Origin of the sequence: Vibrio sp. SNU_ST1, assembly GCF_030563405.1 — a bacterium.
Lineage (GTDB): Bacteria > Pseudomonadota > Gammaproteobacteria > Enterobacterales > Vibrionaceae > Vibrio.
In genome coordinates this window covers 1,441,788-1,499,458 of record NZ_CP130748.1, presented here as the reverse complement: position 1 = coordinate 1,499,458, position 57,671 = coordinate 1,441,788, and the positions used below count along the sequence as shown (strand labels likewise).

Annotated in this window: 32 protein-coding genes (2 of these 32 cut by a window edge); 18 read left to right on the top strand and 14 right to left on the bottom strand. The window is 47.1% G+C overall.

Annotated features, from left to right (window positions below; all coding sequences use genetic code 11):
* On the top strand, window positions 1-293 hold the 3' portion of the coding sequence (locus tag Q5H80_RS06415) for a TusE/DsrC/DsvC family sulfur relay protein (protein ID WP_304569287.1). It extends 37 nt beyond the left edge of the window; 293 of the gene's 330 nt are visible here — the last part of the coding sequence; its start codon lies beyond the left edge, outside the window; its stop codon occupies window positions 291-293.
* 54 nt (window positions 294-347) lie between these two features.
* Here the strand turns inward: Q5H80_RS06415 and yccX are convergent, their stop codons facing one another.
* Entirely contained in the window at window positions 348-635 is a 288-nt protein-coding gene (yccX, locus tag Q5H80_RS06410; RefSeq protein ID WP_304569286.1) for an acylphosphatase, read from the bottom strand.
* Window positions 636-723: 88 nt separating this feature from the next.
* Here yccX and Q5H80_RS06405 point away from each other — a divergent pair, with 88 nt between their 5' ends.
* Together Q5H80_RS06405 and Q5H80_RS06400 are read left to right on the top strand one after the other, a co-directional pair.
* A complete protein-coding gene (locus Q5H80_RS06405) occupies window positions 724-2,127 on the top strand; it encodes a methyl-accepting chemotaxis protein (protein ID WP_304569285.1) in 1,404 nt (467 codons plus the stop codon).
* Between the two features lie 129 nt (window positions 2,128-2,256).
* Complete coding sequence (locus tag Q5H80_RS06400) at window positions 2,257-3,450, top strand: class I SAM-dependent methyltransferase (protein ID WP_102249672.1); 1,194 nt, start codon at window positions 2,257-2,259, stop codon at window positions 3,448-3,450.
* A gap of 94 nt (window positions 3,451-3,544) precedes the next feature.
* Here Q5H80_RS06400 and Q5H80_RS06395 read toward each other — a convergent pair whose 3' ends face one another.
* The gene (locus tag Q5H80_RS06395) at window positions 3,545-22,861 is read right to left on the bottom strand and encodes a Calx-beta domain-containing protein (protein WP_304569284.1); all 19,317 of its coding nucleotides are present in this window, start codon (window positions 22,859-22,861) and stop codon (window positions 3,545-3,547) included.
* A 400-nt stretch (window positions 22,862-23,261) separates the two neighbouring features.
* On the opposite strand from Q5H80_RS06395, the gene Q5H80_RS06390 reads away from it, so the two are divergent.
* The 4 genes from Q5H80_RS06390 to Q5H80_RS06375 all read left to right on the top strand — a co-directional run bounded on the left by Q5H80_RS06390 (window position 23,262) and on the right by Q5H80_RS06375 (window position 27,860).
* Window positions 23,262-24,569: a TolC family outer membrane protein gene (locus Q5H80_RS06390; RefSeq protein ID WP_304569283.1), complete on the top strand. Its 1,308-nt coding sequence runs from the start codon at window positions 23,262-23,264 to the stop codon at window positions 24,567-24,569.
* Entirely contained in the window at window positions 24,569-25,183 is a 615-nt protein-coding gene (locus tag Q5H80_RS06385; RefSeq protein WP_304569282.1) for an OmpA family protein, read from the top strand. Before Q5H80_RS06390 ends, Q5H80_RS06385 begins: the two co-directional genes overlap by 1 nt.
* Window positions 25,184-25,314: 131 nt before the next feature.
* Window positions 25,315-25,665: a DUF2750 domain-containing protein gene (locus Q5H80_RS06380; protein WP_017062305.1), complete on the top strand. Its 351-nt coding sequence runs from the start codon at window positions 25,315-25,317 to the stop codon at window positions 25,663-25,665.
* A 161-nt stretch (window positions 25,666-25,826) separates the two neighbouring features.
* Window positions 25,827-27,860 (top strand): tetratricopeptide repeat-containing diguanylate cyclase, encoded by a 2,034-nt coding sequence (locus Q5H80_RS06375; RefSeq protein ID WP_304569281.1) that lies wholly within the window; start codon window positions 25,827-25,829, stop codon window positions 27,858-27,860.
* On the opposite strand, the gene queC is transcribed toward Q5H80_RS06375, so the two are convergent.
* Window positions 27,820-28,515, bottom strand: a complete 696-nt coding sequence (gene queC, locus Q5H80_RS06370) for a 7-cyano-7-deazaguanine synthase QueC (RefSeq protein WP_304569280.1) — start codon at window positions 28,513-28,515, stop codon at window positions 27,820-27,822. The genes Q5H80_RS06375 and queC overlap by 41 nt on opposite strands.
* Before the next feature lie 60 nt (window positions 28,516-28,575).
* Window positions 28,576-29,244, bottom strand: a complete 669-nt coding sequence (gene queE, locus Q5H80_RS06365) for a 7-carboxy-7-deazaguanine synthase QueE (RefSeq protein ID WP_369809710.1) — start codon at window positions 29,242-29,244, stop codon at window positions 28,576-28,578.
* A gap of 185 nt (window positions 29,245-29,429) precedes the next feature.
* Here queE and Q5H80_RS06360 point away from each other — a divergent pair, with 185 nt between their 5' ends.
* On the top strand, window positions 29,430-30,239 hold the full coding sequence (locus Q5H80_RS06360) for a Cof-type HAD-IIB family hydrolase (RefSeq protein ID WP_304569278.1): 810 nt from the start codon (window positions 29,430-29,432) through the stop codon (window positions 30,237-30,239).
* Between the two features lie 101 nt (window positions 30,240-30,340).
* Here the strand turns inward: Q5H80_RS06360 and Q5H80_RS06355 are convergent, their stop codons facing one another.
* The 10 genes from Q5H80_RS06355 to Q5H80_RS06310 form a co-directional block, all read right to left on the bottom strand.
* The gene (locus Q5H80_RS06355; RefSeq protein ID WP_304569277.1) at window positions 30,341-31,753 is read right to left on the bottom strand and encodes a phosphatase PAP2 family protein; all 1,413 of its coding nucleotides are present in this window, start codon (window positions 31,751-31,753) and stop codon (window positions 30,341-30,343) included.
* 84 nt (window positions 31,754-31,837) lie between these two features.
* A complete protein-coding gene (locus Q5H80_RS06350) occupies window positions 31,838-32,317 on the bottom strand; it encodes a GNAT family N-acetyltransferase (RefSeq protein WP_304569276.1) in 480 nt (159 codons plus the stop codon).
* Window positions 32,318-32,544: 227 nt separating this feature from the next.
* Window positions 32,545-34,449: a propionyl-CoA synthetase gene (locus Q5H80_RS06345; protein WP_304569275.1), complete on the bottom strand. Its 1,905-nt coding sequence runs from the start codon at window positions 34,447-34,449 to the stop codon at window positions 32,545-32,547.
* 116 nt (window positions 34,450-34,565) lie between these two features.
* Window positions 34,566-35,738, bottom strand: a complete 1,173-nt coding sequence (gene prpF, locus Q5H80_RS06340) for a 2-methylaconitate cis-trans isomerase PrpF (protein ID WP_304569274.1) — start codon at window positions 35,736-35,738, stop codon at window positions 34,566-34,568.
* Between the two features lie 9 nt (window positions 35,739-35,747).
* The gene (gene acnD, locus Q5H80_RS06335; RefSeq protein WP_304569273.1) at window positions 35,748-38,384 is read right to left on the bottom strand and encodes a Fe/S-dependent 2-methylisocitrate dehydratase AcnD; all 2,637 of its coding nucleotides are present in this window, start codon (window positions 38,382-38,384) and stop codon (window positions 35,748-35,750) included.
* A gap of 101 nt (window positions 38,385-38,485) precedes the next feature.
* Complete coding sequence (gene prpC, locus Q5H80_RS06330; RefSeq protein WP_304569272.1) at window positions 38,486-39,685, bottom strand: 2-methylcitrate synthase; 1,200 nt, start codon at window positions 39,683-39,685, stop codon at window positions 38,486-38,488.
* Window positions 39,686-39,830: 145 nt separating this feature from the next.
* On the bottom strand, window positions 39,831-40,727 hold the full coding sequence (gene prpB, locus Q5H80_RS06325) for a methylisocitrate lyase (RefSeq protein ID WP_017107119.1): 897 nt from the start codon (window positions 40,725-40,727) through the stop codon (window positions 39,831-39,833).
* Between the two features lie 100 nt (window positions 40,728-40,827).
* Entirely contained in the window at window positions 40,828-41,547 is a 720-nt protein-coding gene (locus Q5H80_RS06320) for a GntR family transcriptional regulator (RefSeq protein WP_304569271.1), read from the bottom strand.
* A 423-nt stretch (window positions 41,548-41,970) separates the two neighbouring features.
* Window positions 41,971-45,144, bottom strand: coding sequence for an HD domain-containing phosphohydrolase (locus Q5H80_RS06315; RefSeq protein ID WP_304569270.1), 3,174 nt, complete (start codon window positions 45,142-45,144; stop codon window positions 41,971-41,973).
* 577 nt (window positions 45,145-45,721) lie between these two features.
* Window positions 45,722-47,017: a hypothetical protein gene (locus Q5H80_RS06310; RefSeq protein ID WP_304569269.1), complete on the bottom strand. Its 1,296-nt coding sequence runs from the start codon at window positions 47,015-47,017 to the stop codon at window positions 45,722-45,724.
* Window positions 47,018-47,517: 500 nt separating this feature from the next.
* Here Q5H80_RS06310 and Q5H80_RS06305 point away from each other — a divergent pair, with 500 nt between their 5' ends.
* The 10 genes from Q5H80_RS06305 to tssF form a co-directional block, all read left to right on the top strand.
* Entirely contained in the window at window positions 47,518-49,500 is a 1,983-nt protein-coding gene (locus Q5H80_RS06305) for a type VI secretion system Vgr family protein (protein WP_304569268.1), read from the top strand.
* A 59-nt stretch (window positions 49,501-49,559) separates the two neighbouring features.
* Window positions 49,560-50,120, top strand: a complete 561-nt coding sequence (locus Q5H80_RS06300; protein WP_012603810.1) for a hypothetical protein — start codon at window positions 49,560-49,562, stop codon at window positions 50,118-50,120.
* 24 nt (window positions 50,121-50,144) lie between these two features.
* Window positions 50,145-50,444 carry a PAAR domain-containing protein gene (locus tag Q5H80_RS06295; RefSeq protein WP_304569267.1) on the top strand — a complete coding sequence of 100 codons (300 nt, stop codon included), beginning with the start codon at window positions 50,145-50,147 and terminating at the stop codon, window positions 50,442-50,444.
* 218 nt (window positions 50,445-50,662) lie between these two features.
* On the top strand, window positions 50,663-52,117 hold the full coding sequence (locus tag Q5H80_RS06290; protein WP_304569266.1) for an ImpA family type VI secretion system protein: 1,455 nt from the start codon (window positions 50,663-50,665) through the stop codon (window positions 52,115-52,117).
* Window positions 52,118-52,151: 34 nt separating this feature from the next.
* Window positions 52,152-52,673 carry a type VI secretion system tube protein Hcp gene (locus tag Q5H80_RS06285; protein ID WP_009846608.1) on the top strand — a complete coding sequence of 174 codons (522 nt, stop codon included), beginning with the start codon at window positions 52,152-52,154 and terminating at the stop codon, window positions 52,671-52,673.
* A 19-nt stretch (window positions 52,674-52,692) separates the two neighbouring features.
* Window positions 52,693-53,196, top strand: a complete 504-nt coding sequence (tssB, locus tag Q5H80_RS06280) for a type VI secretion system contractile sheath small subunit (protein WP_009846607.1) — start codon at window positions 52,693-52,695, stop codon at window positions 53,194-53,196.
* The gene (tssC, locus tag Q5H80_RS06275; RefSeq protein ID WP_009846606.1) at window positions 53,196-54,674 is read left to right on the top strand and encodes a type VI secretion system contractile sheath large subunit; all 1,479 of its coding nucleotides are present in this window, start codon (window positions 53,196-53,198) and stop codon (window positions 54,672-54,674) included. Before tssB ends, tssC begins: the two co-directional genes overlap by 1 nt.
* 38 nt (window positions 54,675-54,712) lie before the next feature.
* Window positions 54,713-56,110 (top strand): type VI secretion system contractile sheath domain-containing protein, encoded by a 1,398-nt coding sequence (locus Q5H80_RS06270; protein ID WP_304569265.1) that lies wholly within the window; start codon window positions 54,713-54,715, stop codon window positions 56,108-56,110.
* Window positions 56,107-56,529 carry a type VI secretion system baseplate subunit TssE gene (gene tssE / locus Q5H80_RS06265; protein ID WP_304569264.1) on the top strand — a complete coding sequence of 141 codons (423 nt, stop codon included), beginning with the start codon at window positions 56,107-56,109 and terminating at the stop codon, window positions 56,527-56,529. Before Q5H80_RS06270 ends, tssE begins: the two co-directional genes overlap by 4 nt.
* Window positions 56,522-57,671, top strand: partial view of a type VI secretion system baseplate subunit TssF gene (gene tssF, locus Q5H80_RS06260; RefSeq protein WP_304569263.1) — the 5' portion only. 602 nt of this gene lie beyond the right edge of the window; only the first 1,150 of its 1,752 coding nucleotides appear in the window; it begins with the start codon at window positions 56,522-56,524; its stop codon lies off the right edge, out of view. Before tssE ends, tssF begins: the two co-directional genes overlap by 8 nt.

Here is a 57,671-nt window from a genome sequence, read left to right as displayed (position 1 = left end):
CTCAAGGTTATCTGTTGGATTACACTCAATGGGAAGAAGGTATGATTAAAATTCTTGCTCAAGATGAGGAAATTGAACTTACTGATGCACACTTAGAAGTCGTACATTTTGTAAGGAGCTTTTACGAAGAATTCAAGACCTCTCCAGCCGTTCGCATGCTCGTTAAAGCAATGGAAAAAGCGCATGGCCCAGAAAAAGGTAACAGCAAGTACCTATTCAAATTATTCAAGAAAGGCCCCGCCAAACAAGCAACCAAACTCGCCGGTTTACCTAAACCAGCAAAATGCTTGTAGAACTAAAATAGCGCTAGGTTGATCTCAAGGTAAAAAGGTAAATACTGTAGTATCCTACAGTATTTTAAACTCCCCTACACGTACGTCCTGCCGCTCACTATCTTTAACTTGATGCATGACGACATTGTCTACTGTCGCGCTCGATGGCCCAAGATTAAGCCAAGTGTGTAACTTCTCAAGTTTCAGCGCCTCTCCGACCGCTAACACTTCAACTCGACCATCATTTAGGTTCTTTGCATAGCCGGAAATGCCCAAATCCAGCGCCTGTCTACTGGTGTGATAACGAAATCCAACACACTGAACTACGCCTGACACGACAAAAATATACTGCAGAGTTTCCATAACGTTGCCTCATAAATTATATGGATGATATAGTTGCGATTCTATTCATTCACCATTTATTGGTGGGCTTACTTCGAGTATTACAATTATGAAAGAAATCCCGTTTCGTTGGATTGACAAATATCTCATTCACCTAAAAATCCAAGAAAAGTTCTATCTACTATTCTTATTACCTCTTATCGCCCTGGTTATACTGACTCTAGTTTTAGATAGCGCCGCGGACTCTTTACTTGCTCACCTTTACCAGGATGAATTACACCTGATGAAAGGGCTGATTGAAGCTGGACAACTCACTAAAGATCAGGTGTCTCAACTCATTAGTAATTCTGAAACCATCTCTTTAGGATATGGTGCAGGATCTGTTTCTGTCATGAATGGTGCCTTCAGTTTAGTCGCAAGCCATGACCAAAACTTATGGTCAGCTCTATCTACTACTCAGGTTTCGATTATTGCGGTAACTCTCACGCTTATAGCTCTGGGTGTTTACTACATCATGACTTTCATTGGTGGTGCTATGTTCTCGATGAACAAAGCACTCAGCACACTTGCGAGTGGCGATTTAACTTGTCGCATGAACTACTTTTTAGTTCGCGATGAGTTCAGTGAAATTGCTATTACTATCGATAAGGTAGCCGAGCGTGAGCAAAACATGGTTCTCTCAATCCAAGAGTCCGTTGCGCTCATGCAGCAAATCAGTTCGGATTTAAACCAATCAACGCAACAGAGTTCAAATATCTCAAGTAATCAACAAGAGCATTTGAATAGCCTCGCGAGCGCCACTGAACAAATGGCAGCAACGATTCGAGAAGTCGCTACCCTTGCTCATGATTCAAGCACTCAAACAATGGACGCTCGCGGTGTCGCGCAAAGTGGTCAAGTTAAGGTTTCTAATACTTTGGAATCGATCTCTAGCTTATCCCAAGAGATTCAATCGGCTTCGCAAGCAGTAGAAGAACTCGATGCTAATGCGGCACAGATCGATGAAGTAGTCGCAACCATCAATGGTATCTCTGAACAAACTAACCTGTTAGCACTAAACGCTGCGATTGAAGCTGCTCGAGCTGGAGAGCAAGGCCGTGGTTTTGCAGTTGTTGCTGATGAAGTTCGCGCCCTTGCCGGACGAACTCAACAAGCGACAGTTGAAATTCAGAGCATGATAGAATCATTACAACGTAACAGCCAGTCGTTAACAAAACTTATGGAAGTGACAGTGAGCAATGCTAATGAAGGCCAAACTCTGATGTCGGAAGTGAACGTTGAGATCGGTTCTTTAGCTGAGAAAAACCAGTCTATTTCTGATAGTAGTACTCAAATTGCTACTGCTGCAGAAGAGCAAGGTGTAGTTGCGGATAACATTGCACAAAGTGTTGAAGAGATTCGTCATCAATCAGACGGCATCTGCGAGATGATCAGTAAGAGTAACTCTAACGTTGACCAACTTCGTAAGCAAAGCGATACGATGGAAGGTTTGCTGACAGGTCTTAAAGCTTAATACTTACATCTAGCCATCATCTAATGATTGTTCAATACAAGGGCTGCTTTGGCAGCCCTTTCTTATTTGCTTTTCCCTTGTACTTCCCCGACAATACCCCTCCTTCAAATTCAACAAACAGAGTAAATTATGACTCCTTCAATTCATCTAGCTAAAGGCCGAGATAAATCACTACGCCGTAAACACCCTTGGGTATTTTCACGCGGTATCGATAAGGTCGAAGGCGAACCACAACAAGGTGAAACTGTAGACGTATATGCTCAGAATGGTCAATGGCTTGCAAAAGCGGCTTATTCTCCAGAATCTCAAATTCGAGCTCGTGTTTGGACATTTGAAAAAGAAGAAATCAACAAAGCGTTCTTCGTAAAACGAATTCAAGACGCACAATCACTGCGCGAAGACATCATTGAGCGTGATGGTTTAACCGGCTACCGCCTTACCGCAGCAGAGTCTGATGGCCTACCGGGTATCACTATCGACAAATATCAAGACTTCCTAGTTTGCCAACTTCTAAGTGCGGGTGCTGAATTCAATAAGAGCGTATTGGTTGAAGCTTTAATTGAATGCTTCCCAGACTGTAATATTTACGAGCGTTCAGACGTAGCGGTCCGTAAAAAAGAAGGCCTAGAACAAGTTGTTGGCGTACTTCACGGTGAAGAGCCACCAAAATCTATCGTCATTGAAGAAAACGGCGTCAAAATCAGCGTAAACATCATGGAAGGCCACAAAACAGGCTTCTACATGGACCAACGTGATAGCCGTAAAGAGTCAATGAAGTATGTTAAAGGCAAAGATGTGCTTAACTGTTTCTCATACACTGGTGGCTTTGGTCTTTACGCACTGAAAGGAGACGCAAAACGTGTAATCAACGCAGATGTGTCTCAATTAGCTCTAGATACAGCTAAATTCAACGCTGAACTCAATGAATTTGATATCTCGAAAAAACGTGCGGTATTCCTCAATGCCGACGTATTCAAACTGCTTCGTGAGTACCGAGACCAAGGCACTAAATTTGATGTCGTGATCATGGATCCACCTAAGTTTGTTTCAAGTAAAAACAACTTAACTTCAGGTGCTAATGGCTACAAAGACGTGAACATGCTTGCAATGCAAATCCTAAACCCTGGTGGCACTCTACTCACCTACTCTTGCTCTGGCTTGATGGGCACTGATTTATTCCAAAAAATCATCGCTGACGCTGCACTAGACGCAGGCAGAACAGTAAAATTTGTCGAGCGCTTCGAGCAAGCCGCTGACCACCTAACAGATACAGCATACCCAGAAGGCTTCTACCTAAAAGGCTTCGCCTGTAAAGTGTTGTAACTGTAGGGCGTTGCAACCTCAATGTAAGGTCTTCTTAAGCGCGATTACTTTACTAAATTAAGATATAAAAAAAGGGCCTTTCGGCCCTTTTTGTTTAGTTGTCGTAGATTTTCAATATATCGTTTAATAGTCCATTCACATCTGAGATGGAACCGTTAGTGATATAACTATCAAATTGTTCAGCGCTATCTTGCAATATGATCTCCTGAGTTTTTCCACCATCTGTCACAGTCAACTTAAGATCTGCAGTTGACATATTGTCAGCACCTTCAAGAGAAATCCCAATCTTACTGCTTTGAAGTAGGCTATTAATACTGTCAGAAGAATCTGTATGAAGTAGATCGGAAATATCTATTTTATCATCACCCTTAGTAAAGTCTGTAATTGTGTCTTTCTCACCATGACGAACACCAGAACCTTGGTCGACAAACTTGAAGATATCATCATCACTACCGCCAGTTAAAATATCGTTACCAATACCACCGATAAGAATATCATCTCCAGCTCCGCCTTTAAGTGTATCGTTGCCCGTTCCACCTCGGAGGCCATCGGTACCTTCACCGCCGTCAATGACGTCATCGCCTGACCCGCCAAATATAACGTCTGAGCCACCTTCTCCGTAGATATAGTCACTACCACCGCCACCATGAGCAACATCCAAGTTTGCTGTACTATTATTAGTAGCAGCCATCTCACTATCTTCACCTTGGTTAGGGTTAAGTATTACGTTCGAATCGCGACCTTGAGTGAAAACATCTTTAATATAAGTATTTATCGCATCTTGGTTAGATGCTTGCCCAGTATTTTGGTCCAAGACAGCGTGGCTGTCGCCAAGATAAATGACATCGTCACCCTGGCCAGTCCAAACAGCATCGCCAGCATCACCAACATTGATTGATACGCCTTTATTAATATCAACATTGTCTACAATCTTGTTGTAACCCGCTTGCCCATTGGTTACGGCAGGTGATCCTATCCAACTCAAATTATCATGAAGAACTTTAACAGAATCGATCATCTTGCCTGTAGACGACACATCTACGCTGCCTTTTGAACCCATAACATCGAATGAAATGTTACTACTGCTTGTATCACCATCACCATCTTTGAATGTGTAATCGAAGTCTACCGTTTCAGGTCTAGCTTGTGGTTTACCCCCAAACTTGTACGAACCCGTATCCATATCGATACTCAAAGTGTACTTGCCATCGACCGTGACTTTTAACTCGTTTGTTGATTCATTTTTGGTAAAGCTGATCTTAGAGTTCTGTCCGGTAGAACGGATAGTTGTACCATCAAAATTGAAAGTAACGCCATCAATCACTAACTGGCTAACATAACCACCATCAGCGCCAAAACCACCATTAGTTACCAATGAACCTGTAACCGTTTGGATTATTGGCTGAGTCAATATATCTGTTAGTTCGTTCGACGTACCAATAACAATCGCTGAAGAATCAGTTCCAGTGAGACCATCGTGAGAAACTAAATCAATTTGCCCTTTATCAAGACTGCCTCCTTTTATACCGATAGCTTGAGAGGTGATACCATTTTCGTTTAAATGTTTAGTCCAAGCTTTAGCTTCCCAAGAATCTATCCTGTCATTTTGATTTGGAACTCCATCAGTAATAAAATAACTGACATTATTCGCATCTGGGAGCCTACTATCTTCATCATGATCCCATGACGTACGGGCTTTAACTAAAGCATCATCATAATCGGTATTATTCTTAGGTTTCAATTTGTTAATTTGTGAAATAGCCTCACTAACAGAGAACCAAGATTTACTGCCGTCATGTATGAGTTTAGCGTTCCCAGTAAATGTTACGATTTGCACTTTTACATCGCCAAGCGTGTCATATTGCTGGAGCATCTTAGCAAGAGACTCTTTTAAAATGTCTAAACGAGATTTACCCGATACATCGGAGTCGTAGCCCATAGAGCCAGATACATCAATTACCAACTGAATATTTGTATCTGATTTCGTTTCTGGGGTAACTGCCACATCAATATCTGTTGCTACTGGCTGATCATCTTCGATTGAAACCGTAATTTGACCACCTGAGCTCTTCAGCCCCGAAGTGTCTTTAGCAATGACAGGGATCTGAATGACTAAATTGTCTTCACCATTAATATTCGGGTGGTCCACCGGAGCTTTCAATTGTATCTCGTAGTGGCCATTACGATCCAATGTTGCTTCAATAACAACGTTTCCGTTGGCTGTACCTGTTAGTGCATGACCATCAGGCGATACCGCCCAAACAATAGTATGCCCTTCTGATGTCAAAGGCTGACCTGTCGATGTTGTAATGTTAATTGAGCTTGTTTCACTAAATACGGTGTCAGACAAGTTGTTATTAGCGTCAGTAATAACAAGGTTACCCTGTATAGAGTGACCATCCGTAGAGTCAGTAGATAAACCTCCAGTATCTGTGATACCACCCGCTAGGCCTTCTTCTGAAACGCTGACAGATTGGTTTTTGATTACAGGTGCAACTTCATTATCTAGTATTGAACCTGTACCAGTATCACCACCAATAGTAATCGTGTAATTTTCAGTATTTTCTACAAGAACGTCATCTAATGTCGGAACAATAACTTTAAAGTAAGATACGCCTTTAGGCACAATAATAGATTGCTTATCTGCACTCAGTTTAACGCCATCCGTAAACGAAATGTCTGCTTTTCTAACATCACTACTATTTGGGAAGTTAAATGAGTATGTCACGTCTACATCAGAAGAACCTGTCAGTAAAACGCTATACTCTAAAGCCCCCCCCTCAATTACCGCACGAGCATTAGCAACATTTACAGATGGTTTATCAGAAGCGTCTTCATTTATAGAGCCCGTAGCTGATACACCATGCTGACCGTGATTAATGATTACATCTTTACTAGCATCAGTTGAAGATTGGAAAGGTATCTCACTCAACTTAATCCCAAAGTCTTCTGATGTTTCGAAGCGGTTATCATTTACTGTATCTACATTAACTTTGAAATCCGTAACTTTAGCAGGAAGAGTGAATGTGCCATCCACCTCATTCACCGAAATAGTCTTAATAATTCCGCCAGAAATATAAGTGACTGTAACCCCGGCAAACGGCTTACTAATGTCTGAAGCTAAATCCGCAAGGTTTGCTTTGCCAGCGCCATTAGAAAATTCAAACTCGACTTTCATATCAATAGACGCTTCAGACACCTTCGACAGATGCCCATCAAATACGGCTGTGCTTCCTTCATCAACAGCATCAGCATTTGTTAATGTAAGCGTAGGGTTATCTGTATGATCTAATTTAATTGTACCTTGGCCTTTCAGATCAGAATTAGCTTCATCAATACTTGACGTTCCGCCGACCTGAGATTTTGTATCTACAATGTGTAGTCCAAAACGTTCAGTCCATTCAAATTTATCGTCTTGCACGGTTTGAACCGTCACACGAAGTTCAGTAATCCCAGCAGGGATTTCTACAAAGCCATTTACAACATTAGCAACCTGGAATACACCATTATTATCTTTATATTCGTAAGTTAGGCTATTGGTATCAATATCATCAAATTCGGTATCGTAACCATTCGTTGTCGCTTCAAATTTAACATACTGTTTTTCAGACGAAGCTTCATTTAATGTAACTTTGAATGATGCCTTATCTCCTTCATCTACAGGCGCAGCATCGTGGACTTTGATAGTTACATCATGATCAGTGATGCTCGTCTCTTTGCTTGCGCCCGTCAGGTTCAGTTTCTCGAACACATCCGCGCCGCCCGACGTTTTCACGCCCGTCACTTTCACAACGAACGTTTCACTGCCTTCCGCCAGTTTGTCGTCCACCGTGGCGATGTTGAACGTCGCCGTCGTGCCGTCGGCATTGACGGTCGCTTGCAGCGTCTCAACGATGTCGTCGCCCGACGCCGTTTTGTATTCGTACGCTAAGGTGATCACCGTGCCCGCTGGCACCTTGTCGCTTAACGTCACCGTGTAATCGGTGCTGGTTGCGCCTTCCACGATGCTGTCTGGGCCGTTGAGCGTGACCGTCACGGTGTCTTCGCCCGTTGGCGCGCTTTCGTCAGTGATGCTCGTCTCTTTGCTTGCGCCCGTCAGGTTCAGTTTCTCGAACACATCCGCGCCGCCCGACGTTTTCACGCCCGTCACTTTCACAACGAACGTTTCACTGCCTTCCGCCAGTTTGTCGTCCACCGTGGCGATGTTGAACGTCGCGGTCTTGCCGTCGGCATTGACGGTCGCTTGCAGCGTCTCAACGATGTCGTCGCCCGACGCCGTTTTGTATTCGTACGCTAAGGTGATCACCGTGCCCGCTGGCACCTTGTCGCTTAACGTCACCGTGTAATCGGTGCTGGTTGCGCCTTCCACGATGCTGTCTGGACCGTTGAGCGTGACCGTCACGGTGTCTTCGCCCGTTGGCGCGCTTTCGTCAGTGATGCTCGTCTCTTTGCTTGCGCCCGTCAGGTTCAGTTTCTCGAACACATCCGCGCCGCCCGATGTTTTCACGCCCGTCACTTTCACAACGAACGTTTCACTGCCTTCCGCCAGTTTGTCGTCCACCGTGGCGATGTTGAACGTCGCCGTCGTGCCGTCGGCATTGACGGTCGCTTGCAGCGTCTCAACGATGTCGTCGCCCGACGCCGTTTTGTATTCGTACGCTAAGGTGATCACCGTGCCCGCTGGCACCTTGTCGCTTAACGTCACCGTGTAATCGGTGCTGGTTGCGCCTTCCACGATGCTGTCTGGGCCGTTGAGCGTGACCGTCACGGTGTCTTCGCCCGTTGGCGCGCTTTCGTCAGTGATGCTCGTCTCTTTGCTTGCGCCCGTCAGGTTCAGTTTCTCGAACACATCCGCGCCGCCCGACGTTTTCACGCCCGTCACTTTCACAACGAACGTTTCACTGCCTTCCGCCAGTTTGTCGTCCACCGTGGCGATGTTGAACGTCGCGGTCTTGCCGTCGGCATTGACGGTCGCTTGCAGCGTCTCAACGATGTCGTCGCCCGACGCCGTTTTGTATTCGTACGCTAAGGTGATCACCGTGCCCGCTGGCACCTTGTCGCTTAACGTCACCGTGTAATCGGTGCTGGTTGCGCCTTCCACGATGCTGTCTGGACCGTTGAGCGTGACCGTCACGGTGTCTTCGCCCGTTGGCGCGCTTTCGTCAGTGATGCTCGTCTCTTTGCTTGCGCCCGTCAGGTTCAGTTTCTCGAACACATCCGCGCCGCCCGATGTTTTCACGCCCGTCACTTTCACAACGAACGTTTCACTGCCTTCCGCCAGTTTGTCGTCCACCGTGGCGATGTTGAACGTCGCCGTCTTGCCGTCGGCATTGACGGTCGCTTGCAGCGTCTCAACGATGTCGTCGCCCGACGCCGTTTTGTATTCGTACGCTAAGGTGATCACCGTGCCCGCTGGCACCTTGTCGCTTAACGTTACTGTGTAATCGGTGCTGGTTGCGCCTTCCACGATGCTGTCTGGGCCGTTGAGCGTGACCGTCACGGTGTCTTCGCCCGTTGGCGCGCTTTCGTCAGTGATGCTCGTCTCTTTGCTTGCGCCCGTCAGGTTCAGTTTCTCGAACACATCCGCGCCGCCCGACGTTTTCACGCCCGTCACTTTCACAACGAACGTTTCACTGCCTTCCGCCAGTTTGTCGTCCACCGTGGCGATGTTGAACGTCGCCGTCTTGCCGTCGGCATTGACGGTCGCTTGCAGCGTCTCAACGATGTCGTCGCCCGACGCCGTTTTGTATTCGTACGCTAAGGTGATCACCGTGCCCGCTGGCACCTTGTCGCTTAACGTCACCGTGTAATCGGCGCTGGTTGCGCCTTCCACGATGCTGTCTGGACCGTTGAGCGTGACCGTCACGGTGTCTTCGCCCGTTGGCGCGCTTTCGTCAGTGATGCTCGTCTCTTTGCTTGCGCCCGTCAGGTTCAGTTTCTCGAACACATCCGCGCCGCCCGACGTTTTCACGCCCGTCACTTTCACAACGAACGTTTCACTGCCTTCCGCCAGTTTGTCGTCCACCGTGGCGATGTTGAACGTCGCGGTCTTGCCGTCGGCATTGACGGTCGCTTGCAGCGTCTCAACGATGTCGTCGCCCGACGCCGTTTTGTATTCGTACGCTAAGGTGATCACCGTGCCCGCTGGCACCTTGTCGCTTAACGTCACCGTGTAATCGGTGCTGGTTGCGCCTTCCACGATGCTGTCTGGGCCGTTGAGCGTGACCGTCACGGTGTCTTCGCCCGTTGGCGCGCTTTCGTCAGTGATGCTCGTCTCTTTGCTTGCGCCCGTCAGGTTCAGTTTCTCGAACACATCCGCGCCGCCCGACGTTTTCACGCCCGTCACTTTCACAACGAACGTTTCACTGCCTTCCGCCAGTTTGTCGTCCACCGTGGCGATGTTGAACGTCGCCGTCTTGCCGTCGGCATTGACGGTCGCTTGCAGCGTCTCAACGATGTCGTCGCCCGACGCCGTTTTGTATTCGTACGCTAAGGTGATCACCGTGCCCGCTGGCACCTTGTCGCTTAACGTCACCGTGTAATCGGTGCTGGTTGCGCCTTCCACGATGCTGTCTGGGCCGTTGAGCGTGACCGTCACGGTGTCTTCGCCCGTTGGCGCGCTTTCGTCAGTGATGCTCGTCTCTTTGCTTGCGCCCGTCAGGTTCAGTTTCTCGAACACATCCGCGCCGCCCGACGTTTTCACGCCCGTCACTTTCACAACGAACGTTTCACTGCCTTCCGCCAGTTTGTCGTCCACCGTGGCGATGTTGAACGTCGCCGTCTTGCCGTCGGCATTGACGGTCGCTTGCAGCGTCTCAACGATGTCGTCGCCCGACGCCGTTTTGTATTCGTACGCTAAGGTGATCACCGTGCCCGCTGGCACCTTGTCGCTTAACGTCACCGTGTAATCGGCGCTGGTTGCGCCTTCCACGATGCTGTCTGGACCGTTGAGCGTGACCGTCACGGTGTCTTCGCCCGTTGGCGCGCTTTCGTCAGTGATGCTCGTCTCTTTGCTTGCGCCCGTCAGGTTCAGTTTCTCGAACACATCCGCGCCGCCCGACGTTTTCACGCCCGTCACTTTCACAACGAACGTTTCACTGCCTTCCGCCAGTTTGTCGTCCACCGTGGCGATGTTGAACGTCGCGGTCTTGCCGTCGGCATTGACGGTCGCTTGCAGCGTCTCAACGATGTCGTCGCCCGACGCCGTTTTGTATTCGTACGCTAAGGTGATCACCGTGCCCGCTGGCACCTTGTCGCTTAACGTCACCGTGTAATCGGTGCTGGTTGCGCCTTCCACGATGCTGTCTGGGCCGTTGAGCGTGACCGTCACGGTGTCTTCGCCCGTTGGCGCGCTTTCGTCAGTGATGCTCGTCTCTTTGCTTGCGCCCGTCAGGTTCAGTTTCTCGAACACATCCGCGCCGCCCGACGTTTTCACGCCCGTCACTTTCACAACGAACGTTTCACTGCCTTCCGCCAGTTTGTCGTCCACCGTGGCGATGTTGAACGTCGCCGTCTTGCCGTCGGCATTGACGGTCGCTTGCAGCGTCTCAACGATGTCGTCGCCCGACGCCGTTTTGTATTCGTACGCTAAGGTGATCACCGTGCCCGCTGGCACCTTGTCGCTTAACGTCACCGTGTAATCGGTGCTGGTTGCGCCTTCCACGATGCTGTCTGGGCCGTTGAGCGTGACCGTCACGGTGTCTTCGCCCGTTGGCGCGCTTTCGTCAGTGATGCTCGTCTCTTTGCTTGCGCCCGTCAGGTTCAGTTTCTCGAACACATCCGCGCCGCCCGACGTTTTCACGCCCGTCACTTTCACAACGAACGTTTCACTGCCTTCCGCCAGTTTGTCGTCCACCGTGGCGATGTTGAACGTCGCCGTCTTGCCGTCGGCATTGACGGTCGCTTGCAGCGTCTCAACGATGTCGTCGCCCGACGCCGTTTTGTATTCGTACGCTAAGGTGATCACCGTGCCCGCTGGCACCTTGTCGCTTAACGTCACCGTGTAATCGGTGCTGGTTGCGCCTTCCACGATGCTGTCTGGGCCGTTGAGCGTGACCGTCACGGTGTCTTCGCCCGTTGGCGCGCTTTCGTCAGTGATGCTCGTCTCTTTGCTCGCGCCCGTCAGGTTCAGTTTCTCGAACACATCCGCGCCGCCCGACGTTTTCACGCCCGTCACTTTCACAACGAACGTTTCACTGCCTTCCGCCAGTTTGTCGTCCACCGTGGCGATGTTGAACGTCGCCGTCGTGCCGTCGGCATTGACGGTCGCTTGCAGCGTCTCAACGATGTCGTCGCCCGACGCCGTTTTGTATTCGTACGCTAAGGTGATCACCGTGCCCGCTGGCACCTTGTCGCTTAACGTCACCGTGTAATCGGTGCTGGTTGCGCCTTCCACGATGCTGTCTGGGCCGTTGAGCGTGACCGTCACGGTGTCTTCGCCCGTTGGCGCGCTTTCGTCAGTGATGCTCGTCTCTTTGCTTGCGCCCGTCAGGTTCAGTTTCTCGAACACATCCGCGCCGCCCGACGTTTTCACGCCCGTCACTTTCACAACGAACGTTTCACTGCCTTCCGCCAGTTTGTCGTCCACCGTGGCGATGTTGAACGTCGCGGTCTTGCCGTCGGCATTGACGGTCGCTTGCAGCGTCTCAACGATGTCGTCGCCCGACGCCGTTTTGTATTCGTACGCTAAGGTGATCACCGTGCCCGCTGGCACCTTGTCGCTTAACGTTACTGTGTAATCGGTGCTGGTTGCGCCTTCCACGATGCTGTCTGGGCCGTTGAGCGTGACCGTCACGGTGTCTTCGCCCGTTGGCGCGCTTTCATCAGTGATGCTCGTCTCTTTGCTTGCGCCCGTCAGGTTCAGTTTCTCGAACACATCCGCGCCGCCCGACGTTTTCACGCCCGTCACTTTCACAACGAACGTTTCACTGCCTTCCGCCAGTTTGTCGTCCACCGTGGCGATGTTGAACGTCGCCGTCTTGCCGTCGGCATTGACGGTCGCTTGCAGCGTCTCAACGATGTCGTCGCCCGACGCCGTTTTGTATTCGTACGCTAAGGTGATCACCGTGCCCGCTGGCACCTTGTCGCTTAACGTCACCGTGTAATCGGTGCTGGTTGCGCCTTCCACGATGCTGTCTGGGCCGTTGAGCGTGACCGTCACGGTGTCTTCGCCCGTTGGCGCGCTTTCGTCAGTGATGCTCGTCTCTTTGCTCGCGCCCGTCAGGTTCAGTTTCTCGAACACATCCGCGCCGCCCGACGTTTTCACGCCCGTCACTTTCACAACGAACGTTTCACTGCCTTCCGCCAGTTTGTCGTCCACCGTGGCGATGTTGAACGTCGCCGTCTTGCCGTCGGCATTGACGGTCGCTTGCAGCGTCTCAACGATGTCGTCGCCCGACGCCGTTTTGTATTCGTACGCTAAGGTGATCACCGTGCCCGCTGGCACCTTGTCGCTTAACGTCACCGTGTAATCGGTGCTGGTTGCGCCTTCCACGATGCTGTCTGGGCCGTTGAGCGTGACCGTCACGGTGTCTTCGCCCGTTGGCGCGCTTTCGTCAGTGATGCTCGTCTCTTTGCTCGCGCCCGTCAGGTTCAGTTTCTCGAACACATCCGCGCCGCCCGACGTTTTCACGCCCGTCACTTTCACAACGAACGTTTCACTGCCTTCCGCCAGTTTGTCGTCCACCGTGGCGATGTTGAACGTCGCCGTCGTGCCGTCGGCATTGACGGTCGCTTGCAGCGTCTCAACGATGTCGTCGCCCGACGCCGTTTTGTATTCGTACGCTAAGGTGATCACCGTGCCCGCTGGCACCTTGTCGCTTAACGTCACCGTGTAATCGGTGCTGGTTGCGCCTTCCACGATGCTGTCTGGACCGTTGAGCGTGACCGTCACGGTGTCTTCGCCCGTTGGCGCGCTTTCGTCAGTGATGCTCGTCTCTTTGCTTGCGCCCGTCAGGTTCAGTTTCTCGAACACATCCGCGCCGCCCGACGTTTTCACGCCCGTCACTTTCACAACGAACGTTTCACTGCCTTCCGCCAGTTTGTCGTCCACCGTGGCGATGTTGAACGTCGCCGTCTTGCCGTCGGCATTGACGGTCGCTTGCAGCGTCTCAACGATGTCGTCGCCCGACGCCGTTTTGTATTCGTACGCTAAGGTGATCACCGTGCCCGCTGGCACCTTGTCGCTTAACGTTACTGTGTAATCGGTGCTGGTTGCGCCTTCCACGATGCTGTCTGGGCCGTTGAGCGTGACCGTCACGGTGTCTTCGCCCGTTGGCGCGCTTTCGTCAGTGATGCTCGTCTCTTTGCTTGCGCCCGTCAGGTTCAGTTTCTCGAACACATCCGCGCCGCCCGATGTTTTCACGCCCGTCACTTTCACAACGAACGTTTCACTGCCTTCCGCCAGTTTGTCGTCCACCGTGGCGATGTTGAACGTCGCCGTCGTGCCGTCGGCATTGACGGTCGCTTGCAGCGTCTCAACGATGTCGTCGCCCGACGCCGTTTTGTATTCGTACGCTAAGGTGATCACCGTGCCCGCTGGCACCTTGTCGCTTAACGTCACCGTGTAATCGGTGCTGGTTGCGCCTTCCACGATGCTGTCTGGGCCGTTGAGCGTGACCGTCACGGTGTCTTCGCCCGTTGGCGCGCTTTCGTCAGTGATGCTCGTCTCTTTGCTTGCGCCCGTCAGGTTCAGTTTCTCGAACACATCCGCGCCGCCCGTCGTTTTCACGCCCGTCACTTTCACAACGAACGTTTCACTGCCTTCCGCCAGTTTGTCGTCCACCGTGGCGATGTTGAACGTCGCCGTCTTGCCGTCGGCATTGACGGTCGCTTGCAGCGTCTCAACGATGTCGTCGCCCGACGCCGTTTTGTATTCGTACGCTAAGGTGATCACCGTGCCCGCTGGCACCTTGTCGCTTAACGTCACCGTGTAATCGGTGCTGGTTGCGCCTTCCACGATGCTGTCTGGACCGTTGAGCGTGACCGTCACGGTGTCTTCGCCCGTTGGCGCGCTTTCGTCAGTGATGCTCGTCTCTTTGCTTGCGCCCGTCAGGTTCAGTTTCTCGAACACATCCGCGCCGCCCGACGTTTTCACGCCCGTCACTTTCACAACGAACGTTTCACTGCCTTCCGCCAGTTTGTCGTCCACCGTGGCGATGTTGAACGTCGCCGTCGTGCCGTCGGCATTGACGGTCGCTTGCAGCGTCTCAACGATGTCGTCGCCCGACGCCGTTTTGTATTCGTACGCTAAGGTGATCACCGTGCCCGCTGGCACCTTGTCGCTTAACGTCACTGTGTAATCGGTGCTGGTTGCGCCTTCCACGATGCTGTCTGGGCCGTTGAGCGTGACCGTCACGGTGTCTTCGCCCGTTGGCGCGCTTTCGTCAGTGATGCTCGTCTCTTTGCTTGCGCCCGTCAGGTTCAGTTTCTCGAACACATCCGCGCCGCCCGTCGTTTTCACGCCCGTCACTTTCACAACGAACGTTTCACTGCCTTCCGCCAGTTTGTCGTCCACCGTGGCGATGTTGAACGTCGCCGTCTTGCCGTCGGCATTGACGGTCGCTTGCAGCGTCTCAACGATGTCGTCGCCCGACGCCGTTTTGTATTCGTACGCTAAGGTGATCACCGTGCCCGCTGGCACCTTGTCGCTTAACGTCACCGTGTAATCGGTGCTGGTTGCGCCTTCCACGATGCTGTCTGGACCGTTGAGCGTGACCGTCACGGTGTCTTCGCCCGTTGGCGCGCTTTCGTCAGTGATGCTCGTCTCTTTGCTTGCGCCCGTCAGGTTCAGTTTCTCGAACACATCCGCGCCGCCCGACGTTTTCACGCCCGTCACTTTCACAACGAACGTTTCACTGCCTTCCGCCAGTTTGTCGTCCACCGTGGCGATGTTGAACGTCGCCGTCTTGCCGTCGGCATTGACGGTCGCTTGCAGCGTCTCAACGATGTCGTCGCCCGACGCCGTTTTGTATTCGTACGCTAAGGTGATCACCGTGCCCGCTGGCACCTTGTCGCTTAACGTTACTGTGTAATCGGTGCTGGTTGCGCCTTCCACGATGCTGTCTGGGCCGTTGAGCGTGACCGTCACGGTGTCTTCGCCCGTTGGCGCGCTTTCGTCAGTGATGCTCGTCTCTTTGCTTGCGCCCGTCAGGTTCAGTTTCTCGAACACATCCGCGCCGCCCGTCGTTTTCACGCCCGTCACTTTCACAACGAACGTTTCACTGCCTTCCGCCAGTTTGTCGTCCACCGTGGCGATGTTGAACGTCGCCGTCTTGCCGTCGGCATTGACGGTCGCTTGCAGCGTCTCAACGATGTCGTCGCCCGACGCCGTTTTGTATTCGTACGCTAAGGTGATCACCGTGCCCGCTGGCACCTTGTCGCTTAACGTCACCGTGTAATCGGTGCTGGTTGCGCCTTCCACGATGCTGTCTGGACCGTTGAGCGTGACCGTCACGGTGTCTTCGCCCGTTGGCGCGCTTTCGTCAGTGATGCTCGTCTCTTTGCTTGCGCCCGTCAGGTTCAGTTTCTCGAACACATCCGCGCCGCCCGATGTTTTCACGCCCGTCACTTTCACAACGAACGTTTCACTGCCTTCCGCCAGTTTGTCGTCCACCGTGGCGATGTTGAACGTCGCCGTCGTGCCGTCGGCATTGACGGTCGCTTGCAGCGTCTCAACGATGTCGTCGCCCGACGCCGTTTTGTATTCGTACGCTAAGGTGATCACCGTGCCCGCTGGCACCTTGTCGCTTAACGTTACTGTGTAATCGGTGCTGGTTGCGCCTTCCACGATGCTGTCTGGGCCGTTGAGCGTGACCGTCACGGTGTCTTCGCCCGTTGGCGCGCTTTCGTCAGTGATGCTCGTCTCTTTGCTTGCGCCCGTCAGGTTCAGTTTCTCGAACACATCCGCGCCGCCCGACGTTTTCACGCCCGTCACTTTCACAACGAACGTTTCACTGCCTTCCGCCAGTTTGTCGTCCACCGTGGCGATGTTGAACGTCGCGGTCTTGCCGTCGGCATTGACGGTCGCTTGCAGCGTCTCAACGATGTCGTCGCCCGACGCCGTTTTGTATTCGTACGCTAAGGTGATCACCGTGCCCGCTGGCACCTTGTCGCTTAACGTTACTGTGTAATCGGTGCTGGTTGCGCCTTCCACGATGCTGTCTGGGCCGTTGAGCGTGACCGTCACGGTGTCTTCGCCCGTTGGCGCGCTTTCGTCAGTGATGCTCGTCTCTTTGCTTGCGCCCGTCAGGTTCAGTTTCTCGAACACATCCGCGCCGCCCGACGTTTTCACGCCCGTCACTTTCACAACGAACGTTTCACTGCCTTCCGCCAGTTTGTCGTCCACCGTGGCGATGTTGAACGTCGCGGTCTTGCCGTCGGCATTGACGGTCGCTTGCAGCGTCTCAACGATGTCGTCGCCCGACGCCGTTTTGTATTCGTACGCTAAGGTGATCACCGTGCCCGCTGGCACCTTGTCGCTTAACGTTACTGTGTAATCGGTGCTGGTTGCGCCTTCCACGATGCTGTCTGGGCCGTTGAGCGTGACCGTCACGGTGTCTTCGCCCGTTGGCGCGCTTTCATCAGTGATGCTCGTCTCTTTGCTTGCGCCCGTCAGGTTCAGTTTCTCGAACACATCCGCGCCGCCCGACGTTTTCACGCCCGTCACTTTCACAACGAACGTTTCACTGCCTTCCGCCAGTTTGTCGTCCACCGTGGCGATGTTGAACGTCGCCGTCTTGCCGTCGGCATTGACGGTCGCTTGCAGCGTCTCAACGATGTCGTCGCCCGACGCCGTTTTGTATTCGTACGCTAAGGTGATCACCGTGCCCGCTGGCACCTTGTCGCTTAACGTTACTGTGTAATCGGTGCTGGTTGCGCCTTCCACGATGCTGTCTGGGCCGTTGAGCGTGACCGTCACGGTGTCTTCGCCCGTTGGCGCGCTTTCGTCAGTGATGCTCGTCTCTTTGCTTGCGCCCGTCAGGTTCAGTTTCTCGAACACATCCGCGCCGCCCGACGTTTTCACGCCCGTCACTTTCACAACGAACGTTTCACTGCCTTCCGCCAGTTTGTCGTCCACCGTGGCGATGTTGAACGTCGCGGTCTTGCCGTCGGCATTGACGGTCGCTTGCAGCGTCTCAACGATGTCGTCGCCCGACGCCGTTTTGTATTCGTACGCTAAGGTGATCACCGTGCCCGCTGGCACCTTGTCGCTTAACGTCACCGTGTAATCGGTGCTGGTTGCGCCTTCCACGATGCTGTCTGGGCCGTTGAGCGTGACCGTCACGGTGTCTTCGCCCGTTGGCGCGCTTTCGTCAGTGATGCTCGTCTCTTTGCTCGCGCCCGTCAGGTTCAGTTTCTCGAACACATCCGCGCCGCCCGACGTTTTCACGCCCGTCACTTTCACAACGAACGTTTCACTGCCTTCCGCCAGTTTGTCGTCCACCGTTACGATGTTGAACGTCGCGGTCTTGCCGTCGGCATTGACGGTCGCTTGCAGCGTCTCAACGATGTCGTCGCCCGACGCCGTTTTGTATTCGTACGCTAAGGTGATCACCGTGCCCGCTGGCACCTTGTCGCTTAACGTCACCGTGTAATCGGTGCTGGTTGCGCCTTCCACGATGCTGTCTGGGCCGTTGAGCGTGACCGTCACGGTGTCTTCGCCCGTTGGCGCGCTTTCGTCAGTGATGCTCGTCTCTTTGCTCGCGCCCGTCAGGTTCAGTTTCTCGAACACATCCGCGCCGCCCGACGTTTTCACGCCCGTCACTTTCACAACGAACGTTTCACTGCCTTCCGCCAGTTTGTCGTCCACCGTGGCGATGTTGAACGTCGCCGTCTTGCCGTCGGCATTGACGGTCGCTTGCAGCGTCTCAACGATGTCGTCGCCCGACGCCGTTTTGTATTCGTACGCTAAGGTGATCACCGTGCCCGCTGGCACCTTGTCGCTTAACGTTACTGTGTAATCGGTGCTGGTTGCGCCTTCCACGATGCTGTCTGGGCCGTTGAGCGTGACCGTCACGGTGTCTTCGCCCGTTGGCGCGCTTTCGTCAGTGATGCTCGTCTCTTTGCTTGCGCCCGTCAGGTTCAGTTTCTCGAACACATCCGCCCCGCCCGACGTTTTCACGCCCGTCACTTTCACAACGAACGTTTCACTGCCTTCCGCCAGTTTGTCGTCCACCGTGGCGATGTTGAACGTCGCCGTCTTGCCGTCGGCATTGACGGTCGCTTGCAGCGTCTCAACGATGTCGTCGCCCGACGCCGTTTTGTATTCGTACGCTAAGGTGATCACCGTGCCCGCTGGCACCTTGTCGCTTAACGTCACCGTGTAATCGGTGCTGGTTGCGCCTTCCACGATGCTGTCTGGGCCGTTGAGCGTGACCGTCACGGTGTCTTCGCCCGTTGGCGCGCTTTCGTCAGTGATGCTCGTCTCTTTGCTTGCGCCCGTCAGGTTCAGTTTCTCGAACACATCCGCGCCGCCCGATGTTTTCACGCCCGTCACTTTCACAACGAACGTTTCACTGCCTTCCGCCAGTTTGTCGTCCACCGTGGCGATGTTGAACGTCGCCGTCTTGCCGTCGGCATTGACGGTCGCTTGCAGCGTCTCAACGATGTCGTCGCCCGACGCCGTTTTGTATTCGTACGCTAAGGTGATCACCGTGCCCGCTGGCACCTTGTCGCTTAACGTCACCGTGTAATCGGTGCTGGTTGCGCCTTCCACGATGCTGTCTGGGCCGTTGAGCGTGACCGTCACGGTGTCTTCGCCCGTTGGCGCGCTTTCGTCAGTGATGCTCGTCTCTTTGCTCGCGCCCGTCAGGTTCAGTTTCTCGAACACATCCGCGCCGCCCGACGTTTTCACGCCCGTCACTTTCACAACGAACGTTTCACTGCCTTCCGCCAGTTTGTCGTCCACCGTGGCGATGTTGAACGTCGCCGTCGTGCCGTCGGCATTGACGGTCGCTTGCAGCGTCTCAACGATGTCGTCGCCCGACGCCGTTTTGTATTCGTACGCTAAGGTGATCACCGTGCCCGCTGGCACCTTGTCGCTTAACGTCACCGTGTAATCGGTGCTGGTTGCGCCTTCCACGATGCTGTCTGGGCCGTTGAGCGTGACCGTCACGGTGTCTTCGCCCGTTGGCGCGCTTTCGTCAGTGATAGTTCCTGTACCAACATCAGATATATTTAGAGCATTGCTAGCATCCCCAACAGTCCCACTAACATTGACACTTAATTTGAAGTTTTCTGTCCCTTCTAGGTAGGGGTCATCTTGAGTTGCTACGGCGACGGTCATGCCCGTTGCGTTGCCTGGGATGCTCAACGTCTTGCCATTTTCTACGGTGGTGTTCACCGTTTGACCGTCCACCGTGTAGCTTACGTTCAGCATTACTTTGCCGCCCGTGGCTACAAAGTCTGCGATCTCAGCACTGTCGCTCACGTCCAAATCGAACTTATACGTCAGGTCGGCGTCGACCGCGTTCGACAGGCTCACGGTAAAGCTGGCGCTTTGGCCTTCAACCACTGGCGCCGCGTCACCAACCGTTAGCGTTGGTTTATCGTTGTCTGTAGGTTTACCTGGATCAACTGGGCCGGTGCCGTCATCTTTGATGGTTAGCTCACTGCTGTCGGAGCCCGTCACGCCCATTGCGCCCGTCACTTTCAGGCTCAGTTTCTCGTCGCCTTCGTATGTAGCGTCGTCTTTGGTCGCCACTTCTACGGTCAGTTTAGTTTCGCCCGCTTTTACGGTGTAAGAGCCGTCAGCGTTTGGTGTTACTACGTTACCTGCGGCATCTTTCACAACAACACTTGTGACGTCGTCCGCTGTTGCTGTTCCGTACAGGGTTTCTAGCGTTACGCTCACATCAACTGATGCAGCTTTGCTCAAGCTAACATCGAAACTTGCTGTCGAGCCTTCGTTGATGCTCTTGCTGTCTTCAATGCTCACCGATGGGCGATCGTCTGGGTTGGGATTGGTTGGGTCAACTGGACCTGTGCCGTCATCTTTGATGGTTAGATCACTGCTGTCGGTGCCCGTCACGCCTGTTGCGCCCGTCACTTTCAGGCTCAGTTTCTCGTCGCCTTCGTACGTCGCGTCGTCTTTGGTCGCCACTTCTACGGTCAGCTTAGTTTCACCCGCTTTCACCGTGTAAGAGCCGTCCGCGTTCGCCGATACAACATTACCCGCCGAGTCTTTCACCACAATGCTGGTGATGTCGTCCGCCGTCGCTGTACCGTAAAGCGTTTCTAGTGTAACGCTCACATCCACCGCTGCCGCTTTGGTTAACGTCACGTCAAAGCTCGCCGTTGAGCCTTCGTTGATGCTCTTGCTGTCTTCAATGCTCACACTTGGGCGGTCATCTGGATTCACTGGCGGATTGGTTGGGTCAACTGGACCTGTACCGTCATCTTTGATGGTTAGATCACTGCTGTCGGTGCCCGTTACGCCTGTCGCGCCGGTCACTTTCAGGCTCAGTTTCTCATCACCTTCGTACGTACCGTCATCTTTGGTCGCCACTTCTACGGTCAGTTTAGTTTCACCCGCTTTCACCGTGTAAGAGCCATCAGCGTTCGGTGTCACTACGTTACCTGCGGCATCTTTCACCACAACGCTGGTGATATCGTCTGCCGTCGCTGTGCCGTAAAGCGTTTCAATATCAACCGTCACATCCACCACTGCCGCTTTGGTTAGCGTTACGTCAAAGCTCGCTGTTGAGCCTTCGTTGATGCTCTTGCTGCCTTCGATGCTCACACTTGGGCGATCGTCTGGGTTTACTGGTGGAGTCGGATCGGTTGGGTCAACTGGACCTGTACCGTCATCTTTGATGGTCAACTCACCAGTTCCCGTGCCTGTCACTCCCGTGGCGCCGGTCACTTTCAGGCTCAATTTCTCATCACCTTCGTACGTGCCGTCGTCTTTGGTCGCCACTTCAACGATCAGCTTAGTTTCACCTGCTTTTACGGTGTAAGAGCCATCGGCATTCGCCGTCACTACGTTACCTGCGGCATCTTTCACCACAATGCTGGAGATATCGTCCGCGGTCGCGGTACCGTAAAGGGTTTCTAGCGTTATGCTCACGTCGACTGATGCAGCTTTGGTCAAGCTCACATCGAAACTTGCTGTCGAGCCTTCGTTGATGACTTTGCTGTCTTCAATGCTCACCGTTGGGCGGTCATCTGGATTGGGATTGGTCGGGTCAACCGGGCCTGTGCCGTCATCTTTAATGGTCAGTTCGCCCGTACCCGTGCCAGTTGCACCCGTTACGCCAGTCACTTTCAGGCTCAGCTTCTCATCGCCTTCGAACGTACCGTCGTCTTTGGTCTGGACTTCAACAACGAGTTTCGTTTCTCCCGCTTTAACGGTGTAGGAGCCGTCGGCGTTCGGTGTCACTACGTTACCTGCGGCATCTTTCACCACGATGCTGGTGATATCGTCTGCGGTCGCGGTACCGTAAAGGGTTTCTAGCGTTATGCTCACATCGACTGATGCCGCTTTGCTTAAGCTCACATCGAAACTTGCGGTCGAGCCTTCGTTGATAACTTTGCTGTCTTCGATGCTCACCGTTGGGCGGTCATCTGGATTGGGATTAGTCGGGTCAACAGGGCCTGTGCCATCATCTTTAATGGTCAGCTCACCGGTACCTGTTCCCGTCACGCCGGTTGCGCCCGTTACTTTCAGGCTCAGTTTCTCGTCACCTTCGAACGTGCCGTCGTCTTTGGTCGCGACTTCAACAACCAGCTTAGTTTCACCCGCTTTTACGGTGTAAGAGCCGTCAGCGTTTGGTGTTACTACGTTACCTACGGCATTTTTCACAACAACACTTGTGATGTCGTCCGCTGTTGCTGTTCCGTATAACGTCTCTAGCGTAATGCTGACATCACCTGACGCAGCTTTACTTAGACTTATTTCGAAAATTGCTGTTGAGCCTTCATTGATAATTTGGCTGTCTTCAATACTTACTGTTGGTTCAACTTCAATTGAACGGAATAAATCAAGTAAACTTAAGCTTTGAGTACGAGACAACCCCAGGCCTTCGAAACCTGTTGTTACAAATTCGGTAACGGGGATGGTTTCGTCACCATCACGCTCAATTGTCCCACTGCTAACTAAGCTCGATCCACGTACACCAGCAGCAGTTGCGAACTCTTCGCCTAACTCTGTAGGATCTTGCCCTTCTTCTAAAGCGGCAAAAATATTTTCAATATCTTGGTCAAGATCGACTTCATCGCCATCTTTCCCTTCTGGCGTAAAGCGCTTAACTGAAATCTGAGATTCAGAATTTGCATTTTGGGATTCTAAAACGACATCCCCAGCTTGTAATGGCTGGCCGTCTTCTAGGACCTTGATTGTGCCATCTATCGAAATAACAATGCGTTGACCTAATGCTAATGCACCGCTCGCATTCAATACTGTCATGTCCATATAAATCCCTAAACTCATTTTCTGTTTGCAACGTCAAAATAGTGACATCAATTTTATAATCTAGTGACAATATAACATCTAATGTCATATAATTCCTAGCTATGAATTGCATCTTTAATAACTTACAATGTAAACGAATGATAACGGTCACTGAGTGATAATTAAGATGACGAAAACTTCCATATAAGTTATTGTCTTAGGGAAAGATAACCCAAACACTCAAATCAAATTTAAGTACTCAAAATCGACTTAAATTGTACGGCGATCGGTTAACAACTTTACAACCATTTACGAATGCTCATTGGGCATTCGTTATTTTTTTGGCGGTTCATCTAAATTTGATATATTCGAGCTTAAAAGCGACAAAATTAGGTGATACTCCATTTTTGGGAGATTGAAATTGAACTGGATTAAAACGACTACATTAGGGTTGGCTATTGCACTCAGTTTACCGGCTAGCGCACAAACCTTAGAGCAAGCCGTCGCGTTTACTTTAGAAAGTAACCCTGAAATCAAAGCGGCATATAACCAGTACGTTAGTCAACGTTACCTTAACGATGCTTCTGGTGGAGCTTACCGCCCGAGTATAGATTTAGACGGTGGCATTGGTTACGAATATACGGATTTGGCAACGAATTCGAGCTCAACAGATCTAACGCGTAAAGAAGCAGCAATTACGTTGACACAACTCATTTGGGATGGCGCGAATACTTCTAACGACATTGATCGTACCGCTGCTGATGCAGAATCTGTCCGTTATCAATTACTATCTAGCGCTCAAGATATTGCACTGCAAGTAACCAAAGTCTATCTTGATTCAGTTAAAGCTTATGAAGTGCTTACACTTTCTGAAAACAATCTGGCGACGCACAAAAATATCTATATAGATATCAAGAAACGAGTTGATTCAGGCATTGGATCTACGGCAGACATGTCTCAGGTAGAAGCTCGTATTGCAAAAGCGCATGGTAATTTGCTAGCAGCACAAAATAATTTATTTGATGCCCATACTCAATTCAAACGCCTTGTTGGCCAAGCCCCACTAGGCTTAGTATATCCACGCGCTGATGCAGGTTCTATTCCTTATACGATCGACGGTGCTTTGGCAAAAGCCTTTAACCAACACCCGGTTATCAAAATTGCACAAGCTGACGTAGATTCAGCGAAGTTTCAATACAAACAGTCTAAGAGTACCAACTACCCGACTATTTCTTTTGAAGCCGCTCAAAGGTGGCGTGATGATGCGGGTGGTACGAAAGGCAGCAGCGATGAATTTTCTGCGATGCTTCGCTTAAAATACAATCTCTATAACGGTGGAGCCGATCAAGACCGTGCCGAAAGTGCCGCTTATCAACTCAATAAAGCAAAAGACCTACGTGAGAGTACTTACCGCAATGTAGAAGAAAGCTTACGCCTTTCATGGAGCGCACTTGACTTAACCGTCCAGCAAAAAGATTTCTTGTCAGATCACGTAGATTCAGCATCTGATACCGTTATCTCTTACGAAAAACAGTACCGAATTGGTAAGCGTACTCTTCTCGATTTACTTAACACCGAAAATGAACTCTTCGAAGCCCGTAAGGGATTTTTGGATGCTAAGTATGACGTACAATACGCAAAATACAGAGTCATGAATGCGACAGGTAATTTGTTGACAGGGTTACGTGTTGAGACCCCTCAAGAATGGAACGAAAAGGTAGAATATTAATGAAGCTCTTCAAAACGATACTCCCACTATGCTTCGTGGTTGCTTCTTCCAACATCATGGCTGAAACAAATGATGAGTTCACTTATCGTACACTTCCCGAGATCACACAGAGTTATGATCTCGAAGATGACGACAATGATGGCGTAATTAACGCTCGCGATTTATGTATTGATACACAAAAAGGCGCTGAGATAGATAATGATGGATGTGGCTCTTATTTCGAGTCCAGTGAACAAAAAGAACTTCACATTTTGTTTGCTAACGATTCTGCAGAAATCAAACCTGTATTCCTGGGCCAAATCCGCCAAATGGCCGCGTTTCTAAAACGTTACGAGAATACAAGTATTCAATTGCAAGGTTATGCCAGTAAAGTAGGTAATGCCGAATACAATCTGAAACTATCAGAAAAGCGAGCAAACAATGTAAGGCGTGCGCTTATCAGCAATGGCATTCCGCCATCTAGAGCCTACACCGTAGGGTACGGTGATGTAGGTTTCCGTGATAATGACACCGAGACTAACCATGCACTGAACAGAAAAGTTGTAGCCTCTGTGGTTGGATTTAAAGGTAACATCAAGGAAGAGTGGCATATATTTACTAAAATTGGTAAGTAGATTCAGCCTCACTCCAATCATACTGAAACGTTACGTAAACGTTTCAGTATCCTTATAATACCGTGATCGGCATATACCTAACCCTTGTATAATGTTAATCTTGTCTCGTTATCAACATAGAGAAATTATTCATGAGCAAACTAACCGCTGATACTCAAGCAAATCTAGAACTTTTCGTTTCTGAAACGCAAGAAACTAAACTGGTATGGGGCCTTCGCAACGAAGAAGGTTGGCTAGCATGTGACTCAAGTGAATTCGAAAACAGTGAAGTGATGCCGTTCTGGTCTTCAAAAGAGGACGCTCAGACTCACAACGTTGAAGAGTGGGCAGACTTCGAAGTATTAGAAATCCCACTAGATATCTTTGTAGAAGATTGGTTACTGACCCTAGCTGAAGATGGCGTTCTTGTCGGTACTAACTGGAATGCAACATTGGAAGGCAAAGAGCTTGAGCCTTCTGATCTAGCGAAATTATACATCTAGCTTCCAAGATCGGTCGTACATAGCGTACGACCGGTTACCCATAATAAGCCATTGAGAATTAGAGATTTACCTCACATAAAAAACCATCAACCTGCCAAAAAAATTGAAGCAACATCAAACTAACAATAGAATATCGTTCTTTATCTGATTGATATTATCTCGTGATTCACTCCATTTTCATTGCCTTTTTGCTTTTCATCAATCTTTATTCTTTTAGCCAAGCATCAACATCGGATCATGAATCTTATCCAACAATTAGCTCCTCGGCATTAGCTCCCCACACAACTCCAAATGCTGATTGGAACGCACTCTATCTCTCGACTCTAACTCATTCCCCTTCGCGCGCATTGAACATGCTGCAAACACGTTACACTAGCTCAACAACCTACGGGGATAAGCTCTACCTTTCGGCACTTCTATATCAATATATGAGCCAGCGCGAACAACCGTTTTATGGAATAGCTTCAAACGACAGTGAATACCAAGCAATAGAACAAGCATTTATCAATGCCCTAGTGGACGATGGTCAAGGCCTGTATAAGGAAGCTCAGCAAGGCTTTTTGTCCATATTAGTAAAAATGCAATCAATCAACGATGTTACAGGTAGAGCATTATTAAAATACCAATTATGTCGTTCTCTCAATGAGCAAGCTAAATATCATCAAGCGAACTATTATTGTTCTGCACTTCAGTCGGATTTACATGACATTGCTGACCCTGTATTACCAAAATTTGGCACTTATCGAGTGATCGCTAACAATCACCATTTCCGCAGCGATTATCAAGCCGCGCTAGATACTTACCTATCACTGATAAGCGTGTTCCCACAAGGACACGATATTTCGGGGATCTATAACGATGTGGGTAATTTGCTCAAAGAGTTACAGCAATATGATAAATCGGCTGAGTACCTCATAGAAGCACTCGCTCTGAGATCGGATGCTTCTGATTTGATGAAAGCACAAGTTCATCATAGCCTTGCAGATCTTTACCTTAACCAAGGACAAAGTGACCTAGCAATTAATCACTTTCAAAAAGCAAAAGCACTGTTGGCTACATCATCTCATAGCTACGGCATTGCGCTAACAACTCTTGGTTTAGGAAAGGCATACACGCAGACGAAGAACTATGATTTGGCGAGAGACTACTTAGTAGAGTCTCTATCGGCTTCAAGCAAGCTAAACAACGATGTCATTCGAATCAACGCTTTCTTGGCAATCAGCGATATGTTCGAAGATCAAAAACTTAAAGCGGAAGCGCTCAATTATGCACAACAAGCTTTGGAGCTATCCGAATTAGTCACAAGACACAAGTACACCGCTCAAGCACTACTTCAACTATCTGATATTCATCAAACACTCAGCGATTACAAGCAAGCTTTCTATTTCTATCAGCGATACTCCTTAATACAGTTCGAAACCCGAGATATAGATAACAGGTTGGCTTTTGAAGCACTAGATCTAGCTCATGCTAGGTACGAAAAAGAACTAGAGAGTTCTTTCCTGAGACATCAAGCAAATTTAGACCGACTTCAAATCGAAAAGATGGAACATCAAAGGATGGTGTATAACATCATTGTTATTCTATTGCTGTGTGCGGCTAGCTTTATGATCTTCACAAATAAGGCCATTCGTGCGAAAGCAGCAATCGATGCCATGACAAAGGCGTATAGTCGGACCGAGATAATACGAAGAGTCAAGCGTATCAAAGCCTGCAAAGGAACAGAAAAACAACATGTTCTCGTTTTGCTCGATCTAGATAAATTCAAGAAAATTAATGACCAATATGGCCACCCTACTGGTGATAGAGCACTCGTTCATATAAGTCAGCAAATAAGACAACATTTAATTAAAGGTGAGCTGTTCGGGCGCTTAGGCGGCGAAGAATTTCTGATTATGCTTACTGATACAAAACCAGCTGAAGTACAAGAGCGTGTAGAGGAGTTACATTATGCCATTTCAAGTGCAGTTTTCTTATCAGAAAACAAAAAGCCACTTAATGTAACCGCGAGTTTTGCTTATCTAGCAACCTCAAACGCATTAAGTGACTTTGATGACTTATATTCAGTGCTTGACCAGGCGCTGTATCAAGCAAAGAGTAACGGCCGAAACTGCATCATTGATGCTTATAATGAACCGATTGATTTACCAAAGGTTATTTATTCTCACCCTGCTTGCGGACCAACTCAGTCATAATACCTTCACGATCACCTAGGTAATCGTTAAGGCCAACTTTACGCAGTTCACACGCGGGGCAGTCGCCACAACCATCCCCTATAATGCCGTTGTAACAAGTCAGTGTTTTATTTCGAACAAGCTCAAGTGCTGAGTACTGGTCTGCCAACGCCCATGTTTCAGCTTTGTTCAGCCACATCAATGGGGTTTTGATATCAAGCTTCTGGTCCATGCCCTGTACAAGCGCAGAATTCATCGCTTTTACAAAATCATTGCGGCAATCAGGATAGCCAGAGAAATCTGTTTCACACACACCAGTAATCACAGTTTCAGCGCCGATTTGGTACGCGTAAATACCTGCCAAAGTTAAGAACAGAATATTACGACCAGGGACGAATGAGTTCGGCAGCCCATTTTCTTGCAACTCATGAGACACAGGAATATCGTCACGAGTCAGAGAGCTGATAGCCAGTTCATTCAACAGAGTCACATCCATCACTTTGTGCGCTTTAACACCAAGCTCTTTCGACAATGACTCAGCAACTTCAATCTCAAGTCTATGGCGCTGCCCATAATCAAACGTAATTGCATGAACTTCATCGTACTCTTTTAATGCTTGAACAAGACACGTTGTTGAGTCCTGACCACCACTGAATACTACAACTGCTTTTTTCATCTTAAATCCTTACGAGAATCTTTTACTAACTACTTATCTAGGCCAGCAAACAAATGCAACTTATGCGATGCTCAAATACTTGTGAGTTTGGATTGATAAGCGCCAATTACGCTCAATACAAGTATCAATACACAGTTGCGTTGCACGTTCTTTTTGGCTAATCGGCTGAAGTGCAATGACTGTATTTTCAGGAACATCGGCTCTAGCAATAAGAGCATCTAGTTGCTCGATATCTTTAGCTGTACCAACAGGGTGTTTGATTTCATTCGCACGAACGAGTGCGCTATCAAGGATATCCAACTTGGCTTTCATTGCCACTTTTGGTGACACCGTAACCCAAGTGTCAATTGTTGCTTTGACTTCTGATGTTCCGCTGGTCTCAATCTGACAGCGACAACCGTGTTGCTCAAATGCTTCAGTAAGAGGGACAAGATCATAAATGCACGGCTCACCACCGGTAATCACAATGTGCTTAGCCGTGTAACCTTGCTTGATGTATTCATTCACGATGCCTTGAGCATCAATTGCAGACCAAGTCGGTGAATCCTCTGTCTTAACCATGATATCGCCAAGGCTCGTTTCATCTTCAGGTAATGCTTCCCACGTCTGTTTGGTGTCACACCAAGAACAGCCTACTGGGCAAATTTGTAGACGAACAAACACAGCAGGAACGCCCGTAAACACGCCCTCACCTTGGATGGTTTCAAACATTTCATTAATCTTGTACAACTTACCCTCAGCTCAATCATTTGATGAAATTAATCAACCGCAGACCTTAAAGCACTTGCTCCTTTTGGTCAAACAAATGAGTACTGATAAATGAGTTGATCAAAGCCCTAGCCTGAACTTTCAAGTTCCCTTATCCTTTCGCCCATTAGATTTCGTTAGCTTTTAATTTTTTAGTAAGGAACAACATGTACAAACTGATTGCTCTTGATATGGATGGCACGCTGCTCAACAGTGACAAAGTGATTTCTCAAGAGAATAAAGACGCGATTGCTAAAGCACGAGCTGCAGGTGTGAAAGTGGTTCTGGCTTCAGGTCGCCCTTTAGAAGGTATGCAAAGTAAGTTAGACGAGCTTTCAATCAACGGCGAAGATGACTTTGTGCTCTTCTACAACGGCTCTATGGTTCAAAATGTCTCTACAAAAGAACTCATTCATAGTGAAATCAGCAATGGTAAAGCCGCGAAAGAGATCGCAGTACTTGCCCAGCAACTTGGCGGTTACGTTCATGCCTTCAGTAAAATTCATGGCTTAATCACGCCTGAAAATAATGAGTACACGGCTATTGAAGCGCGCATCAACGGCTTAGAAATTACCGAGTTCGACTTTTCAAAGCTAGAAGATGACCACGAAATCATCAAAACTATGATTGTCGCTGAACCAAGCAAGCTGACTGAAATCATCAGCAAGTTGCCACAAGAGCTTAAGACTCAGTTTACTATCGTGCAAAGTGCACCATTCTTCTTAGAGTTCTTAAACCCAAAATCAAACAAGGGTGTCGGCATTGAAGCAATAGCTAAACACTTAGGCATTACGGCGGAAGAAGTGATCTGTATGGGTGATGCTGAAAACGACCACCATATGCTTGGATTCGCTGGCCTTGGCATTGCGATGGACAACGCAATGGAAGAAACCAAGAAACTGGCGGATCACATCACAGCGAGCAACGACGACCACGGCGTCGCCGTCGCGATTGAAAAGTTTATCTTCAACTCGTAAACGGTCAACAGGCTCGAGTGAGGATTACTTTTTGCTTGTTGCACAAATGACAAAGGCTGTGCACTGCACAGCCTTTTTTGATTTTATGTTCGTCGGTTCGCCTACTCTCTTTTCCATGGCAGACGAAACGCCACGACACCAAATAGAATCAAGATTGGGAAACGTAAGGTCTCAACAATAAATGAAGCGATGCCACTGAATGAGACGAAACTTCCTGCCCAGCTAATCAGCAGATTTCCCGCTAACAACATCGCCATCACTCCAAATACAATCTTGAATGAGAACTGGCCGACCAAAGGCTTCGAATCCGTTAACGTTACTAAGCATACAATCGTCATCAAAATTGCTACCCAGAAAGAGAATGTCGGCAATGGCCAGATAATCGTAAGAACAATCGACAGTAAGCACAATGCCCACCAGACACCTTTAGAGCTTAATAAGGCACTAATATCAACATCAGGTTTCGCATCTAATCTCACGATGTGCCAAGTCGTTAACGCGCCCAATACGCCTCCCATTAAGACATCACTAAAGAACGCACTGCCTGAATAAGTTTTGAATAACATGATCCACAATAGTCCAACTGTAACTATCAACAGCGATTTCTGATCTGTTAAGCACTTGAGTTTCCAAAAGACTAACAAGGTTAAACTCACCCACAAGCCAGCCAATAAACTTGGAAAGCTATACCCACTGCTCATCACTAGCTTCAATGTTGGCAGGTAGGCATGTGGACGTGGAAAACCAAAACCTTGATGGGCAATTAAAGTGAGCAGTGTCACCGAGATCAAAGTGAAGCCAAACTTCAACGCGAAGTTACGACCAAAATGCCAAGCCATTAGCGGCAATATCACGACGAAAACCCATGGCTTCGCTAACACGTCAGTCAAAAGCACAGTATTCGCAAACACGCTTGGCATCTTATCGAACGCGTTTTGAAGTGACACAATCCAGCTTAATTCAACTTGATGGACTTTGGGTGCCGCGCCCACCAGCTCAGTCACATACGTCACAGGTTGATCTGTCGCGGATAGAAATAATTCGTTAATCTCAGACCATTGCTCTGGGTAACGGTATTGGTTAGCTTGCAACTCAGTAGGTGGCAATAACATCGCGCGACTGACTTCCACACCGTAATGAGGAGCAAACCAGATTGGTAACTCAAAGCCACCTAACTCATTTCGAGCTTTGTAACTGATCACTTCAGAGTCAGAGACACAATCATAGACAACGGCACTATCGGTATATCCCAACACATCGCCGACCGTCACGGACAACCCCGCCTCTTCCCAAGTTTCTCGTTGCGCCGCGACCGATGGCGGCTCACCAGAAACCACTGTGCCTCCCGGTAGAGACAATTGCCCCGTGATCAATTCATCAACCAACACGATTTGGTTATCGGCACGTACTACACACAAGGCGCCCGCGATATGATCGGGCAAAGTGTTGCTCGCCCAAGCGGAAGTAGTACTCAAAAGAGACATTATGAAAACTAATAAATATCGAATAACCAACGAGTTTACCTAAAAATAATAGAAGAAATTTAAGACTACTAATGCATCAAGCCTATTGTAATCAAAGCCACACAAAATCGCTGTCTACGTTTTGTGCAAAGCCTTCCTCATCCATTGAATGTGAGGTGTGAACCCCATTTTTTGATAGAAGTCCTTGGCAGGCGAATTAAAGTCCCAAACCTCTACAAAGACTTGTTCAACCCCATAATCATCAAAAGTCGCTTCAACTTTGCTAAACAACTTTTCAGCAATCGATTCTTTTCGATAATCAGGCAAGACAAACAGTTCATCGACACTCCCCATCGGCACCGGTTTACTCACCGTTGAGATGAGCTCACAAAAATGTCCGGAGATAAAGCCAACAATGAGCTCACCTTTTAATGCCACATAAACCAAGCATTCAGGATCATCCAAGTAACGTGCAATGCTTTTTTCCTGCTCAATCTCTTCTGCCGCTTTAAAATGCTCTGGGCTAGCAAGGTGGTGATGATGGTGGAGATCGAACATTAACTCATTAAGTTGTTCCAAATCCGTGTGCTTTGCAGCCCTTAAGGTGACATTCATGACTATTGCGCTTCTCAAACCAAATTAATATCTAAACTGAGTCTAGTTTACTTGCCGTGAGTATCTATACAAGTTATTGAATTAATTCATTTGATTTTTATCTTTTCGTTACCTGTGGTCTGAATATGAAAAGATACTGGTTGGAATCGAGATAGAACAATATTAATAAAAGCAGCTCAAGACGAAGCACATCTAAGATATCTCCATCTTGTCTACCACTGTTTGCCTTATTTACCGAGCTTTTCAGCAATTTCCGTTAAGCTCGTAGGGTCGTCAATCGTCGAAGGCACCACATATTGTTCACCTTCTGCGATCTGTCGAATCGTTCTGCGTAATATCTTACCAGAGCGTGTCTTGGGTAACCTCTCAACAACCAAGGCTTGCTTAAAACAAGCGACCGCGCCAATCTCATTACGAACCTTGCCAACCAACTCCCCTTGTAACTCAATGCCATCGACTTTTACGCCATCTTTCAGCACAACTAAACCCAATGGAAGTTGCCCTTTTAAGTCATCGTGAATCCCGACTACCGCACATTCTGCAATGGCAGGGTGACCACCCACGATCTCTTCCATTTCTCCCGTCGACAGACGATGCCCCGCTACGTTAATCACATCATCAATACGGCCCATGATAAACAGATAGCCATCTTCATCGAGATAGCCGCCATCACCCGAAACGTAATAGCCTGGGAACTGACTCAAATAGCCGGATTCAAACCGATCATGATTTCGCCATACCGTGGGTAAACAACCAGGCGGCAATGGTCGTTTGAGTGCCACAAAACCTTGTTGATTCGTTTGTGCGATTTCACCGAGTTCATTGAGGATCTCCACTTGGTAACCGGGTACTGGCTTGGTTGAAGAACCCGCTTTTACAGGCAAAGATTCCAGCCCTGTTGGATTGGCAGAAATAGCCCAACCCGTTTCTGTTTGCCACCAATGATCGATAACCGGTTTATTGGTATGAGATTCAACCCAATCCAATGTTGGCGGATCTAAACGCTCGCCAGCCATGAAAATCGACTTGAGTGATGATAGGTCATACTTGGTGAGCAACTCGCCTTCAGGATCTTCTTTCTTGATTGCTCTAAATGCCGTTGGCGCGGAAAACAACACATCGACGTTGTACTCTTCACACACACGCCAGAATGCACCGGGATCTGGCGTTCGTACTGGCTTACCTTCAAACAAAATGGTCTTACAACCATGAATCAGTGGTGCATAAACAATGTAGGAATGCCCCACTACCCAGCCGACATCAGAAGCCGCCCAAAATACACCATCTTGGGGCATATCGTAGATAGTGCTCATCGAGTATTTCATCGCGACCGCATGACCACCATTGTCACGCACCACGCCTTTTGGCTTACCCGTCGTCCCTGATGTATACAAGATATATAGTGGGTCAGTAGCCAGAACAGGCACGCATACGTGAGGCAATGCATCCGCAACAGCTTGTTGCCAAAGTACATCGCGTTCGTTGTTCAATTCGGCGAGAGACTGCTCTCTTTGGAATACCACCACTTTCTCAGGTTTCCAGCGACTGTCCATGATCGCGCGATCGACCATCGGCTTATATGGCAAGACTTTGTTTATCTCGACACCGCAGGAGGCAGTAATCAACACCTTCGGCTCGGCATCTTCAATTCGAACGGCAAGCTCATGAGGAGCGAATCCGCCAAACACCACCGAATGCACCGCGCCTAGTCGTGCACAAGCCAACATTGCCATTGCCGCTTCAGGAATCATCGGCATGTAGATAACCACACGATCGCCTTTGGTAACGCCTTGCGTGGCTAACATACCAGCGACTTTAGCCACTTGGTCACGCAATTGGTTGTATGTGTATGAGGATTGATTTCCTGTAACTGGCGAATCGTAAATCAGCGCGGTATTGTCACCTCGCCCATTTTCACAATGATAATCAAGCGCCAGCCAGGACGTGTTCATTACCCCATCAGGAAACCAACGTTCAATACCGTTATCGTCAGTTTGTAATATCGTTTTTGGTGGTTCAAACCAATCTATCGCTTGCGCTTGTGTTTCCCAGAACGAATTGGGGTCTTCCCTAGCCCATTGATACTCGGTGATATAATCTGTTTTTCTGTTCATTCGATTCTTAGCAGACATAGTGCCTTCTCCATGATTTATCCATTAGTCCAAGCGCCTTGCTTTTGGCTGTGTCACTTGATTGCACTCTTTTCTCAGCGATTGTCGTGAACATTTGACCATTCACGACAATCGCTTTACTTAGGAAAAGGCACACAGATGGCACCTTCCATGATCACTCGGGCACTACGACTCATTATCGCCCTTTCTATTTTCCACCCACTTTCCGTCTGAATAGCTTTAGCACCCACTTTTAAGGTTCCTGATGGATGACCAAAGGTCACAAAATCACGAGAACCCTCACCGGCTGCCAAGTTCACTAACGTGCCCGGAACACTCGCCGCAGAAGCAATAGCAACCGCAGCCGTACCCATCATGGCGTGATGAAGTTGTCCCATAGACAATGCACGCACCAGAAGGTCGGTGTCTTTGGCTGCGACCGATTTACCACTGGAGGCTTGATACGCTTGAGGCTTAGCAACAAACGCGACTTTCGGTGTGTGTTGGCGTGATTCAGCTTGTTCTAGGGAATCAATAATCCCCATCGCAACCGCACCATGTGCTCGGATGGATTCAAACAGAGCCAAGGCTTTTGAATCACTGTTAATATCTGATTGAAGCTCTGTGCCTTGATAGCCCACAGCTTCAGCATCAACAAAAATGGTGGGTATCCCTGCATTAATGTATGTTGCTTTGATGCTACCCAGATCTGGAACATCTAAAAAATCGACAACATTCCCTGTAGGGAACATAGAACCACTCGCATCGGCGGGGTCTAGAAAGTCGACTTGGATCTCCGCGGCAGAGAAAGTCACACCGTCGAGCTCAAAGTCACCCAACTCTTGGACTTCTCCATCAGCGATAGGCACATGAACAATAATGGTTTTCTCTATGTTCACTTGCCATACTCGCACCTCGATCACACCGTTTTCCGGAATACGATTCGAATCGACCAATCCACTATGAATAGCAAATGGGCCCACTGCAGCAGACAGATTACCGCAGTTACCGCTCCAATCGACAAACGGCTTGTCAATTGCTATTTGGCCGAATAGGTAATCAACATCGTGATCGGCTCTGCTGCTTTTCGAAACAATAACGGTTTTACTGGTACTGGATGTTGCACCACCCATGCCATCGGTTTGTTTGCCATAAGGATCTGGACTACCAATCACACGCAGAAGTAATGCGTCTCGAGCTTCTCCGGCAACTTGCGCAGCGTCAGGTAAGTCACTTAAGTTGAAAAAGACACCTTTGCTTGTTCCGCCCCGCATGTAGGTAGCAGGTACTTTAATCTGTTTGAGGTTCATACCCTGCTCCTAATTTGCAAGAAAGTCTTTGGCGAAACGTTGCAACACACCACTAGCGCTGTACACATTCACTTCGTCTGCCGTGTCTAGTCGGCAGGTCACGGGAACATCAAGCTTTTCACCGTTTTTACGAGTGATGACTAGAGCCAAATCAGAACCTGCTTCAATGTCGCCGTACACGTCGTAAAGCTCGGTGCCATCCAACTCTAAGGTATTGCGATTCGTTCCTACTTTGAACTGCAGAGGTAATACACCCATGCCAACTAAGTTAGTTCTGTGAATTCGTTCAAACCCTTCTGCCAAAATTACTTCAACACCCGCTAAGCGCACACCTTTGGCTGCCCAATCACGTGATGAACCTTGTCCATAATCCGCACCCGCCACGACAATCAAAGGCTGTTTACGATTCATGTAGGTTTCTATGGCTTCCCACATTCGCGTAACTTGACCTTCGGGTTCAACTCTTGCTAGTGAACCTTGCACGACTTCTCCAGCGTCCTTCACCATTTCGTTATACAGCTTAGGGTTGGCGAATGTTGCTCGTTGCGCGGTTAAGTGATCACCTCGATGGGTCGCGTAAGAGTTAAAGTCCTCTTCCGGCACTTCCATTTTGGTGAGGTATTCCCCCGCAGCGCTCGAAGCGAGAATCGCATTTGAAGGAGACAAATGATCGGTCGTGATGTTGTCACCCAGAATAGCCAAAGGCCTCATACCAGATAGGCTTCGTTCTCCCGCAAGAGCCCCTTCCCAATATGGTGGCCTGCGAATATAGGTACTTTGAGGTCGCCAGTCATAAAGCGGTTCAGTAGTCACCTGTTCCTCGTCTGGCTGGAACATTTTCACGTAGATTTGTTGGAATTGCTGAGGTTTAACGTGCTCACCGACAACGGCATCGATCTCGGCATCACTCGGCCATAAATCACTTAAGTAGATTGGCTTACCATTGTTGTCCGTACCTAAACTGTCTTTTTCGATATCAAAGCGAATCGTACCCGCTAAGGCATAAGCAACCACCAATGGCGGTGACGCTAAAAACGCTTGCTTTGCGTATGGATGGATTCGACCATCGAAGTTTCGGTTCCCCGACAATACAGCGGTTGAATACAGGTCGCGGTCGATGATCTCTTGTTGGATTTTAGGAGCCAACGCCCCACTCATTCCGTTACAGGTAGTACACGCATAACCCACGATACCGAAGCCTAATTGTTCAAGTTCGGGAAGCAAACCTGCCGATTCGAGGTAAAGCTTGGCAACTTTTGAACCCGGCGCAAATGACGTTTTCACCCAAGGCTTACGAACCAAACCAAGCTGATTAGCTTTCTTAGCGACCAATGCAGCGGCGACTACGTTTCTTGGGTTGCTGGTGTTGGTACAAGAAGTAATTGCCGCAATGATTACGGCACCATCGGGCATCTGATCATCGCTGTACTGCTTAGCATGCTGCTCTTTCCAAGATGCTTGACTGATGCCTTTCTGAGCCAGCGCTCTGGTTGGCAAACGACGATGTGGGTTAGATGGCCCTGCTAGATTGCGCTCAACCTTCGACAAGTCAAACGCAAGTACGCGATCATATTGAGCAGAATCTAGATCGTCAGCCCATAGCCCGGTTTGCTTGGCGTAGCGTTCGACTAATTCAACCTGCTCAAGCTCTCGACCAGTGAGTTTCAGGTATTGAATGGTCTGTTCATCGATATAGAACATACCCGCAGTCGCGCCGTACTCTGGCGTCATATTGGAGATGGTTGCGCGGTCACCAATGGTCAGTGCACGAGCCCCTTCACCGAAGAATTCCAAATAGCTTGAGACCACCCTTTCATTACGAAGAAACTCAGTAATTGCGAGCACAATATCCGTTGCGGTTATCCCTTCTTGTCGCTGACCGGTAAGTTTAACGCCCACGATATCTGGCAAGCGCATCATCGACGGACGACCGAGCATTACTGTCTCAGCTTCCAAGCCGCCGACACCAATGGCGATGACGCCCAGAGCATCGACATGAGGAGTATGGCTATCGGTTCCGACACAGGTATCAGGGAACGCGATGCCTTCTTTGGATTGAATAACCGGAGACATTTTCTCCAAGTTAATCTGGTGCATAATTCCATTACCCGCAGGAATCACGCTCACGTTTTTAAACGCGGTTTTACACCACTCAATAAAGTGGAAACGGTCTTCGTTTCGACGCTCTTCAATCGCGCGGTTTTTATCAAACGCTTGGTTATCAAAACCTGCATGTTCCACAGCTAAAGAGTGGTCAACAATCAGTTGAGTTTCGACCACTGGGTTTACCTTGGCAGGGTCGCCGCCTTGATCTGCAATTGCATCGCGCAAGCCTGCTAAATCAACCAAAGCGGTTTGACCTAGAATGTCGTGACACACGACACGCGCAGGATACCAAGGAAAATCTAAGTCGCTCTTGCGTTCAATGATCTGTTTTAAGCTGTCTTCAAGGGTTTCAGGATCACAGCGTCTTACTAATTGCTCTGCCAATACTCTCGACGTATAAGGCAAGGTTTTATAGCTGCCCGGAGATATCGCTTCTACCGCTTCGCAAGCATCGAAATACTCTAAATGGGTTCCGGGTAAAAGTTTTCGGTACTGATTTTTATCAAGGTACTGAGTTTGTTCAAGTTTTTCATCAGACATACATCCACCATTATCTGTTAGATTCTATTCGTTAGTTCTTGAGGCCTTGTCATATGAAGACGGAAGTCACCTCAAGACATAAGTCGGCTCGTTATAGAGGGCTAACGTAGATGAATAGGTAGCCAGTCTTGATGCTCTGGCCCGGTGTAGTCTGCACTTGGACGAATGATGCGATTGTTTTCTCTTTGTTCGAACACGTGCGCCGTCCAACCTGTAAGGCGGCTCATCACAAAAATTGGCGTAAACAATTTGGTTGGGATGTCCATGAAGTGATATGCCGATGCATGGAAGAAGTCAGCATTACAGAACAGCCCTTTCTCGCGCTTCATTACCGCTTCAACACGCTCTGAAACGGCGTAAAGCTGTTCATCTCCCACCTCTTGAGCTAGCTCTTTTGACCAGCGCTTGATTAGAGCGTTTCGTGGGTCGCTTTCACGATAAATCGCATGACCGAAGCCCATTATTTTGTCTTTGTTGGCGAGCATATTCATGATGTTCGCTTCCGCTTCATCGGCGGTTTGCCAATCTTGGATCATTTCCATCGCAGCTTCGTTTGCACCGCCATGTAAAGGGCCTCGCAACGTACCAATCGCAGCCGTGACACAAGAGTGGATATCCGACAAGGTTGAAGCACAAACACGAGCAGCAAAGGTTGAAGCATTAAACTCATGTTCCGCGTAAAGAGTTAGCGAGCAGTGCATCACCTTCTTATGAAGTTCACTAGGCGCTTTATCCGTTAGCATTTTCAAGAAGTAGCCCCCCAGACATGCTTCACTTTGATCTTCAGTATCAATGCGCACGCCATCATGGCTAAAGCGGTACCAATAACAAATAATCGCAGGGAAAAGCGCGAGCATTCGTTCAGTCGCAGGCAGTTGCTCAGAAAAATCAGACTCTTGCTCTAGATTACCTAGCATTGAACAGCCCGTTCTCATCACATCCATTGGATGAGCGTCTGCTGGGATAAGCTCTAGTGCTGCTTTCAAAGGTTGAGGCAAGCCGCGTAAACCAATCAACAACGTTTTGTAATCGTCTAACTCTTTTTCACTGGGCAAATGACCTCTTAATAACAGATGCGCCACTTCTTCGAACTGAGCATGATTAGCAAGGTCGGTAATATCATAACCACGGTAGGTTAGGCCGGTTCCTGATTTTCCTACCGTACATAGCGCCGTGGTTCCCGCACTCTGGCCACGTAGACCAGCACCACCGATTGCAGGTGCGCTTGTTGTTTTTGTGCTTTGTTGTTCTATTTTTGAAGCATTTTCGACAGCTGCTTTATCACTCAAAGATACAGACATGGTGAACTCCTTTTCTGTGTTAGCCGCCTGCACTCTTTGGTGCTGCCTATTTATGTGTCCGATGATCTTTATCATCGGCACTGGATATGGCGACTAACCATTTCACGTTATTGGATTAAGTTGATTTTTGATTAATTGAAACCGGTTACCCTTCGCTTGAAAACAACTGATCAAGCTTGTTCTCGTAGTCGTGGTAATTCAGGTGTTCATATAGCTCTTTACGGGTTTGCATTGAATCCAATAGAGCTTCTTGATTGCCTTCAACTAACAAGTGCTTGTAAACATTCTCCGCCGCTTTGTTCATCGCACGGAACGCACTCAATGGGTAAAGCACCATGTCGACACTTGATTGGGCTAACTCGTGACAGTTGTAGAGTGGTGTTTGGCCGAACTCAGTAATGTTGGCCAAGATAGGCACGTGTTTACCCGTTGCTGATTTCAGCGCCGCCGAGAATTTCACGTATTGATCGAGTTGATTCATCGCTTCAGGGAAAATCATGTCAGCGCCCGCTTCAACACACGCAATCGCTCGTTCAATCGCACTGTCTATTCCTTCAACCGCCAATGCATCCGTACGCGCCATAATCACAAAGCTGTCATCGGTTCTAGCATCGGTTGCCGCTTTGACTCTATCGACCATCTCTTGCTGGCTTACAATCGCTTTATTTGGTCGATGACCACAGCGCTTCTGGGCCACTTGGTCTTCCATGTGAATTGCAGCTGCGCCTGCCTTCTCCATCGCACGAATCGTACGTGCGATATTGAATGCGCCACCAAATCCCGTGTCGATATCCACCAGCAAGGGCAAATCACACGCATTGGTAATACGTTCAACATCGACCAATACATCGTTCAATGTCGTAATACCTAAATCAGGTAAACCATAAGACGCATTGGCGATGCCTCCACCAGACAAATAAATGGCTTGATGACCTAAGTTCTTTGCCATCATCGCGCAATACGGATTCACCGTACCGACGATCTGCAATGGGTCGTTGTCTTGCACAGCTTGTCGGAACTTTGCTCCTGCTGATAACTTCATAATGACGCTCCCTGTTAATTGTTTATTTCTAGCTAATCTTTAAGACTTACGGCTTTTGGTTATCACCAGCACTGATCCGCTGACAGACTCCAATGGTCGCTTAATCAAGATCTTTGGATTGAATTTGTTGCTCTATAAGCAATCGACTACCCGAGATGTGTCGTCGCATTAGCATTTCTGCTAGCTCTTCATCGCGATTACGAATCGCTTGTAGGATGTATTTGTGTTCATCGAGTGCCTCTTTTGGTCGAGACTGAGCCCTAGGCGATTGATAACGATACATGCGTAATAGGTGGTAAAGCTCATCACAAAGCAGCGAAATGAGTTTGCTGTTACGACTCGCTTTGATAATGCGGTAATGGAAATCAAAATCACCATGTTGATGAAAATAAGAAGAACCTTCGACTTCATCAATGTGCTTCGAATGTGTCGACAATAATCCTTCAAGCCCGATAAGCTCTTCTTGTGTGATATGTCGCGCTGCTAAGCGAGCCGCCATGCCTTCCAATGCCTCTCGCACCGCGTAAAGCTCTAGCAGTTTGTCTGCCGAAAAAGTAATAACTCGAGCGCCGACATGAGGAATGCGTTCTATCAGGCCTAGCCCTTCCACACGCATTATCGCTTCACGTAGTGGACCTCGGCTTACCTCAAAGCGTTTAGCCAGTTCAGGCTCCGAGATCTTACTGCCTAGTGGTAATTCACCGTTAACAATCGCCTCAACGAGGTACTCAGTCAGGCTTTCCGATTTGGTATTTTCTTTATCGCTCACTCGTGTTTTCGTGTTTGCACTTAAGGTGAGATCTTTTATCGCAGTATTCATATTCAGGCTGCTCACTTCTGATTGCTGACCCTAACTGTCAACAATTTCATAACATGAACATAAAATACACGATGAAATTGTCGACAATCAAGAGAATTGTCGACAATTTAGACTAAGGTAGTATTTTTATTAATCGGTAGAGAAGTAGTAAAATGAAGCAACAAAGGAAAATAAACAAATGTTATTCAATCAGTTAAATCGTGAGCAAGCTTCAAACCCTTGCCTATCCAAAATTTGCTCGAAAACAATGTGTCAACAACTGACAGTCAACTTTCAAACGCAGATCCATCCATCAATGTTCTCAACCAAGATATAGGTATCAGCACTCCTCCTCTTCGCTTAAGCCCAAACCGAAGATATAAAAAAGGCGCACTCATGTGCGCCTTTCATTCATAGAGCTCGCTCTAACGAAGCAAGCTTTAATCAAGCTATCTGACGGGTAACTTCTAGGTATTTATTGATATCAACGAAATCAATTTGTTCCGACTTCAAATACTCTTCTGCATAACGCAGGTGAGTACCGCTGGTTAAGAACAATCTAAACAGTTCTATATCGAGATGTTCGTCCAACGCCATTTTATACATGATGTCGACAGCAACACTGATTGGCTTCGCTTTCTTATAAGGCCTATCCGCAGCGGTTAATGCCTCAAAAATATCGGAGATCACCAGAATGCGTTCTGGGATTGAAAGATCGTCACCAGTCAACTTCCTTGGATAGCCTGTACCTTTGAGTGTTTCATGGTGCGTCGATGCATAGCGAGGAACACGGCTTAGCTCTTTAGGGAATGGTAGATTCTCAAGCATCTTAATCGTGCCAAGCATGTGCTCGTTTATCTTAAATCTGTCTTCAGCAGTTAACGTGCCGCGTGCAATGCTCAGATTATAGACTTCACCTAAGTTGTATAAGTGCTCAGGAACATCCATTTTTATTTGATGTTTTGGGTCAAACTCTAACGGTCGATCTCTTTTCACTATATGCTCAGGCTTATCACTTAACAGTGGCTCTATAGCTGGCAAGCTTAAACTTGGCTCTCGATTCAACGCCTCGATAGGTGATAGACCAAGTTGATCATCAAAGTTACGCGTCCAAGTCGTCTCAGCTATTGCGCGGATACGAGTGACTTTGTCATCGCTCATGAACTCGCCACCAACGTTTGATGTCGCGATAAAAGCAAAGTCATCTTGTAGTTGTTGCTTCGTCGCTGCAAGCTCATCGGTTATCTGTTGCGTTGGTAGCGTGCCTTCAAGTTGTTTCCTCAAAGCCGTAATTTCCGCATCACGCCAAAGTACCTCAAACCGCGTTCTCACCTCGTGAATTCGGTTATAGTTAGCTTCTAGCTTCGTACCTTTATCGACGATGTGTTCCGGTGTCGTGATCTTGCCACAATCATGAAGCCACGCAGCAATTCTAAACTCACGGCGCTCATCATCATTTTCAAACTTAAAATCTATGAAGTGCTCAGACTGTGATTTTTCAGCCGCATCAGCCAACATCAAGCCCAGTTCTGGTACACGGTTACAATGCCCAGCCGTATAAGCAGACTTATCATCGATAGCTTGAGCGATAAGCTTAATAAACGACTCCACAAACGCTTCTTGTGTCTGTTCATGCCGCTTAATCTCTGCAGCCATACCTTTCACCGCAACAGACAGTTCCCATACCTCTTTAATTCGCGTATTAAGTACTGAAACATTGTCATAATCACGCTGCCTAATCTTTTGAGTTTCGGCTTTAAGTTGACGGATAGGTCGAACAATTGGCGCACCAAATATCCAAGCTACAGGCAAAGTTAAGCTCATCAATAGCACTGTCACACCAATAGACGTGACAAGTCGCTTGTTGACCGCGCTGTAGATTTCCTCTTCAGGTATCGCAACGGCAAAATATTCAGAATAGTGCTCACCTGTCTCAATTTTTTTCAGATAAAGGCGCTTGGGCTCGCCTTTAAGCAAAATCTTAACCATTTCGCCTTCGGTCGTAGCCGTTGCAGTTCGTTCATAAAGCTCAGCATAAGGAATGGTTGTACCGGAATTAAGGGCATGATGATGAAACCATTTTTGGGATAACACTGCTTTCTGTTCATCTGTGAGTGCGCGAATCGCTTGGTTTAGGATAGGTAAGAGCTGCTGATGTTTGTTTTGCAACACAATGTGGAACTGGTTTGGGTAATTAGCTTTGAGGTCCAACAGCACTTCATTAACTTTCAATCTTGCATGGAAAAATTTATCCAAAGAAAATTCAAGCACTGGCTTTGCGTCGAGTACTGCAAAGCTCTCACCACGATCAACTGCGTCAAATGCCAATTCCATACTAGGAAATTCAACAAGTTCAATATTTGGAAAATCTTTTCTTAGTTGAGGAATAACCGACCATCCAGATAAAATCGCCACCTTTTTGCCGCTGAGGTCTCCGTAGTTTGAGACGACTTGTGCGCTTTTTTGGGTTGCAACAGAGAAAGGCAACTCGTAGATAGCATCCGTATATAAGCCTTTTACCCCGTTACTTTCGTAATTCTGAATAGAATGCAAACCATCGATACTTCCCTCATGAAACTTGCCCGTTAACTCAGCCCAAGAAAAGCCATTAACGAACTCGAACTTAACACCACTCATCTCGCTAATCATTTTCAGAAGATCAATCGCATAACCGTGTGGCTGTCCAGACACTGCGAAATCCATTGGTCCCCAATCGCTTTGATTAGAGAATAACAAAGGAGACGCGCTCTCAATTACGGCTTTTTGTTGAGCAGACCAATCGATTTTACTTGCTTGAGGAAGTGCTTTTCCCATTTCAGTATTTCGATTAGACGCAATAATGTTACCTGACTTTGAGTATAAGAAGGATTCAACCTGACTATCCTCCTCTAAACCCAACGCACTTGCGGACAACTTACTCGCTAAAGAAGATAAGACGATATCGATGCCGATCACATGTTGCGTGTCACCAACGGCTTTTGATTCAAAAGCTAATGAATAAGTTTGCCCCGTAATCTGAAGATGCTGAAAAAGATAAGGCTGTGTTTTTTCAACAGTCTCCGTATTCGCAGAGACATACCAAGGCCGTGTCGTAGGAAAGTAATTGCTTGGTTCAGACTTTGAATCTCTGAGGTTAAACTCTAGGTCATAATACTTAGTCGTACGAATCCGCCCTTCTTCTCTGTCGCTAATTTCAATGACAACCCAACGGTCCGAGCTATCAGCACCAATTTTTTCTCTCACTAAAGGAGAAGATTCTAGATTGATAATTTGGAAGAAGCGCTCGTTAGAAGAGCCTATATAAATACTGTAAAAAAGAGGGTTATCTTTTATGGCTTCAGAGAGGATCCCACGCGACTCTTCGCGAGAAATTTGATGGCTAATAGAGCGATGTACGGAAGAGAGTAATCGAGCGGTATTTATCGCGTCTGAGTCGACGTTACCGATATAGTCGCTCAAGTCCTGAGATACCATGGTCAACTTGGACAAGGTATGCTCTGTCGCCATTTTATTACTGAAGTAATATTGAAGTGAAACCGCCACGATCGCCGTCAGCACCGTCGCAAGTAGAAACATCCCTCCAACGGTAAACCGCAACGAGATTTTTGTGTTTGCCATTATTCTATCCTTGAATAATCACTAGTTAAAAACGTAACACGCCAACAATACTTATATTATTACTACGCCCTACCGTCCCTAGCAACACATTATTCTATATATAATTTAAGTTCTCCTGACATTCTGTCCTGAATCTCAATAATCATGTCTTTAAATGATAATTAACTATATACGTCAGTAAACTAATCCCTTAGTTAATTTAATGGTATTAGTTTTCATAAAATGGAAACACCTACGCCATTGCCATCAAGGCAATAAGACGCGTCTTGAGCTTTTCTAATCATTACGAATCCAGATTGAGAGGCCGGCTTTGTGTTTGATGATTGGGTAGCTAGTATGAAACATGAGAGTTACCCCTTATTGTCTTTGATTATGGGATTAACTCCTTTAATCAAAGTGGGTAACTCTCTACGAATCGAAGTATCAGAACTAGTCAGAACTAGTCAGAACTAGTCAGAACTAATATAACGTAGCAACTTCACGAACAAAAACTTCCAACTGTTTTCCTATCCATGTTGTCTACCCTTCGCTATTACGATTTAAGCTTAGACAGCTACACAGAATTTAGGACAGCCTCTTACGCCCAGCGGTCAGAACGTATTAGGAGATCTAAACGTGCCGTTACGTGATGGGCTTTTCCTGCATGAATTTTACTCAATTTACTTTTATGTAAAGCATGAGCGACTTTACTCGCATCCAAATCACTACCGGGAAGAAAGTTCATTTGGCTTCTCGCTGCTTTTAACACCTCAAGAACACCTGGAGTTTTACTCTCTAGAGATATCGGACATTCCTTAATAAACTCTCTTGACTCTTCTTTTAATAGTTCAAAAGACGAGAGAATGTTTTTTTGATGTGCCACTTTATCACTGTCAAGTGTTGTGCCTAATATCTTGGACTTTATCTTGCGTATTCCTCGGCTCAAACTGATTCGTTTGTGTGCATTTGGCGGGGTAACATCAAGAATTTTCAAAAAGTTATAAGGTGAACCATATCTAGGGATGCAAATTATATAGGCAGCCAAGATCGGGATTTTACGTATGTGTTCCGCGAAGAACTGTTCTAGCCTTTCATCACTCATTGATTGAACGTTAATTAGGTAAGTCGTACATTTTTTCTTGAACTCATTATATTCTTTTTCCATTTTCCATTTTTTGATTAGCGAGACAAAAAATTTGAAAATGGACACAATAGCGTTAGCGATAGTTGTTACTGCAGCACCAACACCAGCACTCAGAGAGTTCACTAATATCGTCCCACCACTTTGCAGGGTTGCAATCGAACTTGATACTGCTGCACCTTTTATTTGCTCTCTGATAGATATAATTACGTAAGAACCAACTTTGTTGGTCGCTAGCATAGTCATACCGTCAGATTTTAGGTAGTGCATTGTTTTTGTAATGGTCTTGTACGCTGACTCTAATGCGGCTTTAATATTACCAGCATGCTGTAAAACTTCGCCTAGTGTTTTTGATACAACATCAGGTAATAGAGCGAATAGCTTTTGCTTTAAATCGTTTCCAAAATCTGTAATCGACGATAAAAATTCAGTCAACTTTTGCTTTAAAGTAGACACGATTTTCATAAACCAGTTTTCATCGCTATTCATAGCAGCGCTGCTAGCAACTGATTTAACAGCGCCTGACGCTATTTTGTAGCCGGCACTTGAATTGATTGATGACAATCCGTGAGTTCCAGCGTAGTTAAGAGCCTTACCAAGTCCGATACTCTTATCTACTACCCCTTTAACTTCCTTTAGTTGACCTGCAGTTTTGCCAACAACAACAAGTTTAGAAAAGAGAGATCCACCTTCAAGCTCCGCTTTAGAGAATACTCTCAACATATCAGCGTACATTGGATTTTGATTTTGCATGTATAAAACTCTTATTATTTAGCTGTATTAGTTCAGAAACGAAAGTGTTCTGCTTTTGCAAGAAAGGACAACACATTGAGCATTATTTTTTCAAAGTTAAATTAGGCTTAGACACCTAGAGTATTGAGCTTTATCGCCCGATTATAATTAAACTCTATGTACTCTAATATAGTTTGCCATATCTGTTCTTTTGTCACAATCGGCTAATATCGCTCTGCCGCAAATATAATTAGATTCATAGAGACTGATGAAGCTCTTAAGGCAAGCTGTGGTGAGAATGAATCGGTAATTTTTGGTACTCAAGCCTGCATCTTCAGGTTGATTCGGTATACAGGCTACTTCTAAATTAAGAAGCAGCCTTCCAAAGAAAGCTATAATACACCTTAATATATTATCAAATTTATGCTATAAATTTAGACTCATAATTCCAAATCAAGTCAGTTCATTAATATTGATACCACACAATATCAGAACATCTTCGAGCATTATCAGGCGAGCCTATGACGGATAATTTCTCCCCTTCTGCCAGTGCGATTGTGGCAAAAGATTCTAAAAGCAATGAGCATGCAGTCAGCGATTTTGCTATTTCTGAGTACCTATCGAAGCCTTTTAAAATCGAACTAACACTCATATCAAAAAATTTTTCAATTGATGACCAGCTTGGTCAAAAGCTTTCGATAACACGCTTTATTAACGACACTAACAACCAAGCAGCCACGCGTGTATTCAACGGCATTGTTACGCAAGTTCAATTATTGGGCATGGACAGTAACCTGCAGTATTCTAGTTATCGCATCACTCTAAGGCCGTGGTTTTGGTTATTGATACACACTCACTCTTTCCGTGTTTATCAAAACCAATCGACTAAAGATATCGTTTCAGATGTGTTAACCCAAGCAGGTTTCAGTGGCTCGTTTAAAGCTGGCACCATGCCCTCATCCAAACGAGAGTATTGCGTTCAATATGATGAAAGCGACTTTGATTTCGTAACTCGCCTGCTTGCTGAAGAAGGGGTTCATTACTTTTTCCAACACAGCGACTCAGATCACGTGATGATGCTACAGGACGCTCAGAGCCCTTATAAAAAGTCAGATATCGGTAAACTGGACATGATTGAAGTCCCTTCAGGCAACAATCCGTTGATCGATAAATGGATGCCACAAGGTCAATTTCATGGTTCCAGTATCGAACTGACTAGCTATGATTACTCACAAACTAAACTCGTGAGCAGCAAACAGAAAAAATCCGGTCACAAAATAGCTAACAACACAAAGCTAACGAAACAGTTTTACCCTAACCTTGGTATAACTGGTGGGATGGAAGACCTTGCCAGTAACCTAGTGAAAAGACGCATTGAACAGCTCGAGCAAAATTATCAAACCGTAGAAGCCGAAGCGCAACACGATTCATTTGAATTGGGCAAGTGGTTTTCGCTATCATCCCATTTAGACAAAGATCAACTCGGTGACTATTTAGTCACAGAACTTCACACGAGTTATAGCACCGAAAACCATTGTCAAACACGTCTCACCCTTCTTGACACGTCGACTCCTAATTATCCTTCACCGACGGATAAGGCAAAAATACACGGACTACAAAGCGCCATCGTAGCCGGCAATACCGCAGGTGAGATTAATCAAGATGAACAAGGTCGAGTTCGCATTCAATTTCATTGGGATACACAAACATCCGGAGACAAAACGAGTTGCTACGTGCGTGTTGCTCAGATGATGGCTGGCAATGGTTATGGTGCTCAGTTTATTCCAAGAGTAGGACAAGAAGTACTGGTCAGTTTTATTGATGGTGACCCAGACCAACCGATTATCACAGGAAGCGTTTATAACAGTAAAAACCCACCACCTTACAAAGAAGCTAACTCAACGAAAACAGGCATTAGCACTAAGTTAAGCGGATTGGCTAACGAGCTCTATTTTGACGATAAGAAAGACAATGAGCTCTTGTACATGCATGCAACCAAAGACTTCACGAAAGAAATAGAGAACAACCTGACAGAGACCATTAAAGGTGAACTGATCCAGAAAACCACCAAACAAGTTAACGTCTCAACAGAAGATAATTACACCCTCAACTCAGACAAAGCTATCACTGCCAAAGGTAAATCTATATCCCTAGAAGCGGATGACAAGATTGAGCTAAAGGTTGGGTCCAGCAAAATCACTATGTCTTCATCTTCTATTAGTATTGAAGCAAGTAACATTGATATCAAAGCTAGTAGCGCACTCAACCTTGAAGGCATGAACGTAACAAGTAAGGCGACATCCGCGAACAAGATATCAGGTGTAACAACCGCTCTCGAAGCGACAAGCTCCAACAGTATTAAAGGACTCAGTGTCGCGATTAAAGCGGATACCACACTCACAGCTGAGGGTTCTTTAAGTGCCGAGTTTAAATCAGGCCTAAAAGGTACTTTTAATGGCGGCGTACTTGGTGAATTAAAGGGTGCTATTGTAAAGGTGAATTAGTGAATTCAATAGCTAGCATTTAAACCACACTAAAGCACAAATTCAGGTAAGACAGAAACATGTATAAAAAAATTCCATATCAAACTGGCAGACAGTTGCTCGACAGATTCTCGAGCTCCGACGAAGCACAAGCACTGATTAATGACGAATTCAACATTGATGATTCTATTCAAGCTTTATTGGAAAGCGAGCTATATTTCGACTTAGTTCAGCTCCTTGCTCACGGATTGCCTGTTCGAGAGGCCATTTGGTGGGGCGCACATACGCTCGATGCGAGAAGTGATGTGTGGTCTACAATGCAAAAACAATGTATTTCAACAGCCAAAGATTGGGTCAAGTCTCCTTCAGAAGAACAGAGAAGAAAGAGTGAACTCTTTGCGAATAAGCTCCAACTAAATTGTGGGCCATCTTGGCTAGCTCAAGCCGTATTTTGGAACGGATCTGGCAGTATTGTTGCACCTGACTTACCCAATGTTCTTCCCGACCCTTTCTTATATTCCAAAGCGGTAGCGGGCGCAATCAACCATTCCGCAGCCTTACCCAATTGGGATAAAACCAACGAGTACTATAAGAAATCCATTGGTATTGCTCTCGAGCTTGCCAAAGGCAGCCAATCATAAAGTTACAGATGACAGGAGTGGCCGATGACGTTAGCCGCAAGATTAACTGACATGCATGTTTGCCCGATGCAGACACCCGCACTTCCACCAATCCCCCATGTCGGTGGCCCAATCGTTGGTCCTGGTGTACCGACGGTTCTCATTGGCAATATGCCTGCAGCAACGCTTGGGGATATGTGTGTTTGTGTTGGTCCCCCAGATAGCATCATCAAAGGCAGTGCTACTGTACTTATCATGAATAAGCCTGCTGCGCGTATGGGAGATACAACCGCCCACGGGGGTACTATTGTCTTGGGTATGCCTACCGTAATGGTTGGAGGATAAAACCCTTGCATTTCATAAGGTTTCGAAAAGTCGGCTTATTGGGTAATTTTGTTGGATAAAGTTCAAATTTTTGAGTAAATATCTATTTTACATAGGACTTTTTAAGAAAAAGCGATAGAATATATAAATGTTAAATATTTTATATGAAACATAAGTAATAACTATTAGAAATACCACTTTATGTGATCGAGATATCAAAGAACTTTAACAGGACGTGTATGACAGAAATTGCTCATTTACTGACTCCAATCTCGGATAATGAACCCTCCGGCTCTTACCTGAAATTGGATAGAAGCGCATACCGCAGTTTAAGAAACGTTTACAATAGCGCTCAATCTTCATTTCGTCAGTTAGTTGAAACACCTGATGCATCTTCTGACCCAGCAATTGTGGACGCTAATACTGAAAACTGGGCTGAGCTAAGAAAAATTTCTGAAGAGACACTCACCTCCCAGTCTAAAGATTTAGAAATATTAGGTTGGTACATCACTAGCCAGCTTTTTACTTCACAGCCATTTCATAACCTTGCTACAGCTATCCCGGCTTTAAACCTTTTCATCAACCAATTTTGGGATACGCTAAATCCAATGCTGCCAGACGCTAAATTAAAAGCTTCTGATGATGCAGGAAAAGCAAAGGAAATCACTGAGTTCAGAGCTAAAGCTCTACTTCAGCTAGTTGGTGAATCCCTGGACTCCAGTTCTCTTTACATACCTTTTCAAATGCTTGATTTTTGTTCAGGTGTGACTTTTGGGGATTACCTCACAGCCGAACGAAAAGGTAACATCGCTGAGCTGAAAGAATCAGCCTTGAACTCATTTGATCAAAGCGTTTCAGAAACACTCTTCCATTTAGCCAGTATCTATAGTGATCTGGAAATGGCAGAGAAAAACCTGGCTGAAAAGTGCCAAGCTGTTGGCGCCTCTGTGATCAGTTTCAACTTTATCAAAACCAACGTACGTGACCTGATCAAAGCGATTCATTTCCTAGTTGGAGAAAAATTCGCTCCTTGGCCTTTGGACGACAACTTCCACGTTGTCCAAAACTCAACCGAAACGCGCGAGCAAAGCGATTCAATACCTTCGGCATCGGAACAGACGGTTGCCGTCAAAAATGAACCTATTTCAGGAACAGGCCATAATTCAGAGCCAGTTAATCAAGGTAACGGGAGCGTAGTAGATAACGGTCAGGTTCAATCATCAAATGGCCAACCCTCTCAAACCCAAACTCAGACGATTGTTCAAAACGTGTCGAGTATTAACGGTATTGTTAATCGTGATCATGCGTTTCAGGAAATTAGAAAAATTGCTGAGTATTTTAAAGAGACTGAACCTCATAGCCCAATCGCCTTTTTATTGGAGCGTTCAATTCGTTGGGGTTACATGAGCTTCCCAGAACTACTCCAAGAAATGATTGGTAATGAGCAAAGTGTGATCGCTCAAATTAATCAAATGACCGGGATGGATAACCTAGACGAGTTGGACTTGTCAGGCAAGCCCGTCCCAGTAATAACTTCAGCACCAGAGTTTGCTCCGGTGTCGAAACCGACTATTGAGGAACCAACTAAAGTAACGCCAGTTCCTATTAGTCCAAATAGCACAGCAGATACCAACCAAGCATCTGAATCTACTTCCAACTCATCATCAGGCAGCATGCAAGATTTTGAGTGGTAAAGCCCATTAATTGCATTAAGCAAGGAGAAACACTATGGCTTCTATTTTTATGAGAATTGAAGGTACGACACCAAAAGGTGCAGCAACGGTAGAAAAAATCGGGGGCAAAGATGGTTTCTTCGCACTCGATAGTATTTCTTGGAGCGCTGTCCGTGGTGTTGGCATCGATGTAGGTAACGCAAACAATGCTGACCAAGGCATGGTTGCTCTTGGCGAAGTTAACATTTCTCGTGGCTGTGATGGTGCGTCGCCACATCTAACTACCTTCTTGTACGCTCCGGGTCCAGAAGGTCGCACTGTTGAAATCGTTATGACAAAACCAAACCGTGAAGGTTCTGGTGCAGATCCATACCTAATTCTAACGATGAAAATGGCTCGTATGTCTAGCTACAATATGTCAGGTACAGACGGTTCACTTCCTAGCGAATCTTTCAGCCTAACCTACACTCAAATTTCTAAGGCTTACTACATTGAAGCTGACGGCGGTAAGATCGAGAAAGGTCCTGAAGTTGGCTTCGACGCGACTACAGCTAAAGTCACTTCAACTGCTAAGTAATTAATCAAGGAGAGTTAACGTGGCACTAAATTCCCAACATAAACGCGTAAGTAAGAACCGCGTAAGTATTACCTATGACGTTGAGACTAATGGCGCTGTAGAAACCAAAGAGCTCCCTTTTGTTGTTGGGGTTATTGGTGACTACTCAGGCCATAAGCAAGACAAAGAAGAAGTAGAAGATCGCACTTTCTACAACGTTGATAAAGACAACTTCGATACTGTAATGAAGCGCGTTGGCCCTGAGTTATCCCTAAAAGTAGACAACGTACTTGCAGGTGATGACAGCCAGTTTGAAGCAAGCCTTAAATTTGACTCGATGAAAGATTTCGAACCTGAAGCAATCATCGAGCAAGTTGAACCGCTAAAAAAACTAGTTGAAACCCGTAACCAACTGAAAGTACTTCTTTCTAAAGCCGATCGTTCTCGCGACCTAGAAAAACTGCTTAAAGAAGTTCTACAAAGTGCTGACACGATTAATGCGCTTTCTGATGAGCTAGGCATAAAAGAAGAAGGAGCTGAGTAATGAGTACTGAAACAGAGAATCAAGCGCAAGCAGAAGCGACAGAAGGCTCACTCAGCTTTCTAGACCGAGCGATTGAAGCAACCACTCAAACTCCGGCAGATACTACGAAAGAACTGTTTTCTGTACTTACAGAGCAAGCACTTTCTGGAACAGTAACGTGGGACAAAAACGTTACTAAGACGATTGAAAATGCAATCTCTGAGATAGATAAGAAACTATCTCAACAGTTATCTGAAGTCATGCAGCAGAAAGACTTACAGAAACTTGAAGGCTCTTGGCGTGGTCTACAAAAGCTTGTTAAAGAGAGTGAACTTGGCCGTGATCTAAAGATTAAAATGGTTGATTTCACACAAGAAGAGCTGCTTGACCAATTTGAAGACGCACCGGCAATTGACCGAAGCCCATTATTCAATGCGGTTTATCAAGGTGAGTTTGGTACTGCTGGCGGTCAGCCTTACGGTACTTTCATTGGTGATTACGAGTTTAGCGCAAAAGATGAAGACGTTGCTCTACTTCGCTACATGGGTGAAGTTGCTGCAGCATGTCATGCACCGTTCATTGCCGCTGCAAATGCTGAAATGTTCGAGTTCAACAGCTTCCAAACTTTCTCTGAAGGCAAACCTGTAGCAGCAGGCTTCGACTCTCCTGCATACGCAGCATGGAATTCATTCCGTGAAAGTGACGATGCACGTTACGTAACACTAACACTGCCTCGCACTCTTGCTCGTCTACCTTATGGTGATAAAGGTCTAAGTACTGATGTATTCGCATACGAAGAGCTTGCAACCGATATGGATGGCAGTCCAAAGCCAACCAGCAATGACCAATTAGTTTGGTCGAATGCTGCATATGAACTGGGTCTTAAAATGACTCAAGCATATACTGCTTCGGGTTGGTGTACATCTATCCGTGGACTTGATAACGGTGGTAAAGTAGAAAATCTACCTAACCTAACCTACAAGTCTGAAGCTGGCGATCTACTTCAGCAGTGTCCAACAGAAGTGAATCTAACTGACGAGCGCGAGAAAGAGCTTTCAGACCTTGGTTTCCTTCCTTTGGTTCATTATAAAAGTTCTAACTACGCTGTGTTCATCGGTGGCCAAACAACTCAGAAACCTAAAACATTTACAGACCCAGACGCAACAGCGAATGCTGCGATATCTGCTCGCCTACCTTACATCATGGCAAGTAGCCGTATCGCCCACTACCTGAAAGTAATGGGTCGAGACAAGCTAGGTTCAAACCTTGAAGCTCCTGATATCAAACGAGAGCTGCAACTATGGATCGACCAATACACCAACGCTGGTGCAATTGGTAATGAGCAACGAGCGAAAACACCTCTTTGCGAATCTCGTATTGAAGTCGTTGAGCAACCAGGCAAGCCGGGTGCATACTCAGCTGTCGCTCATTTAAGACCTTGGTTACAACTTGAAGAGCTGACAACCTCAGTTCGAATGGTTGCTAAGATTCCTGGCTAATAGGGATTTGGCCGGAGTAATCCGGCCAAAATTTTTGTATGAAGTTAGATACGGAATGGCAAAACAAATTTAACCAATTAGATAATACAGATAATACCTTTATAAAAGAGGCTTTATCTCTATTATCTGAGCTAGACCAACACTCTTTGCGCTCTAAATCCTCATTGATTTCATTGATATCCACACTAATATCGAAGATTGATACTACACTCAGTTTACAGCTCGATGCTGTCATTCATGAGCCTGATTTTCAAAAGTTAGAACGCAACTGGTTGAGTCTTCAGCAACTTGTATCTTTACCCATCAGCTACCAAAGGGCTCATGTAAAATTACTCGATATGAATTGGGCTGAGATCTCCAGTGATGTTAATCAAGCGTACTCAACAAAATCCAGCGACTTGTATAACAAGATAGGTAATAGCGAGCTCAATACTTTAGGGGGTCACCCCTTTGGATGCATCACATTTAGCCACCCCATCGCGATGGATATCGATTTTGATGCCAATTATGACGACCTATTTACCGTAGAACTGTTAGGTAAATTAGGGGAAGCGACGCTCTGCCCGATGCTTTTCTCTCCAACACCAACCTTTTTTGGTGAAAGTGGTGCAGACTGGCTCTCTGATATAACGCGAATCAACAAAATTCTATCCGGTCCTGATTTCAAAGCGTGGCAAGACCTACGCAGTAAACCAAGTTCACGCTTTATTGGCATGGCGTTACCTCAGGTTCGTCTTCGTGATGCATACAAAAACCGACGAGTCGGCTTTGTTTATAATGAACAAGGCAAAGGCTCATGGGGCTTAGCCAATATGGTACTAGCCACTACAATCATGCGGGAATTTCATCGTGTGAACTGGTTCGGCTTTCTGAAGTCCCGCTGGAATGACAAGTTGCAAGGCTCTGTTATTAACCTCCCTGCGAGCCACTATTTTGACAGCCACCTGCAAAAACCAGTAGCGGATGTTAGTTTATTCGGGCAACTGTCTAATTTTTACGCGCAAAGTGGCTTTATTCCATTAACCAAAAGCCCTTTAACCAATAAGTTTTACTTCAATGGCAATAACTCTATTTGGCAGTGTGGGCAGAACGATAATGACAAAGTGTTAACTCAGATTCAGACTACGCTAATGTCTTGCAGAATTGCCCATTATCTAAAAGTGCAAGTGCGTGAGATGGTCGGTAGTTTCAACAGTGCCAACGAGTGTGAGCTGTTTTTAACAAACTGGATCGAAAAGTTTTCCAGCAATGTCTCATTTGCAAATGAAGAAACCTTGTCCAAATATCCATTGAGCTTTGCCAAAGTTAGTGTCAAAGAATCTCGCTCTCAAGCTGGCAGTTTTGCCTGCACTCTGCGTATCGTTCCTCAATACCAATTTGATTACTTTAGTGGCGAGGTTGTGCTGACTACCGATCTAAACGAGGTAGCATCATGAGTTTTTGGAAAACCTTTATCAGCAATGCAAAGCCCTATCAGGACGCCGAGATTGAAGATATTAAGTTCCACCTAACCAAGCTGTTAGAGGCAGAAGCTTCATTGACAGAAATTGATAATAGGCTCTTTGAAGTAAACCGCTCGAACTTTAAATTTGGTATCGAAGATGTTCATTTACTGAGCGCAACCTTAGAAAACACTCAGATCACTTTACGTATCGAGGCTTGGATAAAAAGCTTCGAGCCACGATTACACGACATATCTGTTGAGCTCGGGCAGCGTAAAGAAGGTGATAATTCACTATCGTTCAACATCATAGCTAAAGTGAAGACCAATAATGGTGAACGAGACCTAATCTTTGATTCAAGAATCGCACTAAGCGATTTAACTACATCTATAGAAGAAGATAGCTATGACTGAGCCCATTATGCGTTACTTCGAGCAAGAACTGGCCTTTGTGCGCCGTTCGTTAGGTCAGTTCGGTCAGGAATACCCTACTCATGCCGAAAACCTCAATATTCATCAAGGTAAGATCGAAGACCCTAGCATGGCTCGCTTACTCGACGGTGTAGCACTATTGAACGCAAAGGTAGAAAAAAAACTATCTGAACAGTTGCCTGAAGTTATCGAAGGTATTTTGAGTGTTCTCTACCCTTCTTATATTCAAACTGTTCCTAGTGTTGCTTATCTTGAACTTCATACTGAAGACGGTCCTATTGAATCAAGCAGCTTGCCTAAAGGCTCACTTTTTTCAAGTACAAACACGAAAAACGAGTGCCTATTTAAGACCGTTGACGAACTCAATATAGCACCATTTAATTTAAGCAATGCCAGAGCATTGAGTGCGCCGTTTAGTTTCAACAGACCTTCAACAGCTAACCAAAGCTCCGCGGTTGTTCAGATATCTCTGAGTACTGGTGATCCGGATGTTTATTTCAGCCATTTAGAATTAGGTGATCTCGATTTCTTCGTCAAAGGCTTCGAAAATAATGCTGACTCTCTCGTCGATTTGCTTCTCAACAATACCTTGTCGATTTCCATTTCCGATTCCGAGTGTGCCCAACACTCGACCGTTGATAACCTTCAACTAAAAAATCGAATCAGTGATCTCGAGTTTAAGTTCTTGCCTGAACACGGAAATCAATTCACCGGTTATCAACTGATCAATGAATTCTTCTTTTTCAAAGAGAAGCGACAGTTCTTTAGACTAAAAAACTTTGCTGAACACGCGAACAAATTTGACGAGTCTGAAATCGTGATTAATTTGTTTATGTCATCATTGCCATCAGAGTTCATTCGTCTATTTAATAGAGACGTATTCAAGCTCAATGTCGTGCCTGCGATTAATTTATTTGAGCAAACTGGCGAACCGATCCCATATGACCACCGGACTCTATCCGTTCCAGTTAATGCCGACGCTCATAGTGACAACAATATAGAAATTATTGAAATTCAAAACGTCTATGAAATCACTCCGAACGGAGAGGTCCCTTTAATTCCACTTTTTAAAGAAAAGTATTCACATAACCAAAGTTACGACTACTGGCAAAGTAAACACGATC

What these genes read in the sequence shown, in the direction of transcription:
- yccX (WP_304569286.1), bottom strand. Translation starts at nt 635, where the DNA reads ATGGAAACTCTGCAGTATATTTTTGTCGTGTCAGGCGTAGTTCAGTGT.
- Q5H80_RS06405 (WP_304569285.1), top strand. Translation starts at nt 724, where the DNA reads ATGAAAGAAATCCCGTTTCGTTGGATTGACAAATATCTCATTCACCTA.
- Q5H80_RS06400 (WP_102249672.1), top strand. Translation starts at nt 2,257, where the DNA reads ATGACTCCTTCAATTCATCTAGCTAAAGGCCGAGATAAATCACTACGC.
- Q5H80_RS06395 (WP_304569284.1), bottom strand. Translation starts at nt 22,861, where the DNA reads ATGGACATGACAGTATTGAATGCGAGCGGTGCATTAGCATTAGGTCAA.
- Q5H80_RS06385 (WP_304569282.1), top strand. Translation starts at nt 24,569, where the DNA reads ATGAAGCTCTTCAAAACGATACTCCCACTATGCTTCGTGGTTGCTTCT.
- Q5H80_RS06380 (WP_017062305.1), top strand. Translation starts at nt 25,315, where the DNA reads ATGAGCAAACTAACCGCTGATACTCAAGCAAATCTAGAACTTTTCGTT.
- queC (WP_304569280.1), bottom strand. Translation starts at nt 28,515, where the DNA reads ATGAAAAAAGCAGTTGTAGTATTCAGTGGTGGTCAGGACTCAACAACG.
- Q5H80_RS06360 (WP_304569278.1), top strand. Translation starts at nt 29,430, where the DNA reads ATGTACAAACTGATTGCTCTTGATATGGATGGCACGCTGCTCAACAGT.
- Q5H80_RS06350 (WP_304569276.1), bottom strand. Translation starts at nt 32,317, where the DNA reads ATGAATGTCACCTTAAGGGCTGCAAAGCACACGGATTTGGAACAACTT.
- Q5H80_RS06345 (WP_304569275.1), bottom strand. Translation starts at nt 34,449, where the DNA reads ATGTCTGCTAAGAATCGAATGAACAGAAAAACAGATTATATCACCGAG.
- prpF (WP_304569274.1), bottom strand. Translation starts at nt 35,738, where the DNA reads ATGAACCTCAAACAGATTAAAGTACCTGCTACCTACATGCGGGGCGGA.
- acnD (WP_304569273.1), bottom strand. Translation starts at nt 38,384, where the DNA reads ATGTCTGATGAAAAACTTGAACAAACTCAGTACCTTGATAAAAATCAG.
- prpC (WP_304569272.1), bottom strand. Translation starts at nt 39,685, where the DNA reads ATGTCTGTATCTTTGAGTGATAAAGCAGCTGTCGAAAATGCTTCAAAA.
- prpB (WP_017107119.1), bottom strand. Translation starts at nt 40,727, where the DNA reads ATGAAGTTATCAGCAGGAGCAAAGTTCCGACAAGCTGTGCAAGACAAC.
- Q5H80_RS06320 (WP_304569271.1), bottom strand. Translation starts at nt 41,547, where the DNA reads ATGAATACTGCGATAAAAGATCTCACCTTAAGTGCAAACACGAAAACA.
- Q5H80_RS06315 (WP_304569270.1), bottom strand. Translation starts at nt 45,144, where the DNA reads ATGGCAAACACAAAAATCTCGTTGCGGTTTACCGTTGGAGGGATGTTT.
- Q5H80_RS06310 (WP_304569269.1), bottom strand. Translation starts at nt 47,017, where the DNA reads ATGCAAAATCAAAATCCAATGTACGCTGATATGTTGAGAGTATTCTCT.
- Q5H80_RS06305 (WP_304569268.1), top strand. Translation starts at nt 47,518, where the DNA reads ATGACGGATAATTTCTCCCCTTCTGCCAGTGCGATTGTGGCAAAAGAT.
- Q5H80_RS06300 (WP_012603810.1), top strand. Translation starts at nt 49,560, where the DNA reads ATGTATAAAAAAATTCCATATCAAACTGGCAGACAGTTGCTCGACAGA.
- Q5H80_RS06295 (WP_304569267.1), top strand. Translation starts at nt 50,145, where the DNA reads ATGACGTTAGCCGCAAGATTAACTGACATGCATGTTTGCCCGATGCAG.
- Q5H80_RS06290 (WP_304569266.1), top strand. Translation starts at nt 50,663, where the DNA reads ATGACAGAAATTGCTCATTTACTGACTCCAATCTCGGATAATGAACCC.
- Q5H80_RS06285 (WP_009846608.1), top strand. Translation starts at nt 52,152, where the DNA reads ATGGCTTCTATTTTTATGAGAATTGAAGGTACGACACCAAAAGGTGCA.
- tssC (WP_009846606.1), top strand. Translation starts at nt 53,196, where the DNA reads ATGAGTACTGAAACAGAGAATCAAGCGCAAGCAGAAGCGACAGAAGGC.
- Q5H80_RS06270 (WP_304569265.1), top strand. Translation starts at nt 54,713, where the DNA reads ATGAAGTTAGATACGGAATGGCAAAACAAATTTAACCAATTAGATAAT.
- tssE (WP_304569264.1), top strand. Translation starts at nt 56,107, where the DNA reads ATGAGTTTTTGGAAAACCTTTATCAGCAATGCAAAGCCCTATCAGGAC.